Here is a 56,844-nt window from a genome sequence, read left to right as displayed (position 1 = left end):
TTTTGCTGGCCTTGTTGCTGGGGAGTCTCGCGCTGCTCAGCGCCGTGGGGCTCATGGCCGTCTCCGGGTGGCTGATCTCGCGGGCGTCGCAGCAGCCGCCGGTGCTGTATCTGATGGTGGCGGTCACCGCGACGCGGGCGTTCGGGATCGGGCGGGCCGTCTTCCGGTACGCCGAGCGGCTGGTCTCGCACGACGCGGTGCTCCGGGTGCTGGCCGAGCTGCGGGTCGCCGTCTACCGGCGGCTGGAGCGGCTGGCGCCCGCGGGGCTCAAGGAGACCCGGCGCGGGGATCTGCTCTCCCGGCTGGTGGCCGACGTGGACGCGGTGCAGGACTACTTCCTGCGCTGGCTGCTGCCGGTCGGTGCGGCGGTGGTCGTGAGCGCCGCCTCGGTCGGGTTCACCGCCTGGGTGCTGCCCGAGGCCGGGGCCGTGCTCGCGGTCGGGCTGCTGGTGGCCGGGGCCGGGGTGCCCGCCGTGTCGGGCGCGCTCGCCCGGCGCGCGGAGCGCCGGTTGTCGCCCGCGCGCGGCGCGCTGTCGGTGCGGGTGGTGGACCTGCTGGCCGGGACCGCCGAGCTGACGGTCGCGGGCGCGCTGCCGCGTCGGCTGGACGCGGTGCGCCGGGCCGATGGGGCGCTCACCCGGATCGCCCGCCGGGGCGCCGCCGCCACCGGCGCGGGCGCCGGGTTGTCCGACCTGGTCTGCGGCCTGACCGTGGCCGTCGCGGCGTGGGCAGGGGCCGGGGCGGTGGCCGACGGGCGGCTCCACGGGGTGTGGCTGGCCGTCGTGGTGCTGACGCCGCTGGCCGCCTTCGAGGCGGTCGCCGGGCTGCCGCTCGCGGTGCAGCACCGGCAGCGGGTGCGGCGGGCCGCGGAGCGGGTGTACGAGGTGATCGACGCGCCGCTCCCGGTACGGGACGGCGGCGCCGAGGAGCCGCCCTCGTCGGCCTTTCCACTGGTGGTGCGCGGGCTGTCGGCGCGCCACGCGGGGCAGCGCACCCGCGCGCTGGACGGGTTCGACCTGGAGCTGCGTCCGGGCCGCCGGGTCGCGGTCGTCGGCCCGTCCGGTTCCGGCAAGACCACGCTGGCCCAGGTGCTGCTGCGCTTCCTGGACGCCGAGGACGGTACGTACACCCTGGCGGGCCGGGACGCGGCGGCCGTGGACGGCGACGCGGTGCGGCGGCTGGTCGGGCTGTGCGCCCAGGACGCGCACATCTTCGACAGCTCGCTGCGGGAGAACCTGCGCCTCGCCCGCCCCGGCGCGAGCGAGGACGAGCTGCGCACGGCGCTGGCCGCCGCCCGGCTGCTGGAGTGGGTGGACGGGCTGCCGGACGGTCTCGACACCCACGTCGGCGAGCTGGGCGCCCGCCTCTCCGGCGGCCAGCGGCAGCGGCTCGCGCTGGCCCGCGCGCTGCTCGCGGACTTCCCGGTGCTGGTGCTGGACGAACCCGCCGAGCACCTGGACCTGCCGACGGCCGACGCGCTGACCGCCGATCTGCTGACGGCGACCCGGGGCGTCACGACCGTACTGATCACCCACCGGCTCGCGGGCCTGGAGGCGGTCGACGAGGTGATCGTGCTCGACGGCGGCCGGGCCGTGCAGCGCGGTACGTACGAAGAACTGGCCGTGGCGGACGGGCCGTTCCGCCGGATGCTGGAGCGGGAGGCGGCGGAGGCGGTCCCGGTGCGTTCGGGCGCCACCGTCTGACCGGATCCCGCCCGGGAAAACTCCGCTTTCCCGGGCAAAAGCGATTCATTACGCTCGGACCATGGCGGCCTCGGCACCCTCACCGGATCCCCTGGACATCGCCGCGGAGGCGACCCGTGGGCTCCAGGGGCTGTCCACCGAGCTGACCGCGCGCGTTCCCCGGCTGCTGGAGGCGATGCGCTCCATCGGCACCGGCCTGGAGCCGCACGTGGTCCTCGACCGGATCGCCGAGACCGCGGCCGAGCTGGCGGGCGCCCGTTGCGCGGCGATCGGGGTGAACGACGCGGCGGGTCAGGGGCTCGCCGACGTCGTCACGTACGGGGCGACCGAGGCGGACCGGGAGCGGTGCGGCACGCTGCTCGCCGGGCCGTCCGCCGGGGCGGGGCCGCTGTCGGCCGATCCGCTGCCGCGGTCCTTCCTCGGGGTGCCGATCCGGGTCGGGGACGAGGTCTTCGGCCATCTGTGCCTCGCCGAGAAGCGGGACGGCGGGGAGTTCAGCGTGCCCGATCTGCACCTGGTCAAGGTGCTGGCGACGGAGGCGGGCATCGCCATCGGCAACGCGCGCTTCCACGAGGCGACCCGGCAGCGCGAGCGGTGGATCGACGGTTCGGTGGCCGTCACCCACTCCCTGCTGTCCGGCGACGCCGAGGACGCCCTGGTGGTCGTCGCGGAGAAGGCCCGTCAGCTGGCGGGCTCGGCGGCGGGCATCGTGCTGGTGCCGGAGGAGGGCGGTGGCGGGCTGGAGATCGTGGCCGTCGACGCGGCGAACCCTCCGGAGGGAGCCGCGATGCTCGGCGCGGTCGTCCCGGCCCGCTCCCCCGCCGTGCCGCGGCTGCTGGCCGGGGAGCCGGTCTTCATCGACGAGCCGCCCGCCGAACCCCGGCTGGCCGCAGGGGTCCTGGGCCGTTACGGGCCGAGCATGATGCTGCCGCTGAGCGGCGGCGACCGGGTGCTGGGCGTGCTGGCCACCCCGCGCGGCCGCGGCGCCCGGCCGTTCACCGCCACCGAGCGCAGGCTCGCCACCCAGTTCGCGGCGCAGGCCGCCGTCGCGCTGGTGCTCGCCGATGCGCAGCGCGACCGGGAGCGGCTGGCGGTGCTGGAGGAGCGCGACCGGATCGCCCGCGATCTGCACGACCTCGTCATCCAGCGGCTGTTCGCGACGGGGATGCTGCTGGACAGCGTCCGGCGCCACGCGGAGGCGTCACCGGAGGTGGGGGAACAGGTCGAGCGGGCTGCCGGGGAACTGGGCGCCACCATCCGGGAGATACGGACGGCCATCTTCGCGCTGCAGCAGGGCCCGGAGAGCGCGCCGTCCGGACTGCGTACCCGGGTGCTGCGGGAGGTCGGGGCGGCGGCGGTGCCGCTGGGCTTCCAGCCGTCGCTGAGCTTCGTCGGCCCGGTCGACACGCGGGTCGGCGAACCGGCCGGAACCAGCCTCATCGCGGCGCTGCGCGAGGCGTTGTCCAACGCCTTCCGGCACGCCCGGGCGGCGCGTATCGAGGTGGTCGTGGACGTGACGGCGCGGCTCGCCGACGGGCGGTCGGCGGTGCGGCTGACGGTCGCGGACGACGGGGTGGGCGTTCCGGCGGGCGGACGGCGCAGCGGGCTCGCGAACCTGGCCCGGCGGGCGGAGGCGCTGGGCGGATCGAGTACGTACGGGCCGGGCCTGGAACCCGGTGGGGGCGGCACGACGGTGGTCTGGCAGGTGCCGCTGTAGGAGGCGTTCTGTCTGGTCGGCACGGCCTCCCCTGACGGCGAAGATCGCCCGGGCGGCCCAACTCCTCACCTACGCGGTCCAACTAGCAGCTCGTCAGAGTGCGCGGCGCGGGACCCGCGGGTGGGATGAGGCTCGCGGGCCGCTCGGTCCTTCGTATCCCTTCACACTCCGCGCAGCTCCTTGGCCCGACGCGGGGAAGGAAGTCATGACGTGAACAGCCAGAGCCGTACTCCTCAGCGATCCCGGACGCGCCGCCGGGTCTTCCTCGCCTCCGTCGCGACCGCGGCGGCCATCTCCAGCCAGCTGCTGATCATGGCGCCCGCCCAGGCGGACGACATGCCGCTGACCGGTGGCGGCCACCCCAAGCCGCCGAAGCCGCCGGTCATCGTCCACGGGGTGCAGGAGTTCACCGCGGACGGCACCTTCACGGCGCCCCCCGGAGTCACCTCGGTGCACGTCCAGGCCTGGGGCGCGGGTGGCGGTGGCGGCGGCGGTGGCGGCGGCGCCAGCGCGGCGCTGACCGGTACCGGCGGCACCGGCGGTGGTGGCGGGGCAGGCGGCTTCACCTGGTGTGTCCTCCCCGTCACGCCGTTCGCCACCTACACGGTGGACCTGGGCACCGGCGGTGGCGCCGGTGGTGCCGGTGGCGGTGGCCCGGCGGGTGGCAACCCCGGCGGTGCCGGTGGGAGCGGTGGGCCGGGGACGGCGACGACGCTGGCCTCCAGCAGCGGCGTCCAGCTCATCGCGGGCGGCGGTACCGGCGGCACGGGTGGTGGCGGCGGCACGGCCGCTCCGGGCATCCCGGGCACCGGCGGCACCGGTGGCACCGGCGCCTGCAACAGCCTCTACGTGGTGAACCGCACCGGCGAGAACGGTGAGAGCGGCGCCCTGGGCGGCGAGGGCGGGGACGCGGTCGACGGCATCGTCGAGCTTCCCCCGACCAACACCAGCGTGGGCGGCGACGGCGGCATCGGCGGCCCCGGCGGCAACACCCCCGGCTCCGCCGGTGCTCCCGGTCTGGTCGGTGGCAACGGCTACCTGGTCTTCTTCTGGTAAATCCGGATCGGACGAACGAACCGCCCCCGGCCGCGGCACGGCCGGGGGCGGTGTTCATGCGCGACGCCCCCGGGCGCTCACCGCGCGAGGATCCGCTCGATGACGGCCGCGACACCGTCCTCGGTGTTGGCGCCGGTGTGGTACGTGGTGGCGGCGAGCACGTCCGGGTGGGCGTTGGCCATCGCGTACGACGTGCCCGCCCAGGTCAGCATCTCCAGGTCGTTGGGCATGTCGCCGAACGCCACGACCTCCTCCGCCGCGATGCCGCGCTCGGCGCAGCAACGGGCCAGGGTGGAGGCCTTGCTGACGCCCGGTCCGCTGACCTCCAGCAGGGCGGACGGGCTGGAGCGGGTGAAGTCGCCGTGCTCGCCCGCGACGCCGCGCGCGAGCTGGAGGAAGGCGTCCGGCGCCAGCTCCTTGTGGTGCGCGAGCAGCTTGAGGACCGGGGTGTCGGCGTGCGGGAAGCCGTCGTCGAGCAGCTTCTCGGCGGGGGCGATGACCGCGCCCGGGTCGAGGTGGAAGGGCGGGTACTCCGGCTCGTAGAAGATGCCGCCGCTGCGCTCGACCGCGAAGGACGTGCCGGGCGCGGCCCGGCGCAGCGCCTCCACGACGGCCAGCGCCCGGTCGGCGGCCAGCGGGCGGACGTCGACCAGCAGGCCGCCCTGGTGCAGGTCGACCACGGCGGCGCCGTTCGCGCAGATCGCCAGGCCGTGCCCGTGCACATGGGCGCTGACCACGTCCATCCAGCGCGCCGGGCGGCCGGTGACGAAGAACACCTCGATGCCCGCCCGCTCGGCCTCGGCGAGCGCCGCGACGGTGCGGTCCGAGACCGTCTTGTCGTCCAGCAGCAGGGTGCCGTCGAGGTCGGTGGCGATCAGCCGGGGGCGGGGCGTGGCGGAGGCGGAACGGTCAGGGGCCGGGTTCTCGGGCTGCTCGATCGCTGGAGTCACGGCACCCATCCTCCCGCATGGCCCGCTCATCGGTGAGGGAAGGGCGCTCTCCTGCACGCCGTACGGGCCGTGCGCCGCCGCTGTTGGTGACACCGCTGTCAGTGGCACGGCTGTCAGTGGCACCGCTTAGGCTCGACGCCATGCGAGTGAGCACCGTGATCCTGCCCGTCGACCGCTGGGCCGACGGCGGCAGGGAGCTATGGCAGCGCGCCGAGGAGCTGGGTTTCCACGCGGCGTACACCTACGACCACCTGTCCTGGCGCAGCTTCCGGGACGGGCCCTGGTTCGGGGCGGTGCCGACGCTGACGGCGGCCGCCGCGGCGACGTCCCGGCTGCGCCTGGGCACGCTGGTCACCTCCCCCAACTTCCGGCACCCGGTGACGCTCGCCAAGGAGCTGATCTCGCTGGACGACATCTCCGGCGGGCGCGTCACCCTCGGCATCGGCGCGGGCGGCAACGGTTTCGACGCGACGGCGCTGCTGCGCGGCGCGGAGGAGCCGTGGACGCCGCGGGAGCGGGCGGACCGGTTCGCCGAGTTCACCGAGCTGCTCGACCGGCTGCTGACGCACGACGTGGTGACCTACGAGGGTGAGCACTACAGCGCGCGCGAGGTGCGCAACATCCCCGGCTGCGCGCAGCGCCCCCGGCTGCCGTTCGCGGTCGCGGCCACCGGCCCGCGCGGGATGCGGCTCGCGGCCCGGTTCGGGCAGGCGTGGGTGACCACGGGCGATCCGAAGCTCTTCGAGACGGGCACGCCCGCCGATTCGCTGGCCGCCATCGGCCGCCAGGTCGAGCGGCTCGGCAAGGCCTGCGCAGAGGCGGGGCGGGAAGCGGACGCGCCGGACAGGATCCTGCTCACCGGCTTCACCCCGGACCGGGCCCGTCCGCTCAGCTCGGTGGAGGCCTTCGTCGACTTCGCGGGCGAGCACGCGCGGCTGGGCATCGACGAGATCGTGCTGCACTGGCCGATCGCCGACTCGGTCTTCGCGGCCGACCCCGGGGTCTTCGAGAAGATCGCCACGGAGGGCGCGGAGCGGGTCGCCGCCCTCTGAAGGTGCCGTAAATGCCGCGAAGGCCGGAATAAGGAGCAGAATCGGGTAGAGAGGCTTTCGCCGCCTCGGTGACTGTGGAGGCACCCATGCCGCATACCCGCTATGCCCCCGACCGTGGGCTGACCACCCGCATGGTCATGACCATGTTCCTCATCGGCCTGCTCTACGTGGTCTTCGTCGGTGTGCTGATCGCGCTGCTGCGCGGTGCCTGGCCGCTGATCCTGCTCATCGCGGGCGGGCTGTTCATCGCGCAGTTCTGGTTCAGCGACAAGATCGCGGCGTTCAGCATGGGCGCCCGGGAGGTCACCCCGCAGCAGGCGCCCGAGCTGCACGGCGCGGTGGACCGGCTGTGCGCGCTGGCCGATATGCCGAAGCCTCGGGTGGCGATCGCCGACACCGATGTGCCGAACGCGTTCGCGACCGGCCGCAGCCAGAAGAACGCGCTGGTGTGCGCGACGACGGGGCTGCTGCGGCGGCTGGAGCCGGACGAGCTGGAAGGCGTCCTCGCCCATGAGCTGTCCCATGTCGCCCACCGCGATGTGGCGGTCATGACGATCGCCTCGTTCCTCGGCGTGCTCGCGGGCATCATGACCCGGGCCGCCCTGTGGGGCGGGCTGTCCCGCAGCAGCCGCAACAACAACGTAGGGATAGCGGTCCTGCTGATCCCGCTGGTCAGCGCCGTGGTCTACGCGATCAGCTTTCTGCTGACCCGGCTGCTGTCCCGCTACCGCGAGCTGTCCGCCGACCGGGCCGGTGCCCTGCTGACCGGCCGCCCCTCGGCGCTCGCCGCCGCGCTCACCAAGGTGACCGGGCAGATGGCCCGCATCCCGACCCGCGATCTGCGCAAGGCCGAGCCGTTCAACGCCTTCTACTTCGCCCCGGCGCTCTCCGGGCAGAGCCTCAGCACGCTGCTGTCCTCGCATCCGACGCTGGAGCGGCGCCTCGACCAGCTCGGGCGCATCTCCGCCCAGCTGGGCCAGCCTGGGAAGGGCTGAGGGCGCATGGGATTCCTCGACGCCATCCTCGGCCGCAGCAAGCCCGTACGGCCCGACCTCGACCAGCTCTTCGGGCTGCCGTCGGCCGCGATCACCCTGGAGGCGGGGGCCGGGTTCACCCCGACGGGGCTCGGATCGGTCTGCTTCGCCAGCGTCGAGGGCGGCGCCTTCGACCGCCTGCAGAGCGACGTACGGGAACTGCTGGACGCGGACACCGACCGGGGCGGGGTGCCGGTGGAGTTCAGCCGGGACGGCTACGGCTACACCTGGCTGCTGGCCCGGCAGCCGCCGGACGACCTGGCGGCCCTGGTCAACGACCTCCACGCGGTCAACACGCTGCTCCAGGACGGGGGGTTCGGCCCCCAGCTGCTGTGCTCGCTGCTCGGGTTCCACGAGGCGGCGGGGCGTTCGCTCGCGCTCGTCTACCTCTACAAGCGCGGCACGTTCTATCCCTTCGCACCGCTGCCGGGCGCCGCCGAGAAGCGGGACAACGCGCTGGAACTCCAGGTGCGGGCGCTGCTCGGGGACGATCTGCGGATCGAGCAGGACCTGAGCCGCTGGTTCCCGGTGTGGGGCGCGCCCGGCCTCCAGTGACGAGTTTTTCCGCGGCTGCCGGGGGCACGCGGAGCGGACATGAGTTACCTGCGCGGATTCACCCCATGGATCGCCTTCTCCTTCGTGGCGTTGCTGGGCTGGCAGTGGGGCGCGCTGTCCGGGCTGGTGCTGGGCGGCTGGCTGCTGGTCCAGTACCGCAGGGAGGGGGTGGCCGCGGACGCCCTGATCCTGAACGCCAGCACGGTGCTGTTCTTCGCGGTGCTGACCACCTGGGCCTTCGCTCGGCCCGACAGCGGCCTCAAGGAGTACTGCGGAGCGCTGTCGATGGGCTGGCTGGCCATCACCGCCTCGGCGACGCTCGCCGTCGGGCACCCCTTCACCACCGGTATCGCCCGGCGGCAGGCGCCGCGCGAGGTGTGGCACACCGCGGTGTTCCGGCGGATCAACGTGGTGATCTCCTCGGTCTGGGCGGGCGCCTTCACCCTGACCGCCGCGGCGCTCGCCGCCTCGGTGGCCGCCGGTCTGGACGCCTGGGTGCCGCTCGCCGTGCAGGTCGCCGGGTTCGTCCTCCCCCTCCTGTTCACCGCCCGCTACCCGGAGCGCGCCAAGGCCCGGCTCGCCCCGGCCGCCGCGCGGGCGTGACGGGCCCGGACCGGCCCCCTACCCCTTACGGGCATGTCAGACCCGAGGACTACGAAAAGACAACCGTCTGGGGTGACGTGGACTGTGGCTCACACCACTACCGTCGAACGCGTGACTGTGATCGCCACCGAAAGCCTGAGCAAGCGGTTCCCCAGGGTCACCGCGCTCGACCGGCTGTCCGTCGACATCACACCAGGCGTCACCGGCCTGGTGGGTGCCAACGGTGCCGGTAAGTCGACTCTGATCAAGATCCTGCTCGGTCTGTCCCCCGCCAGCGAGGGGCGTGCCGCCGTTCTCGGCCTCGACGTGGCCACGGAGGGCAGCGCCATCCGCGAGAGCGTCGGCTATATGCCCGAGCACGACTGCCTGCCGCCCGATGTGTCGGCGACGGAGTTCGTCGTCCACATGGCGCGCATGTCCGGGCTACCGGTGTCCGCCGCCCGCGAGCGCACCGCCGACACGCTGCGCCACGTCGGGCTGTACGAGGAGCGATATCGCCCCATCGGCGGCTATTCGACCGGTATGAAGCAGCGCGTCAAGCTCGCCCAGGCGCTGGTGCACGACCCGAAGCTGGTCCTGCTGGACGAGCCGACGAACGGCCTCGACCCGGTCGGCCGCGACGACATGCTCGGCCTGATCCGCCGCATCTACACCGACTTCGGCATCTCGGTCCTGGTCACCTCGCATCTGCTCGGTGAACTGGAGCGCACCTGCGACCACGTGGTGGTCATCGACGGTGGCAAGCTGCTGCGCTCCAGCTCCACCAGCGACTTCACCCAGGTGACGGCCTCCCTCGCGGTCGAGGTCACCGACACCGACGAGCACCCGGACGGCACCGCCGCGCTGCGCGCCGCCCTCGACCGGGTCGGGCTCGCCGCCTCGCCCGCGGGCCGCGGCGCGGACGGCGCGCCCGCCTCCGAACACCTGCTGCTCGTGGACGTCGCGGGCGAGGAGACGTACGACACGGTCCGGGACGCCATCGCCGGTCTCGGCCTCGGCCTGGTCCGCATGGAACAGCGCCGCCACCGCATGGCGGAGATCTTCAGCTCCGACAGCGCAGGCGGCAGCGAAGGCGTCGACAGCGACAGTGCGGGCAACGGAAACGGAGGTGCCGTCGATGCCGTCTGAGACCGTGCCCCAGCAGCGTGCCGACGTCATTCACAACATCGGCTACCGCCACTACGAGGGCCCCCGGCTCGGCCGTGCCTACGCCCGCCGCTCGCTCTTCGTCCAGACCCTGCGCGGCGCCTACGGCCTCGGCCGCTCGGCGAAGTCCAAGGTCGCGCCGATGCTGCTGTTCGCCGTGATGTGCGCGCCCGCGGCGATCATCGTCTCGGTCGCGATCGCGACCAACCTCAAGGACCTCCCGGTCGAGTACACCCGTTACGCGATCATGTTCCAGGCGGTGATCGGCCTCTACATCGCCGCCCAGGCGCCGCAGGCCGTCTCCCGCGATCTGCGCTTCAAGACGATCCCGCTCTACTTCTCGCGCCCCATCGAAACGGTGGACTACGTGGTGGCCAAGTTCGGCGCCATGGCCTCCGCCCTCTTCCTGCTCACCGCCGCGCCCCTGGTGATCCTGTATGCCGGGGCCCTGCTCGCCAAGCTCGATTTCGCCGACCAGACGAAGGGCTTCGCGCAAGGACTGGTCTCCGTGGGTCTGCTCTCGCTCCTCTTCGCCGGTATCAGCCTGGTCATCGCGGCGGTTACCCCGCGGCGCGGCTTCGGCGTCGCCGCCGTCATCGCCGTCCTGACCATTTCCTACGGCGCGGTGTCCACCGTCCAGGCCATCGCGCTCGCCCAGGACTCCACCGGCGTCGTGCGCTGGCTCGGGCTGTTCTCGCCGGTCACGATCATCGACGGGGTGCAGACGGCGTTCCTCGGCGCCGAGTCGTCCTTCCCCGGCGGCTTCGGCCCGGGTGCCGCGCCCGGCGCCGTCTACGTCCTCGTCCTCCTCGGCCTGATCGCCGGCTCGTTCGGGCTGCTGATGCGCCGCTACCGAAAGGTCGGGCTGTGACCACGATCGCCATCGACAACGTCTCGCGCTGGTTCGGGAACGTCGTGGCCGTCAACGACGTGACCATGACCATCAGCCCGGGGGTCACCGGGCTACTCGGCCCCAACGGCGCGGGGAAGTCCACCCTCATCAACATGATGGGCGGCTTCCTGGCCCCCTCCACCGGGAGCGTCACCCTCGACGGCGCCGCGATCTGGCGCAACGAGCAGGCCTACCGCCACATCGGCATCGTGCCCGAGCGCGAGGGGATGTACGACTTCCTCACCGGCCGCGAGTTCGTCATCGCCAACGCCGAACTGCACGGGCTGCCCGATCCCCGCGCCGCCGCCCGCAAGGCGCTCGACACCGTCGAGATGGACTACGCGGGGGCGCGCAAGATCTCCACGTACAGCAAGGGCATGCGCCAGCGCGTGAAGATGGCCTCCGCCCTGGTCCACGAGCCGTCCGTGCTGCTCCTCGACGAGCCGTTCAACGGCATGGACCCGCGCCAGCGGATGCAGCTGATGGAGCTGCTGCGGCGGATGGGCGCGGAGGGCCGTACGGTGCTGTTCTCCTCGCACATCCTGGAGGAGGTCGAGCAACTGGCCTCGCACATCGAGGTGATCGTCGCGGGACGGCACGCCGCCTCCGGCGACTTCCGCAAGATCCGGCGGCTGATGACGGACCGTCCGCACCGCTACCTCGTACGGTCCAGCGACGACCGCGCGCTCGCCGCCGCCCTCATCGCCGACCCGTCGACCACCGGCATCCAGGTGGACACGAGCGGTGGTGCCGACGGCGGACTGCACATCCAGGCCGTCGACTTCACGCGCTTCACCGAACTGCTGCCCCGTGTCGCCCGTGAACAGGGCATCAGGCTCCTCACGGTCTCGCCCTCCGACGAGTCCCTGGAGAGCGTGTTCTCCTACCTCGTCGCGGCCTGAAAGGAGCCCCTGCGATGTCCGCGCTCTACCATCCCACCGTCGCCCGGCTCACCTACCGAGCCCTGCTCGGCCGCCGCCGCGCGATGATCCTCTTCCTGCTGCCCGCGCTGCTGGTGGCCATCTCGCTCGCCGTCCGGCTGCTGACCGGCGTCGACGACTCCACCGCCAACTCCCTTCTGGGCGGCTTCGCGATCGCCACCATGGTCCCGCTGATCGGCGTGATCGCCGGGACCGGGGCGATCGGCCCGGAGATCGACGACGGCTCGGTCATCTATCTGCTGGCCAAGCCGGTGAAGCGACCGACGATCATCTTCACCAAGCTGGTCGTCGCGATCGGCGTCACGGTCGCCTTCTCGGCCGTGCCCACGCTGCTGGCGGGCTTCATCCTCAACGGCAACGCGCACAACATGGCGGTCGGTTACGCCGTGGCCGCCGCCGTCGCGTCCGTCTGCTACAGCGCCATCTTCCTGCTGCTGGGCACCGTCACCCGGCACGCGGTCGTGGTCGGCCTGGTCTACGCCCTGGTCTGGGAGGCGTTCTTCGGCAGCCTGGTGGCCGGGGCGAGGGCCCTCAGCGTCCAGCAGTGGTCGCTGGCGATCGCCCAGAAGATCACGGACGAGACGGTCACCTCGGACATGGGCCTGACGGCCAGCGTCATCCTGCTGATCGTCGTGACCGCGGCCGCCACCTGGTACGCGGGCCACAAGATGCGCTCCCTGACCCTCGCGGGCGAGGAGTGAGCACCTCCTAGGGCATCTACGGCCGCCAGCGGTTGACGAAGCGGCCGGTCTCGCCCGTGGCGGCGGTCGTCGTGACGACCGCCGCCACGCTGTGTCCGGGGGCGGCGTTGGCCTGGTCGAGGGCCGAGGCCACGGTCGCGGACGAGCCGAACAGTACGGTCGCGACCGCACCGGCCACGATCCACGGCGCCCGCAGCATCCGCCGCCACGACCGCGCGCCGGTCATTTCCTCGCGGTTCATCCCGTCCTCCGATCCTCGTTCGGTGCCCTGATGACAGCGAGCGTGGCGGCCGGAGTTGTCCGTATCCCCTCCGCCGCCTGCGGACGAGCTGTGAACGCGGGGCTGCGGCGGTGCGGCGCGGCTGCTGGGCCGCCCGGGACCCAGCTGACTACCGCCGACGCCGCCCCTTGCCCCGAGCCGAACGCCGCGGCTCCGCCGCGGCCTTGAGCCGGGCGACATCCCGGCGGACTTCCTTCATGTCCTCGCCGAGATCGCAGAGCCGCTCACTCATGGCGCAGATCACCCGCCCGTGCGCGTCGAGCCGCTGATCCATGCCGTCCAGCCGGGCCGACATCCTGGCCAGCCACGGAGCCAGCTCCCGCAGCGCGGAACCGACATCGGCCAGCCGCGATTCGACGGCGTCGAGCCGGGTGCCGATCGGCCCCTCCAGCAGCCGCTCGGTGAGGATCTGTTCGAGCGGGAGCCGCTCCGGGCCGGATTCCCGCCCCGCCCGGACGCGCTCCTCGACGTCGAGGAGATACATCCGTACCCGCCTCGCGATATCGCTGTCCCGCAGGAGCATGGCGACGTTGAGCACCGCGCGACGGGGGTAGAGGGTCAGCTGCGTGATGGCCTGTGGATAACTCGAATCCCATAGGTCCACGTTGGACCTATGGAAGGACTGCAGGTCAGGGCCTCGGAGGGTGTGCATCCCGTTGCTGTGGAACTCCTCCCGGTGTCGCTTGGCCAGACTTTTGATGGCTTCTTCCCCAACCTCGAAGTACGTCGCGACGATTCGCGTGGTGACGTGAACCCCGTCGGGGAGCATGGACAAGACCTTGACCTTGTCGAGGGCGTCGGTCCGTTCGATCACGCTGTCGCGCAGCGCGCGCGACTCCAGCAGTGCGGTCTCGGGTGGCATGGGTGTGCCTTCCGGTGTGGATACGGGTGATGGCGTGCCCCACAAGCCAGGGGCGCTTGGCCGCCCGTATCCAGGGACCAGGAGCGGAGGCTGCTTACCCCATTCGGACCCAACCGACGTGACATCGCTGTCCGTCGATCCGTCGCCCGGCCGGAGCTTCTAGCCCGCGTTGCCTCCGCGCATAACGCGTCATCTAGAACAACGATCCGACCGCAGGACGGTTACGCGACTCCGCCGTGTTGACGGCCACCGGAGCCGCGGTCACGCCGTGACCGGCTCGGTTGGGGACGGGGCGGGCTGTCGCTCCGGGGTCGGGGGGTTGGGGCGGTCTCGGACGGTGGTGAGGACGAGGAGGCCCGCGGCCAGGGCCGCGATGCCGGAGATCAGGCAGATCCGGTCGAGGCCGGAGGCGAACGACTCGTGGACCAGGGCGCGGGCCGCGGCCGCGTGGGTCGGTGGGGCGGCGGCGACGACGGCGTCGGAGTGGCCGCCGGAGATCGCGTCGGCCGCCTGGCCGGTGGCCCGGGGCGGGACGGTGCCGCTGGCGGTGACCGCGTCCCGCACCCGCGTCGAGAAGACCGTGCCCAGGACCGCGATGCCGAGCGCGTAGCCCAGCTGGCGGAAGGTGTTCACCGCGCCGCTGGCCATGCCCGCCCGCTCCGGCGGGGCGGCGCCGAGGGCCGCCGACACCAGGACGGGTATGGCGAGGCCGATGCCGAGGCCCGCCAGCCCCAGGCCCGGGGCGAGGGACATCCAGTCCGAAGAGGCGTCCACCAGCGTGGCGTTGACGAGTGCGCCCGCGCCCACCAGCAGCAGTCCGCCGCCGAGCGCGCGCCCCGGCGCGACCTTGTCCAGCAGGCGCCCGCCCGCCGCGCCGACGATCAGCGCGACCCCCGCCATCGGTGTCACCGCGAGCCCGGCCCGTACCGGACTCATGTCGAGGACGGACTGCAGCCACAGCCCGGCGTAGGTGAGGTAGGGGAAGGCCGCCGCCTGGAGCAGCAGGGCGGCCGCCATCAGCGCCGCGAAGGACGGGCGGCGCAGCAGCCGCAGGTCGAGCAGGGGCTGCCGGGCCCGGCGCTCCACCGCGACGAAGGCGATCAGCGCGAGCGCGGCACCCGTCAGGGCGACGACCGCTCCGGTGTCGGACCAGCCCTCCTCGCCGCCCCGCATCAGCCCGTACGTCAGCCCACCGGCGCACGCGGTGAAGAAGGCGGCGCCCGGCCAGTCGATGCGCGCTCCCGGCGCGCCGCGCGATTCGCCGACCGTACGGAGCGTGATCCAGACCGCGATCGCCGTCAGCGGCAGGTTGACCAGGAAGATGGCCCGCCAGTCGACGTACTCGGTGAGCACCCCGCCCAGCACCGGGCCCGCCGCCGCGGCCGCCCCGCTCATACCGCCCCACACCCCGAAGGCGACGCCGCGGGCGCGTCCGGAGTAGGTGGCCATCAGCAGGGGGGTGTTGGCGGCGAACATGGCCGCCGCCCCGATGCCCTGGACGGCGCGGGCGGCGATCAGCACCCCGGCGTCCGGGGCGAGCCCGCAGGCCAGGGAGGAGAGCGCGAAGACGGTGAGGCCGAGCAGATAGAGCCGCCGTCGGCCGAAGAGGTCCGCCGCCGAACCGGCCACCATGATCAGCGCGGCGAGCGCCAGCGCGTAGATGTCCATCACCCACTGGAGGGAGGTGAAGGACGCGTCCAGTCCGTGCGCCATCTGCGGCAGCGCGGTGTTCACGATGGTCACGTCTATCAGCAGCATGAAGTTGCCGAGTGTGATGGCGGCCAGCGGCCACCAGGTGCTGCGCATGGGAGATCTCCGAGAGGTACCAGGGGGCCGGCCCGACGCCGGGGCCCGTGGCCCATACGGTCGCCATGGCACGGGTGTCGCCTCCAGCCAGTGCCGTACTGATGGCGTTATGCGACATCAGCTAGCTTGGAGCGGTGAAATCCGACGCGTACGACGATCTGGACCGGGCGCTGGTGCACGCCCTCCAACTCGACGGCCGGGCCCCGTTCAGCCGTATCGCGGAGGTGCTGGGCGTCTCCGACCAGACCGTGGCGCGCCGCTACACCCGGCTGCGGACCACGGGGGCGATCCGGGTGCTGGGGCTCGTCGATCCGTCGGCGGTCGGCGAGGTGATGTGGATGGTGCGGGTGCGGTGCCTGCCGGACGCGGCCCTGGCGGTGGCCGAGGCGCTGGCCCGCCGCCAGGACACCTCCTGGGTGAGCATGATGTCCAACGGCACCGAGGTCGTGGCCATGGCCCGGGCGGAGTCCGGCTGGGACAGCGACCAGCTGCTGCTGGGCAAGCTGCCGCGCACGCCCCGGGTGGTGGGGGTGAGCGCGCACTGTGTGCTGCACGAGTTCTTCGGCGGGCCGAAGGGCCTGGTCACCAAGTCCGGGTCGCTGACCGCCGAGCAGGCCGCACTGCTGAGCCCGCCCGCCGTGGAACCCCCCGCAACAGAGCCCCGGGAGCCGCTGGGGGCCGACGACCGGAAGCTGCTGGAGGTCCTCGCCCGGGACGGGCGGGCGCCGCTGGCCGAACTCGCGGCCGCCACCGGCTGGTCGCAGTCGACGGTGCGCCGTCGGCTCGCCGCCCTGCGCGCCGACGGCACGCTGTACTTCGACGTCGACTACGGCCGCGCGGTGTTCGGGCAGGGGATCACGACCGCGCTGTGGCTGTCGGTGCCGCCGTCGGAGCTGCACGCCACCGGGCAGGCGCTCGCGGACCATCCCGAGGTGGCGTTCGCGTGCGCGACCACGGGGCCGAACAATCTGTTCGCGACCGTGGTGTGCCGCGATGTACCGGCGCTCTACGCCTATCTGACGACGCGGGTCGCCGCGCTGCCCGCCGTACGGCACATGGAGACGTCGCCGACGATCCGCAAGATCAAGGGCCCGGGACCGCTGCTCGCCTCACCGCACAACCCGCCGCGGCGCACTCCCTGAACTGCCCCTGACCCGGGGCTTCTTGGAGGAACCTCCGAATCCCCGCTGGTTGAACTCTGTTCATCAATACGCCGGTCCAGATCTTGACGCTTGTCAGGAACCTGCCGAACTCTGGATGTGCGCCACCTCACACCGACCCGCAACCCGCGCCTCACGCGGACGGTTTGAGCTGCCGTCAGCACCCAACGGGAGGAAACCGGAATGCGTCGTCTCGCCACCAGTCTCGCCACGAGTCTCGCCGCCACCGCCGTCACCGCGGCCGCCACCGTCGCCCTGGCCACGCCCGCCCAGGCCGTCCCCGCCGACAAGGCACAGGTGCTCGCGAACTGGACCCAGACCAGCGCCAGCAGCTACAACGCCTGGGTCGCGGCCCGGGGCAACCAGGCCGCGTGGGCCGCGTACGCGTTCGACTGGTCCACCGACTACTGCAGCACCTCGCCCGACAACCCCTTCGGCTTCCCCTTCCAGACCTCCTGCGCCCGCCATGACTTCGGGTACCGCAACCACAAGGCGCTCGGCATCTTCGACGCCAACAAGGCCCGTATCGACAGCGCCTTCTACGAGGACCTCAAGCGGGTGTGCGCCGCCTACACCGGTGCGAAGAAGACCGCCTGCGACGGCACCGCGTGGACCTACTACCAGGCTGTGAAGAACCTCGGCTGAGCCGGATCACATGACGACGGGCGGCCCGCCCCGGGCCGCCCGTCGTACACGTCATCCGCCGAAAAGTCAGCCGAAGAGGCGCTCCAGCACCACCGCGATGCCGTCCTCCTCATGGGAGGCGGTGATCTCGTCGGCGACGGCCTTCAGCGCGTCGTGCGCGTTAGCCATCGCGACTCCGTGCTTCGCCCAGCCGAACATCGGGATGTCGTTCGGCATGTCGCCGAAGGCGATGGTGTCCGCGGCCGTCACCTTCAGCCTGCGGGCGGCCAGCGAGAGGCCCGTGGCCTTGGTCAGCCCCAGCGGCAGCAGCTCCACCAGTCCCTCGCCCGCCATCGTCACCCCGACCAGACCCCCGGCGGCGACCCGCGCGGCGTCCGCCAGCGCGTCGTCGCCCAGCTCGGCGTGCTGGATGTAGAGCTTGCTGATGGGCGCGGACCACACCTCGTCGTGGTCCGTGAAGGAGGTGACCGGCATGTCCCCGTGCCCCACCCGGTACCCCGGGCCGAACAGCACCTCGCCGTCGAGACCGTCGCGGGCGGCGGCCAGCAGCAGCGGACCGGTCTCCGCCTCGATCTTCTCCAGCGCCAGCATGGCCACCTGGCGGTCGAGCGTGACGGAGGTCAGCAGCCGGTGCTCGCCCGCGTGGTACAGCTGCGCGCCCTGGCCGCACACCGCGAGCCCGTCGTAGCCGAGGTCGTCCAATATGTGCCGGGCCACCGGGACTGTGCGCCCGGTGACGACGATATGGGCGGCACCGGCCGAGGTGGCCGCGGCGAGCGCGGCGCGGGTACGGGCCGAGACGGTGTGGTCGGGGCGGAGCAGGGTCCCGTCGAGGTCCGTCGCGACCAGGCCGTACGGAAGGTCCCCGGCGCTCACCGGGCGACCGGTGCCAGGACCTCGCGCCCGCCCAGGAACGGCCGCAGCGCCTCGGGCACCCGCACCGAACCGTCGGCCTGCTGGTGGTTCTCCAGGATCGCGACGATCGTCCGGGTGACCGCGCACAGCGTGCCGTTCAGCGTCGCCAGCGGACGGACCTTCTTGCCCTCGCGCATCCGGATCGACAGCCGCCGGGACTGGAACTCGGTGGTGTTGGACGTCGAGGTCAGCTCGCGGTACTTCCCCTGGGTCGGGACCCACGCCTCGCAGTCGAACTTCCGCGTCGCGGACGAGCCCAGGTCACCCGAGGCCAGGTCGACCACCCGGAACGGCAGCTCCAGCGAGGTCAGCCACTGCTTCTCCCACTCCAGCAGCCGCTGGTGCTCGGTCTCGGCCTCCTCCGGCGTCGTGTAGACGAACATCTCGACCTTGTCGAACTGGTGCACCCGGAAGATGCCCCGGGTGTCCTTGCCGTACGACCCGGCCTCGCGGCGGAAGCAGGAGGAGAAGCCCGCGTAACGCCGGGGGAGTTGCTCGGCGTCCAGGATCTCGTCCATGTGGTACGCGGCCAGCGGGACCTCGGAGGTGCCGACCAGGTAGAGGTCGTCCTTGTCCAGGTGGTAGACGTCCTCCGCGGCCTGGCCCAGGAAGCCGGTGCCCTCCATGGCCTTCGGCTTGACCAGCGCGGGGGTGAGCATCGGAGTGAAGCCCGCCGCGGTGGCCTGCGCCATCGCCGCGTTCACCAGCGCGAACTCCAGCAGCGCGCCGACGCCCGTCAGGTAGTAGAAGCGCGAGCCGGAGACCTTGGCGCCGCGCTCGGTGTCGATCGCGCCGAGCAGTTCGCCCAGCTCCAGGTGGTCCTTGGGGGTGATGCCCTCGGCCGCGAAGTCGCGCGGGGTGCCGACCGTCTCCAGGACGGTGAAGTCGTCCTCGCCGCCCACCGGGACGTCCGGGTGGACCAGGTTGCCCAGCTGGCGCAGCAGGGTCTGGGCCTCCTCGGCCGCCGTGTCCTGCTCGGCGTCGGCGGCCTTGACCGCGGCGGACAGCTCACCGGCCTTCTTCAGCAGCTCGGCCTTCTCGTCCCCGGAGGCCTTGGGGATGAGCTTGCCGAGCGCCTTCTGTTCGGAGCGCAGCTCGTCGAAGCGGACGCTGGAGGACCTGCGCCGCTCGTCGGCTTCGAGGAGCGCGTCGACGATGCCGACGTCTTCTCCACGGGCGCGCTGGGAGGCGCGCACACGGTCGGGGTCCTCACGGAGCAGGCGAAGGTCAATCACCCCCCCAGGTTACCGGTGTGACCTCGGGGGCTCGACGCGAAATTCCGTTGTGCCCCTTTTTGCCCCTGTTTAGGGCTGTGGGAAAGTCTGGGAATTCCTGTGTGGACCGCCGTCAAGGAATGCGTGCGCATTCCCCGAAAAGGGGCAAAGAGATGACTGGTTTCCCGTGTGTGCGGGGCGAGTTGGCCGTTCGTTGTCCACAGGCCCCGGGGGATACTCACGAGTTATCCACAGCCTGTGTGTGAGATCTGTGGATGTAGCAGTGATCGTTGGGGCCGCCGAATGCTCGGCGATGGATTCCCCTATCGAACCGCGTTCACACACTCTTTGTGAGAGGAATCCCTCACTCTGAAGAGCGGATCTTTGGAATTGCGGTGACGAGTGCGCAATGTCCGGTGATGTGAGCCGATGAGGTGACTGTGGTGATGTGTCGACATTGCCGGGTTGGTGTTGTCGACTTGTCCCCAGCGCGAAGCCGAGCCTGTGGATAACTTTTTGGCGACGGCAGCCCGGGCCCCTGGTTGACGGGCCCGGCGCTCCGCGCCCTCCGTGCTCAGCCCCGCCCGTCCTGGCAGCGGGCCAGCCACTCCGTGGCCTCCGCGAACGCCTCGTCCGAGGTGCCGGCGCGCAGCGGAGCCAGATCCGCCGCATCCACCCCCGCGCGCGGGTACGAGCCCAGGAAGCGCACCTTCGGGCAGATCCGCTTCAGCCCCATCAGGGCCGACCCCACCCGCCGGTCCGTGATGTGCCCCTCGCAGTCCACCGAGAAGCAGTAGCGGCCGATGCCCTCGCCCGTCGGGCGCGACTCGATCCGCATCATGTTGACGCCGCGCGCCGAGAACTCCTGCAGCAGCTCCAGCAGCGCGCCCGGGTGGTCGTCGCCGAGCCAGATCACCACGGACGTCTTGTCCGCGCCGGTCCGGGCGGCGGGCCGGGCCGGGCGGCCCGCCAGGACGAAGCGGGTCACGGCGTTCGGCGCGTCGTGGATGTCGGTGACCAGCGGCTCCAGGCCGTACTTCGGCCCCGCGAACGCGCCCGCGAACGCCGCGTCGTACCGCCCCTCCTGCACCAGCCGCGCACCGTCCGCGTTCGAGGCCGCCGACTCCCACAGGGCGTCCGGCAGGTTCGCCGCGAGCCAGTTGCGGACCTGCGGCTGGGACACCGGGTGCCCGGTCACGGTCTTCACGTCCGCGATCGTGGTGCCCTGCCGCGCCAGCAGCGCGAAGCTGATCGGCAGCAGCACCTCGCGGTAGATGGTCAGCGGTTCGCCCGTGGCCAGCTCGTCGAGGGTCGCGGTGACCCCGCCCTCGACCGAGTTCTCGATCGGGACCAGAGCGGCCGCCGCCGCACCGCCGCGCACGGCGTCCAGCGCCGCCGGAACCGAGACCATCGGAACCAGCTCGCGCGTGGCGGCCTCCGGCAGGGACCGCAGCGCGGCCTCGGTGAAGGTGCCCTCGGGGCCGAGGTAGGCATAGTGGCTGGCCGACATCACGGTGGCTCCCTGTGATCGTATGAGAGCCGCCACGATACCCAGCGGCGGCCTGGGGTGAGGCCGTTCATCCCTCGCTCACCCTTCCAAGAGTGCCTGACCCACGTACTCGTCCGGCGCGCAGCCGCCCGGCACCGCGAAGAGCGCGCTGGCCTCGTGCCGCAGGAACCGGGACAGATCGTCCCCGAGGTCCAGCTTCCGCTGCACCGGTACGAACCCCTTCATCGGATCCGCCTGCCACGCGATGAACAGCAGCCCCGCGTCCGGCGCCCCGTCGTCGCGGAAGCCGTCGTGGTACGAGAACGGGCGGCGCAGCATCGCCGCGCCCTGGTTGGACTCGGGGGCCGCGACCCGTACGTGGGCGGCGCCCCCGATGGCCAGCCCGCCGTCCGCGCCCAGCTTGTCGAGCCGTACCGGGGTCGTCTCGGTGCCGCCGGACAGCGGGGCGCCGTCCGACTTGCGGCGGCCGATGACCTTCTCCTGCCGCTCCTGGGACAGGTTGTCCCAGGAGTCGAGCAGCATCCGGACGCGGCGCACCACGGCGTAGGAACCGCCCGCCATCCAGGCCGGTTCCCCCTTGTCCGGTACGAAGATCCGCCGCTCGTAGTCGGGCTCCTCCGGCTTCGGGTTGTTCGTGCCGTCGACCTGGCCCATCAGATTGCGCATGGTCATGGGGCGGCCGGTGGCCCCGGGGGTGCGGTTGAAGCCGTTCATCTGCCAGCGCAGCCGCGCCACGTCCCCGGCCTCCCGCTGCAGCGCGCGCAGCGCGTGGAAGGCGACGAGCCCGTCATTGGCGCCGATCTGGATCCACAGATCGCCGTTGCTGCGCTTCGCGTCGAGGGCGTCCGAGGCGAAGTCGGGCAGCGGAGCGAGAGCCTCCGGGAGCTGGTCCTTCAGCCCCGCCTTGGCGAAGAAGGTACGGCCGAAGCCGAAGGTGACCGTGAGGGACGACGGTCCGGCGTCGAGCGCGATGCCCGTGTCGTCCGGCGGCGCCTTGCCCTCGGTCAGCTCGCGCGCCGTCCGCGACCACCGGCGCAGCAGCGCGGCGGCCTTCTTACGGGTCGCGCCGGGCGCCAGGTCGAAGGCGATGAGATGGCCGTGGGCCTGCAGCGGGGTGGTGATCCCCGCCTGGCGCTCGCCGTGGAAGGAGACGGCCGTCGAGCCGACCGAGCTGAGCGGCCGGGGCGTGTTCCGGGTCGCCTCCGCGGCGTACGCACCGGCCGCACCGCCGACGACGAGCCCGGCCGCGCCCGCGGCGCCGGCCGAGCCCAGCAGACGGCGCCGGGACACCCCGGCGGGGTCGGTGCGCTGGTCCTGGTCCTGGTTCTGGTTCTGAGAGGTTTCGGGGGCTTTCGAGGCGTGCTGAGTGCTCATTGCGCGATCTTCACGTTCCTGGTCTCCGTCACCTGGTCGATGTCGGAGGTCCGTACGGTCATGGAGAGCAGCCACTTCCCGGCCATGGGGAGCTGTACGCCCTCGGCGTTCCAGTGTCCGGTGGACCGCTGCTTGAGGGGGACCGACAGCGGGCCGATGCCCTGCTGCTTGAGGGTCAGGGAGAGCTTCACTTCCGGCACCTCGATCGGCCGGTCGGCGAAGTCGCTGATGAAGACGTTGACGGCGTTGTCGCCGGGCAGCGCCGGGTCGAGCATGACGATGGCCTTGCCGCGGCCGCTCTTGGAGCCGGTGTCGTACGGGATCGACACGCTGATCGGGTCGACGTTCAGCCCGCCGGTGTCCACGGCCTCGGCCGCGGGCTTCCCGGTCTCCGCCCGGCCCGGCTGGGTGCCGCTCAGCACGGTGGTCACCGCGAGCAGCACGGCCGCCACGACGGTCTCGGCGATCACGGAGCGGCGCAGTCCGCTGCGCTGCGGGTCGGCGTCGCGCTCCCGCTGGGCGGCGGTCTTGTCCTTGGCCGCCCGCTGCCGGGCGAGCTGCGCGGTGCGGACGGGGTCGTCCGCGTCGCCCTGGGAGGTGCGGGCGGGGTCGTCCGCGTCCCCGCCACCGTCCCCGGCCTTGTCCCCGGCCTCCGCACCGGAGTCGGCACTCGCGGCGCCGGTACGGACCGGCTCCTTCACCTCCGCCTTGGCCTCGGTCTTGACCTCCGCTTCCGCCGAGACCTCCGCCTTCTCCGCGCTCACGGTGTCCGTGAGACGGCCGGTCCAGCGGCGCGAGACGGCGGCGATACCGACGAGCACCGCGACCAGGGCCACCTTGACCAGCAGCCACCGCCCGTAATCCGTACCGGTCAGTGCCTTCCAGGAGCCGACCTGCCGCCACGACTGGTACAGCCCGGTGAGAACCAGGGCGACCACGGACCCGAAGGCGAGCCGGGAGAAGCGGGCCACGGCCGCCCGCTCGATCGGCACGCCCGCGCGGAGCGTCACCGCGAGCGAGGCAAGACCGCCCAGCCACACCCCCACCGCGACCAGGTGGATCACGTCGACCGGCATGGCCAGCTGCCGCTGGATGCCGACCGAGGCGTGCTCGGCCATCGCCCAGGTCGCGGCGAGGCCCACCGTGACGACGACGCCGCCGACGCCCAGCCCGAACGCGAGGTCACGGCGGCGCCGGGCGTCCTCCTCCGCCGCGTCGGTGTGACGGGTGTACGAGCCGAAGAGCACGGCCAGGAAGATCGCCGCCACGCCGAGCAGCAGCAGCCGGGACATCAGCGCCGCGCCCGGCTTGGTGTCGAGGGCGTCGCCGAGCGAGCCGAGGTCGAGGACCGCGCCGAGCCCCTCGGAGTTGGCGTAGGGGCCGCGCAGCAGCAACAGCGTCAGGGTGGCGCCGAAGAGCGTCGCCCAGCCGCCGACCGCGATCTTCCGGACCGGGCGGGAGGACCGGCACACCCCGGCGAACACGCAAGCGCCGACCAGCGCCGCGAACCCGCCGTAGGCGGCGTACCGCCCGATGCCGTACAGCGCCGTGACGGTGCTGTCGCCGCTCTCGCCGCTCGGCGCCTTGACCGACGTCTTGGACGGGGCGCCGATGGAGAAGGTGAACGCGCCGCTCACCGGGTGGCTGTCCTCCGAGACCGCCTTCCATGCCACCGTGTACGTGCCGTCCGGCAGCCCGGGGCGCAGCGCGACCGCCGCGGTCGACGACTGGCCGTTCACATGGGCCGTCTTCCCGGTGTCCACGCGCTTGCCCTTGGGGTCGAGGACGCGCACCGCGTCCCGGCCGAGCAGCACGCCCTCGGTGAAGGTGAGCCTGACGTCCGACGGCGCGGACTTCACCACCGAGCCCTCGCCGGGGCTGGTGGAGGTCAGCGCGGCGTGCGCGGACGCGGGCCCGGCGCCGAAGCTCAGCGCGCACAGCAGCGCGGCGAGCAGTGTGCCGAGGACCGACAGCAGCCGCCGCGCGGTGACGGAGATCCGGGGCCGGGCGGTCGGGGAGGTCAGCGAGGGCATCGGCTGTCAGTCCTTGGGACGGTACGTCATCGGCTCGACCGGGACTTTGATCTTGATGGGGTCGGAGGTGGCGAAGTGCAGGGTGAATTCGACCTTCTCACCGAGCTTCGGCCGGTGGACCAGTTTTGTCAGCATCAGATGATCGCCCCCGCTGGTCAGCTTCAGTTCGCCGTTCGCGGGCACGTCGAGCGAGCCGACCTGCCTCATCTGGGTGCCCTTGGTGGTGTGCAGGGTGACGTCGCGGGCGAGCGGGGTGGTGATGGACGTCAGCTTGTCCTCGCCGCCCCCCTTGTTCGTCACGGTCAGGAAGCCCGCCGCCATGTCGGACATCGCGGGGCGCGGGATGTACGCGCCTCCGACGGACAGCTCGGGGCGGCCCCCGCCGTCGTCGCCGCAGGCGGTGAGCGTGCCGGTCAGTCCGAGGGCGAGGGCGGCCGCGGCGGCGGCCCGGTGCCGGGTGATCACGGGTTCTCCCCCTTGATGATCTTCGGGAGGTCCTTGGCGTACTGCTGGGGCGAGGTCGACGTGGTGTAGATCCAGTGCCCCTTGTCGTCCTTGGGCGAGAACCCCAGCACCTGGGCGCCGTGGTTGACGGTGAGGCTGCCGTCCTTCTGCTTCTTCGGCTTCTCGATGAAGATGCCGAGCGGCCTGGCCCCGGCCTCGATGGTGTCGAAGTCGCCGGTCAGCCCGACGAAGTCCTTACCGCCCTGGGCGTCCAGCCACTTGCGCATCCGCTCGGGGGTGTCGCGCTCCGGGTCGGTGGTGACGAACACGACCCGCAGCTTCTCCCGCTCCGCCTTGGACAGCTTGGAGACGGCGATGCCGAGGTTGCTCATGGTCAGCGGGCAGACGTCCGGGCAGTGGGTGTAGCCGAAGAAGACCAGGGTCGGGCGGCCCTTGGTCTCCTTGAGCAGGTCGTACTTCTTGCCCTCGGTGTCGGTGAGGACGAGGTCGGGCTTGGCCTTGGCGTCGTTGTTCAGGACGATCGCCTGTCCCGTCTTCTGGCCGCCCGAGACGCTGGCGGCGCTGTCCCCTTTGTCTCCTCCCTCGCCGGAGCCGCCGCAGGCGGTGAGGGTGAGCGCGGCGGCGGCGACGAGGGCGGAGCCCAGGATCTTGGTGCGCATGGAGCTGTTCTCCAAAAGAGATCGTTGGATCGGTGGTGCGGTACGGCGTGCCGCCCGCGCCGGGTCGGGGCGCGCGGATACGCCGTACCGCCACGCGGGGTCGGGGCGGGTCAGGCGGAGCGGCGGCGGCCCGCGAGCACGCCGAAGGCGACTCCGGCGACGCCGATGACGATGCCCGCGATGCCGAGCACCCGGGCGGTGGTGTCGGTGCCGTCGCCGTCGGACGCGGAGGCGGTCTTCGCGGTGCCGGAGCCGGACGCCGTGGTCTTCTTGGCGCTGTCCGCGCTCGCGGAGCCGTGCCCGTGCGCGCCGCCCCCGGCCGCGTCGGTGAGCTTGAGGACCGGCGCCGGGTTCTCGGGCTCGGGCGCGCCCTCCTTGGGCTCCTCGATCCAGCGCACGACCTGCTTGTCGTCGTACGTCTGAAGGGCCTTGAAGGCGATCTGGTCGGCGTCCTTCGGCAGCGGGCCGACCGAGACCGGGAACTGCTGGAACATGCCCGGCTCGATCTTGCCGCCGGTCCAGGTGATCTTGGTGACCGCCTCGGTCACCTTGCCGTCGCTGGTCTCGATCGGCTTGTCCAGCTTGGACTTGGTGACCTTCACGTCCCAGCCGGGCACCGGCTGGGGCATCACGGAGGCGAGCGGATGGTCGGTGGGCAGATTGACCTCGAGCTTGACGGTCGAGGAGTCGTCCCGCTCGTTGGGCACCTTGAAGTCGACGGTGCTGTAGCCGCCCTTCTCGGCCTGCTCCGGCTGCACGGTGACGTGCGCGAAGGCGGGGCCCGCGGCGAGCAGCAGGGCACCCGCGGTGAGGCCTCCGAGAACCGGCAGACGGCGTAGACGCATGGCGTTCATGTCAAACGCTCCAGATGAGGAGTGATCGGTGGGGGTCGGCGCGCGTGCGGCATCGTCGCGGCCACCCTCCGGTCCCGCTGGAGGAGTGTCGCGTCAGGCCGCGAGGTCGTAGCGCGGCGGTCCCCGCCGGATCACGCTGTGCTGGAGGACGACGGAGGTCGTCCCGCGCTCGTCCGCCCCGTCCGGGCGCGGGCCGGGCGGCCCGGTGCCGGACGCGGTGTCCAGGAGCCCGGTGAGCAGCGTCCGTACGAGCCCCAGGGCGGCGCGCAGGGAGCGTACGAGCGCGGCTTCCGCGACCCCGCGCGCCCCGTCCAGCGACAGCCGTACCGCCCGCCACACGGCCCGCTCGCCGCGCCGCAGCAGCCAGCCGACGGCGAGGGCGGCCAGCAGATGGCCCAGGGTCATCGGCAGCGACGGCAGCAGGGCGGTGAGGCCCGTGTGGTGCTCGGGGCCGGTCGCCGCAGTGGGCTGGGCGGAGTGCAGGGACCCCGGGTCGATGCCCGACCGGGCGACGATCCGGTGCGCCGTGGCCGCGTCGAGGCGGCCGGGGAGCGTGGTGCACAGCAGCTTCGCCGCCATGCCGATGACGCGGCCGTCGGCGGCGTCCGCGCGGTGGGCGGCTTCCGCGGCGGCGACCGCCTGCTGTCCGTAGCTGAAGAGGCTGTGCAGCGCGAGCTGGCCCAGGGCCAGCACCGCCGCGATCCCGGGCAGCGACCGCTCCCGCCCGGCCAGCGGCAGGACGACCGCGAACACCGCCGCGGCCCCCGCGCCGAGCGTCCACAGCGGCACGGCCGTACAGGACGCCAGGACGTGCCCCGCCGCGGACAGCACAACACAGACCGCGGTGAACACCGCGGCCCGCAGCATGCGCAGATCGGCACCCGCACGGGCGACAGGGGAAGCCATGGCCGCGCCATCATCCCACTGGGTAAACGCGTTCCCTACGGCGGGTAGGGCGTACCGGCGCACACCCGGACAGGCCTATACACCGGTGCGCCTACCGCGCGCGTCCGCCGAATGAGCGGAGTCACGTCAATCGGACGCTTACGGACCATGGACCCAGGCAATACGTAACGGTATGTCGAGCCGCGGCCGGGAGGCTGGAGCATGAGCATCTGGTGGTCACTCCATTTGCCCCGCGAGGCGGCGAGCGTTCCGCTCGCACGACGACTGCTCCTCGGCACCATGGAGACGGCCGGAGTCGATCCGGAAATCTCCTACGACCTGTCGGTCGCCCTTTCCGAGGCATGCGCGAACGCGGTGGAGCACGGCGGCAGCGACGGTACGGGCGGGGACTACCGGGTCACGGCCTTCATCGACGGCGACACCTGCCGTATCGAGGTCACCGACTCGGGCCCCGGCTTCTCCGGCCGTGGCACCGTGCGCCGCGAATCGCGCACCCGGAGTGAGCGGCGTCCGGCGTCGGCGCCGAGGCCGCAGCACCCGCACAGTCCGGCTCCCGCGCACGCGGAGCACGGACGGGGGCTCTTTCTCATCGAAGCGCTCACCGATCACGTCCGCTACCGCGACCGGCCCGGTCGCGGTGGGGTGGTGGTGAGTTTCGACAAGATCCTCAAGTGGCGCGAGGACTCCCTGCTCAGGGCGTCGTAGTCGCGCGTCACTCCTCACCGGGGCACTTTTTCACCGGGGGGCTTTCACCGGGGGACTGCACCGGGCGGCAGCGCCCGGCACAGCGCGTCCAGCGCCTCCGCGAACGCGTGGTCGGGCGGGGCGGCATAGCCCACGACCAGGCCGTCGTGGGCCGGGCCCGTGGCGTCGGGGTGGCGGAAGGCGGCCAGCCCGTCCAGGGCGAGCCCCTGGCGGGCGGCGGCCCGTACGGCGGAGCGCTCGGTTCCGGGCGGCAGCGCGAGAACCGCGTGCAGCCCGGCGGCGATGCCGGAGACCCGTACGTGCGGGGCGCGCTCGGCGAGCGCGGCCACCAGCTGGTCGCGGCGCCGCCGGTAGCGCTGGCGCGCCCGGCGTACGTGGCGGTCGTAGCCGCCGGACTCCAGGAAGTCCGCGAGGGTCAGCTGATCAAGGGCGCTCGCCCAGGCCTCGCGCTCTCCCTTGGCGGCCAGCACCTCGTCCACCAGCGCGTCCGGAAGGACCATCCAGCCCAGCCGCAGCGCGGGCGACAGGCTCTTGCTGACCGATCCGACGTACAGCACACGCTCGGGGTCGAGGCCCTGGACGGCGCCGACCGGGCGGCGGTCGTAGCGGAACTCCCCGTCGTAGTCGTCCTCCACGATCAGCCCGCCGCCCGCCCGCGCCCAGTCGACGGCCGTGGCCCGCCGCTCCGGACGCAGCGGCCCGCCGGTCGGGAACTGGTGGGCGGGGGTGAGCAGCACCGTCGTCACGCCCCGCAGATCCCGGCGGGTGGCCAGCTCCTCGGTGCGGGCGCCGTGCTCGTCCAGCGGGAGCGGCACCGTCCGGATTCCGGCGTCGGCCAGCAGCGAACGGTGAAAGCCCAGGCCGTACGCCTCGACGGCCACCGTGCGGCGCAGCGCGCTGGTTCCGCTCAGCAGCCGCAGGGCGTGCGCGAAGCCCGAGCAGATCACGATCCGGTCCGGGCCGGTCCGCACCCCCCGGGCCCGGGAGAGGTAGTCGGCCAGGGCGCGGCGCAGCTCCGGGCGGCCGTACGGATCGCCGGGGCCGAACGCCTCGCTGGGCGCGGCGGTCAGGGCGCGCCGGGCCGAGGCCAGCCAGGCGGTGCGCGGGAAGGCGGCGGCGTCCGGCTGGCCCTGGAGCAGGTTGTGGACGGGGCGCGGGGCGCTTTCCCGTTGGGTCGCGGGTGCGCCGGTACGCCGGGGCGGGGGAGGGTCGGCCCGGGGCGCCACGCGCGTCCCCGACCCCTGGCGGGCGGTGAGCCAGCCCTCGGCGACCAGCTCCGCGTACGCGTCCGCGACCGTGTTGCGGGCGATGCCGAGGTCGGCGGCGAGCGAACGGTAGGGCGGCAGCCGGGTGCCGGGGGCGAGCCGTCCGCCCCGGACGGCGTCCCGCAGCGCGCGGATCAGGGCGGCCCGGCGGCCGCCCGCCCCGGCCAGCTCCAGATGCAGATCACTGACCACAGGGCCTCTGCCGGATCGACCGAGAGCGGGGGAGCGTCTTCCGACGCTCCCCCGCTCTCATTCCGTCTTGTCTGAGCCGCTTCCGCCCTGTCTCAGCCGCGCTGCGCGACGATCCGCGCCATCCACGCCTCGACGTCATCGGCGGACCTCGGAAGCGCCGCCGACAGATTGCGGTTGCCGTCCTCCGTCACCAGGATGTCGTCCTCGATCCGGACGCCGATGCCCCGGTACTCCTCGGGCACGGTCAGGTCGTCCGGCTGGAAGTAGAGGCCCGGCTCGACGGTGAGGCACATGCCGGGCTCCAGCGTGCCCGCCACATAGGTCTCGGTGCGGGCCACGGCGCAGTCGTGCACGTCCAGGCCGAGCATGTGACCGGTGCCGTGCAGCGTCCAGCGGCGCTGCAGCCCCAGCTCCAGGACGCGCTCGACCGGGCCCTCGACCAAGCCCCATTCGACGAGCTTGGTGGCCAGGACGCGCTGGGCGGCGTCGTGGAAGTCGCGGTACTTCGCGCCCGGCTTGACCGCCGCGATGCCCGCCTCCTGCGCCTCGTACACCGCGTCGTAGATCTTCCGCTGGAGCGGGGTGTAGCCGCCGTTGACCGGCAGGGTGCGGGTGACGTCCGCGGTGTAGAGCGTGGTCGTCTCGACCCCGGCGTCGAGGAGCAGCAGATCGCCGGAGCGGACCGGGCCGTCGTTGCGCACCCAGTGGAGGGTGGTGGCGTGCGGACCGGAGGCGCAGATCGAGCCGTAGCCGACGTCGTTCCCCTCGACGCGGGCGCGCAGGAAGAACGTCCCCTCGATGTAGCGCTCCGAGGTCGCCTCCGCCTTGTCGAGGACCTTCACGACGTCCTCGAAGCCCCGCACGGTCGAGTCGACGGCGGACTGCAGCTGGGCGATCTCGAACTCGTCCTTGACCAGGCGCTGCTCGCTGAGGAAGACCCGCAGCTCCTCGTCGCGCTCGGCGGTGACCTTGTCGGTCAGCGCCGACTCGATCCCCGCGTCATGGCCGCGTACGACGCGCACCGGGCCGGTCGCGGCGCCGAGCTGGTCGGCCAGCTCGCGCACGTCCTGGGCGGGCAGCCCCAGCAGCCGCTCGGCCTCGCCGAGGCTGTGCCGCCGCCCGACCCACAGCTCGCCCTGGCCGTCCAGCCAGAACTCGCCGTTGTCCCGGTCGGAGCGGGGCAGGAGGTACACCGTCGCCTTGTGGCCCTCGCCCGCGTCCGGCTCCAGCACCAGGACGCCGTTCTCCGTCTGGTCGCCGGTGAGGTACGCGTACTCGGTGGCGGCGCGGAAGCTGTACTCCGTGTCGTTGGAGCGGGTGCGGAGGTTGCCCGCGGGGATGACCAGGCGCTCGCCGGGGAAGCGCGCGGAGAGCGCGGCACGGCGGCGGGCGGTGTTCGGGGCCTGTTCGATGGGGCTCAGGTCGTGCAGCTCGGTGTCCGCCCAGCCGGACTTCATGTTCTCGGCAAGCTCGTCGGACACGCCCGGGTAGAGGCCGTTCTTCCGCTGCTTGATGGGCTGCTCCTCGGCCTCCGGGGTCTCCAGGGCGTCAGGAGTGGGCTCCTCGGTCACGTCATCCTCCTCGAACTGGACCTCTCCCATGGTAGGTCCGGGGCCGCGGCGCCCGGGAGACGTCCGGGGCGCCGCTGATCATTCGAAGTGGGCGACTCATTCGAAGGGGGCGACTCATTCGAAGTGGGCGACGAGCAGGACGACGTCCTCCGAACCGTCCTCTGCGGCGGGCCCGCGAACGGCATCACCGGTCTCGCCGGTCCCGGCCGCCGAGTCCGTTTCGCCGGGGAGCATCGTCAGCAGCACATGGTCCGCGAAGGCGTCCGGATCGGCGCGCACCGCCCTGGGGGCGGTGGCCGCGGCCGCGTGCAGCCGGGCGAAGGCCCGGTCCATCGGCTCACCGGTGCGGTGGAGCAGCCCGTCGCTGTAGAACAAAAGCGTTTCTCCGCAGGCGGGCTCGATCTCCACGCTCGGCGCCTCCCAGCAGGAGAGCATGCCCAGCGGCGCGGACAGCGTGGTCTCCACGAACTCCGTGCGCCGCTCCCCGGTGATCAGCGGCGGGCAGTGCCCCGCCCCGGCCAGCACCACCCGGCGCGCCCCGGGCTCGCAGTAGGCGAACAGGGCGGTCGCGGAGCGGGCGGGCTCGGTGAGCCGCAGCAGCAGTTCCAGATCGGAGAGCACGGCGACCGGATCCTCGCCCTCCATCACGGCGTACGCGCGCAGCGAGGCCCGCAGCCGCCCCATCGCGACGATGGTGCCCGGCCCGGAACCGGTGACCGCGCCGACCGACAGCCCGAGGGCGCCGTCCGGCAGCGGCAGCGCGTCGTACCAGTCCCCGCCGCCCCGTGCGCCGGGGCGGTGGCGGACGGCGAGGCGCACCCCGGGGAGCCGCGGCAGCCGGGTGGGCAGCAGTTCCTCCCGGACGGTCGCCACGGTGGCGCGGGCGCGGGCCAGCTCGATCAGCCGGGTGATGTGGGCGGCGGCGTAACGGCAGTACAGGGCCACCAGATGGCGCTGGTGCTCCTCGGGTTCGGCCGGTTCGTCGTAGAGCCAGGCGACCGCGCCGAGCCGCCCGGCGGGCACGCCCGCCAGGCCGGGGGCACCGGCCGGGGCGGAGGCCTGCGCGGCGCCCTGCCCCGCCGCGCCCGGAGCCGTACGGTCGCCCGCGCCCTGGGGCGTGTCCTCGGCGGCGTCGGCGGGGGCGGGGACGGGGACGATGGCGAGCCCGAGATGGGGGCCGGGGCCGATTCCTGGGCCGCTGCCGGGGCCGTTGCCGTTGCCGGGGAACGGGTCCAGCGGGACCGCGTAGCTGGCGGCGAAGCCGAGGCGGGCGGCGACCTCGCGGTGGCGCGGGTGGAGACCGGCCTCGCCCGGGATGTCGGGGTGGGCGACGGCGGGGTGCCGCTCGCCGCCCGGTTCGGGCAGCCCGTCGAGGAGATGGCCCGCGGGCGCGGAGCTGCCGGGGATCGTCTCGATCTGGCCGAGGTCCGCGCGGCCGAGGCCGAGGCCGACAGTGGTCACCGGGCCCTGCCCGTCCGCCGGTTCGAGCGCGACCAGCCCGCGCTGCGCGCCCACGAGCGCGGCGCCCGCGCGCAGCAGTTCCCGCAGCGCGTCGTCCAGCGCGCTGGTGTGGATCAGCCGCTCGGTGAGTTCGTGAAGGGTCGTGAGATCCGAGACCCACCCCGCCAGCCGGTCCTGGACACCGGGCGCCGGTTCGCCGGGCTGTGCGGCAAGGGGCGGGGTGATGGGGTCGGCAGTTTGCGTGGGTGCGGGGAGGGAAGAATCGATTCCAGCCACTTTCGGCGGATGAGGCGAGTTCATGGACCGCTGCCTTCACCCGCTGCGCCCAGCCTGCTCAATAGCATCGCAAACCCCCTGTCATGCTGCGCCGCTACTGTGCCGCTACTGTCTCCAGATGTACACGCACGGGAGAGCCGATGTCCAGCATTGTCCCGGTGGTCTTGTTAGTGTCTGTGGGGAATTCAACTTGGCCGAAAAAAAGTCGCTAGGCTGCCAATTTGAGGTCGACTGACGTCATTCGACAGCGCGTCGTCTCCATCGCGGCGGGTACACATTCGGAGAGGGACTGGGGCAGTTCGGACCGCCCCGGAACCCAGCGGCCGGTCCAGGCGTCATAGACCACAACGGCCGCGCCCCTCCCCGAGTGGCGAGGAAACGCACCACCCAGGACGGTAAGCGCCATGCGCGCGCCACCCCTCGCCACGTTCCACGCTCGGCCCGCGGCGTGATGCGCTGCCTTGTACGCGCAGTGACTTGTGATCCACGTGCTGTGAGTGGCCGAACGATGCCCGGCAGCGCCACGTAGTGCCATGTGAAGTGCCACGAAGTGCCGAAGTGCCACGAAGTGCCATGTAGTGCGAACGGATACAGCCCTCGGCGTTAACGGAAAGGAACGAGCGCTCATGCGCGAGATCCTCGGAAGGCGACGCAAGTTCTCGCTGCGGCGCGGCGCACGCTCGCCGCTGCTCCGCGCGGCGCTCACCTGCGCCGACGAGTGGCAGTGGCCCGTCCTGCCGGGAATCGGCCTCCAGTCCGGCGGCGGGCGCGCGCGGGTGTGCGGCTGCCCCGACCCGGACTGCGCGGTGCCGGGCGGACACCCCTTCGACCCCGTTCTCCTCGCGGCCACCACCGATCCGCGCATGGTGCGCTGGTGGTGGAGCAACCGCCCCGGTGCGCCGCTCCTCCTGGCCACCGGCGGCACGGCCCCGTGCGCGCTCAGCCTGCCCGCGGTCGCCGGCGCCAGGGCGCTGGCCGCGTTCGACCGGGCGGGCGTCCGGCTCGGCCCGGTGGTCGCCACGCCCACCCGCTGGTCGCTGCTGGTGGCTCCGTACTCCCTCGAAGAACTGGGCGAGCTGCTCAACCGCCAGGACTGGGTGCCCAGCTCGCTGCGGTTCCACGGCGAGGGCGGCTATCTGGTGCTGCCGCCGTCGCAGACGGGTCTTGGCCGGGTGCGCTGGGAGCGGGCGCCGCAGCGCCGCGGGCGGCCCTGGCTGCCGGAGGTGGCCACCGTGGTGGACGCGCTCGTCGAGGCGAGCAGCAGCGCGCCGGACGGCGGCAGCAGGCTGGCCTACTGACCCGGCCGTCTCGTCGGTAGAACGCCACACGCGGCGCGGCCTTGGGCCGCGCCGCGTTGTCGCGCGTTCGGGTGATCTTCAGCGGCCTGAGGCTGACCGGGGCCTGCGGCTGACCGGGGCCTGCTGTCGACGGGGGCCTGCTGGCGATCGGGGCCTGCGGCGGGGCAACTCCCGCGGCGCCGCGGCCGGTTGGTCCGTACCGGACCCGTGCGTTCCGGTACCGGACATGCAAGCGCCCGGTCGCTGGCGACGGGGGATGCACCAGCGACCGGGCTTTTAGAACCGTAACAAGAGATCGGCGCTAAGCAAATTCGATCGCGGATTTCCGGACGCGTACTTCCAGGCTGTAACGGTGAGTTGTGAGCAGCGTCACGCGGTCCGGGCGCCGTGCCGACCCCGTCCGGAACGTCAGCTGAGCGTCACCTGACGGTTGGTGAGACCGCCCCGGGCGCGGCGCTGTTCGGGGGTGAGCGGCTCGTCCGAGGCGAGGGCCTCGCCCAGCCGCTCCGCCAGCTCCGCGGCCGGCTTCTCGACCTCCTCCGCGCCCATGCCGCGGGGCAGGTCCCACACCGGCACGGTGAGCCCGTGAGCCCGGAAAGAGCCCACCAGACGGGTGTCTTCGCCCAGTGAGGACGCCCCCGCCGCATGCAGCCGCGCGAGCGCGTCGAGCAGCTTCTCCTCCGGGTGGGACATCACCCAGCGCAGGTGGTTCTTCTCCGGCGTCTCGCACCAGTAGGCGGCCTCCGCACCGGTGAGCCGGACGGTGGGGATCGCGGCCGCGTTGGCCCGTTCCAGCGACGCGGCGACCTCCCCGGTCGCGTTCGCGGCGTCCTCCAGCCAGAACTCGAACCCCTCGTGCAGGGTCGGCGTGAAAGCGCCGTTCGGGTCGAGCAGATCCTGCAGGCGCGGACCGTCGCCGGGCGCCCGCTGGGCCGACACCGGCGTACCGGGCTCGGCGGTCAGCGCGCGCCGCAGCGTGTCGGCGAGATCGCGGCTGAGGTCGCCGGAGGCCGTGTCGTTCTGCAGACCGACCAGCACCGCGCCGCTGTCCCGGCGCAGCGCGGGCCAGGCCATCGGCAGCACGGTCGCCAGGGTGACCGACGGCACGCCCTCGGGCAGCCCCTCGGCGAGGTTCAGGCGGACGGTCGCGGCGGGCACCAGCTCGCGCAGGGCCACCCAGTCGCATTCGCCGGGGAGCCCCTCGAAGGGCCGCTGCACCAGCTCGGTGACGGCGTGAGCGGCCTCCCGGCCGTGGCAGGCCTTGTAGCGGCGGCCCGAACCGCACGGGCAGGGCTCCCGCGCGCTCACCACGGGGATGTCGCCCGTGGCACCCCGTGATCCTGCGGCCTTCGTCTGGGGTCGGCGCTTCTTGGCCATGATGTGGCTGTCTCCCGATCGTGGCGGCTCAGGGCTTGTGCGTACGGCTCGCATACGGCTCGTATCGGCTACGGCTCGTATCGGGGCGTACGTCCTCGTACTCGTACGGCAACGCGTACGGGCGGGAGCCTAGCCCGTCGGCCGAACGTCGTCGGCCAGATGCGCCGCGCCGCTCACGCCAGCTCGTCCAGATCGGCGAAGCCCAGGTCGCGGTCGAAATCGGGATCGATGTTCGTGTCGATATTCGCCACGAGGCCCGGCCCGGCGCTTGCGCCGCTCTTCGGGGCGCTCTTCGCGCCGCCGGGCGCGCCGCCGCTCGTACCGCGAAGGCCTGGGGCCAGTTCCGCGCCGAGGTCGGGGCCGAGATCGGGGCCGAGATCGGGGCCGAGATCGGGCGGCAGGACGACCCGCCCGGAGAAGCCGGTGTCGGTCGGGAGGAGGGCCCATACGGTGACCTCGCCCGTGCCGTCCCGTACGCCCCAGTCGTCGGCCAGGGACCTGATGATGTTCAGCCCGCGGCCGCCGCGGGCCGTAACGGAAGGTTTGGCCGGAAGTGGCCTTGTGGGGCCACCGCCATCCGTGACTTCGACCCTCACCCGATCGTCTTCGTCGACGCTCCACGCCGCGCGAACCGTCTCGCCGCCAGGGCCGGAGCGCCATGGGCTGCCATGCCGCCACGCATTGCTGAGCAGTTCCGAAAGGATCAACACTGCGTCGTCTATGACCGAATCCGATACCCCAGTCCTGCCCAAATCGCCGCGCATCCAGTGTCGTGCCGCGCGGACGCCCGCAGGACCATGGGGTACGGCCATGGTCGACGACGTCGGCACCTTCTGTGCCACCACCAACGCCACCCCCGAGACCTCCTTAGCCCCACGCCAGGGGATGGATGCCCCGACGGGCTGGAGCGGAAACCGGCCAAGTGGCATCGTGTGACGCACTCGTCACGATCGAATACGTAACGAACGCGCCGGTGCACGCCTTGTAATGCCCACTATGAGCGCCCGAGTTGGGACAGTACCTGTTTGGGGCGATTCGTGATCAGCGCGTCGACGCCCAGCCGCACGCACAGCTCGACATCGGCCGGTTCGTCGACGGTCCACACGTGCACTCGGTGCCCCGCGCGCCGCAGCCGCGCCACATAGGTGGGGTGGTTGCGCACGATCCGGATGCTGGGTCCCGCGATGCGCACCCCGGGCGGGAGATGTCCGTCCCGGTGACGCGGCAGGACGAACTGCATCAGATAGACGGTGGGGATGGCGGGCGCCGCGAGCCGCACCCGGTGCAGCGAGCGCGCCGAGAAGCTCATGACGCGTACGGGCGGCGGCTCGCCCGGCGGCGGCGCGTCGAGCCCGTACCGGCGCAGCAGCTGGATCAGCCGGTCCTCCACCTGGCCCGCCCACCGGGTGGGGTGCTTGGTCTCGATGGCCAGTTCGACATGGCGTCCGGTGTCGGCGATGAGGCCGAGCAGCCGTTCGAGGGTGAGGACGGACGTACTGTCCCGGCTGTCCCGGTCCGGCGCCTCCTTGTCGGTGGCCTGCCCCTTCCAGGACCCGAAGTCGAGGGCCGCGAGATCGGCCAGCTCCAGCCCGGAGACCGCGCCGCGGCCATTGGAGGTGCGGTCGACGCGCCGGTCGTGGACGCAGACGAGGTGGCCGTCGGCGGTCAGCCGGACATCGCATTCCAGGGCGTCGGCGCCGTCCTCCAGCGCTCTGCGGTACGCGGACAGGGTGTGTTCCGGTGCGTCCTCGGAGGCCCCGCGGTGGGCCACGACGGACACGGTGTGCGGACCCGGGCGGATGTCCCGGTCAGAACGCGCATAGGTCACCGCGTTATGGTGCCACCGCCCGGTGCCCATCGGTGGAAGGTTCCTCTTCCGGTCGTTGCCCGGAATGGCGGTAGGGCGAATTGTCCGGGATAAAGGGTGGTAGTCCACACGGCCGCCCCTCCTTACGGCGGTCTGACGCGCCGTGGGAAAAGCTGACAACGGTAATACGTACGCGTGGGCCGTCATGGAAAAACTGTCGTGCACCTGAGGAGACAGCTGTGAGCACCGAGAACGAGGGCGCTGCCGTACCGCCTGCGGCCGGGCCGCACCCGGCCCCTCCGGCGCCGCACCCGAACCCCGCGGTGCCGCCCGCGCCGGACTTCGAGCCCACCGCGGGCGCGAAGGCGGCCGCACCGGACGCGCCGATAGGCCGGGCCCCGGACCAGCCCGCCCCGGACCCCACGGCCCCGGACCAGCCCGCTTCGAACCCCCCGGCTTCGGACCACCACACCGCTCCGGACCACCACACCGCTCCGGACCACCACACCGCTCCGGGCCACCACACCGCTCCGGGCCAGACGGCGACGGCGGGCGGCAGCCCGGCGCCGTCCTCCCCCACCCCTCCGGCCCAGCCCCCGGCCCCGGCCCAGCCCCCGGCGGCGTTCGCGTCGACCGGTGCGGGCGACCCCGGCGGTGCCCCCGGCTACGGCGCCCCCGGCTCCGGCCCCGGACCGTGGCCCTCCGACGGCGGCCAGCCGGGCGGCCCCGGCTACGGCGCCGAGGGCGGCGGCCCGGGCGGCCCCGGCGGCCCGTGGGGCAACGCCCCCGTACCGCCGCCTCCCGGTCCCCCCGGGACCTCGGAGCGCAAGCCCCGCGGGCTCGTGGCCGCCGTCCTGGCCGCCGTGCTGGTCGCGGGCGGCATCGGCGGCGGCGTCGGCTTCTGGGCGGCCGACCGGGAGAACGACAGCGGCGACACCACCACCGTCTCCGCCGTCGGCAACCCGAAGGCGGAAAGCCGCGCCCCCGGCTCCGTATCCAACATCGCGGGCAAGACCCTGCCGAGCGTCGTCACCATCGAGGCGCAGGGCAACAACGGCGAGGGCGGCACCGGCACCGGCTTCGTCTACGACAAGCAGGGCCACATCCTCACCAACAACCACGTGGTCGCCTCCGCCGCCGACAACGGCAAGCTCACCGCCACCTTCTCCGACGGCAAGCGGTACACCGCCGAGGTCGTGGGCAAGGCCCAGGGCTACGACGTCGCCGTCATCAAGCTCAAGAACGCCTCCGGAGCCAAGCTCAACCCGCTGCCGCTCGGTGACTCCGACAGGGTCGTCGTCGGCGACGCCACGGTCGCCATCGGCGCCCCCTTCGGCCTGTCCGGCACCGTCACCACCGGCATCGTGAGCGCCAAGAACCGACCGGTCGCCTCCAGCGACGGCGGCGGTGGCAACGCCTCCTACATGAGCGCCCTGCAGACCGACGCCTCCATCAACCCCGGCAACTCCGGCGGCCCGCTGCTCAACGCGGACGGCGGCGTCATCGGGATCAACTCCGCCATCCAGTCCGCGGGCAGCGGCAGCGGCCTCGGCGAGTCCCAGCAGTCCGGCAGCATCGGCCTCGGCTTCGCCATCCCGATCAACACGGCGAAGAACGTCGCCCAGCAGCTGATCAAGACCGGCCAGCCGGTCTACCCGGTGATCGAGGCCACGGTCAGCATGAAGGACAGCGCCTCGGGCGCCAAGATCGCCGCCAACGCCACCGGCGGCAGCCCCGCCGTCGTCCCCGGCGGCCCGGCCGCCAAGGCGGGCCTCAAGTCCGGCGACGTGATCACCAAGCTCGACGACACCGTGATCGACAGCGGCCCGACCCTGATCAGCGAGATCTGGACCCACAAGCCCGGCGACAAGGTCACCCTCACCTACAAGCGCGACGGCAAGACGTCCACGGTCGACGTCACCCTGGGGCAGCGCAAGGGAGACAGCTGACACGCTAGGCTGATCCCCGCGCCACCAAAGGTGGCGCGGGGAGGCTTGCCCGAGCGGCCTAAGGGAACGGTCTTGAAAACCGTCGTGGCAGCGATGTCACCGAGGGTTCAAATCCCTCAGCCTCCGCCGAGGCCAGCGAACTAGCTGGTCAGAAGGGGTGCCCCGAGTAGAGGGGCACCCCTTCCGCATGTCCGCTGCCTCACCCTGCGCCGCCCGAATCGTGGGCCAGGCGTGGGCCAGGATCGCACCAGGCGTCAGGAGATGGAGAGGCTGGTGCCGAACTCGAAGGCCCTGGACTCGTTCGGCCTGACCTGACCGATCCGCTGCCCCTGGCAGTTGGGAAGAGCGAAGACGGTGGCGACCTGGTTGGTGTTGTTCGCGACCAACATTGGCCAGATGTTGGTCGTGTAACACCCACTTGGGTTGGTGTGCGTGGTCAGCCCGACGGTCAGGGTTCCCTCGGCGGCCACCGCCGACCCCGCTGACGACAGGGCGAGGGCCACCGCACCCATCGCCGACGCCGCCACAAGCCCGATTCGACGCATCGTTGCCTCCTGCTCAGACACGATCCGGAGGAGACGCCAACCGCCTCCGACCCATTGCTAGCGGCCGTCGCTTGACGGGCACTCACGGCTCGCGTGAGTGCCGCCAGTGCTCCTCAGCGATCAGCGCGTGCGGCCAACCTGTGGCCAACTGGCCGGGGGCTTACGGGTGGTACTTCTCCTCGACCGTCTCGGCGGCGCCGGACTTGGTGTTCATGGTGACGCGGACGGTCACGCTGTTGGTCTTCGCGGACTTCTCCAGCTCTTCCACGCTGCACTTCGCGGTGCCGTAGCCGTCGTCGCCGATGGACGCGCCTCCGTTGCTGTCGTCGGAGCAGATCGCGGCCGCGCCGAGGATCTTCGTGGCGTTGGAGATCAGGAACGCCTGCTCCGTGCCGCCCTCTTCAGGCGTGACGGTCAGCTTGCCGGGTGCGAGGTACTTCAGGGTGCCGACGATCGCGCGGTGGTTGCCCGCGTTGGCGGCGCCGCCCCCGTCGGGCGGAGCGGGGGCGGCGCTGCCGCCTTCCTGGCCCTGCGAGCCCGCGGCCGAGCCGGAGTTGCCGGAGTTGTCCGAGGAGGAGCCGCCCGTGGACCGGGGCGCGGACGACTCCTGGGAGCTGGAGGAGCCGGAGGCGTCCGACGCGCCGTCTTCGGGCCCGCAGGCCGTGGCGCCCAGGCTCAGCGCCGCGGCGGCGACGAGGGTGGCGGCGAGGCGGCGGCCGGCGCGGCCGCGGAGGCGGTTGGTGGCGGTGTTCATGGCGTTCTCCCGTTGCTCTGTTCTCTCGTGTCTCTCCCGGACAACACCCAGCTTCGAAGATCGACTTGGTGTTCTACTAACAGACGACTAATGCGCCCTCAGGACGCCTACCTGCTGGTTCATGCGGCGAGCACGTGTGGACCGGCCCGGTCCGCCCGGCGTGCCGACCTCTTGGAGTCCCGACGTCATCTCGGGCCCCGCGCGGTTGTCAGGCGACCGGCGGCAGGTGGCGGCCGGTGGTGCTACGGGCCGCGGAGGCGACCGTAGCCTCGGCTTCGCGCCGGGTCAGGCCGGTGTGGAGCGCGGCGTCGATGAGGGCCGGGGCCAGGGCGTCCCCCGCGCCCGTCTCGTACGCCCGGCAGGCGGCCCAGAACAGCCGGTCGTTGCGCTGCCCCTCCTGGGATGCGCGGACGAACCGTATGAGGGCGGCGTCGCGCCCCGGCGCCCCGCCGGTGTCCGGGGGGATGCGACCCGGCGGCGTACGGTCCGGGGGTCGCAGCAGGCTGAGGAGCGCGGGCGGTACGGGGGCGGGGCGCCAGGCGGGGGAGCCGGGCGCCAGGCGGTAGCGGCCGTGTGAGGTGGCCGAACCGGGGCCGACGAGGTAGCCGCCCGCCCCGCGGATGTCGATGCCGGGGGCGATCCGTCCGGCGGAGTTGGGGACGGCGAGCCCGGGCGGTCCGCACAGCCACAGATGGCGCCCGCCGCCGGGGGTGAGCACGGTGACGGTACGGGGGAGGGCGAAGGCGTACCGGAGGGCCAGCCGTGTGAGCGCGGCGGCACCGTCGACGCGCGGTTCGTGCTTGAGGTCGAGGTCGACGCCGATGAGGTGGTGCGGGGCGCAGCCGCAGGCGATGCCGTAGCCAGTGGCCCAGGGGGCGGCGGCGAACAGCGCCCGGATCGCCGCCGGGTCGGCGGACGCGTCGTGGACGCCGTGGCCGGGCTGCCCGCAGGCGCCGCGGCAGGGCAGCGGTACGGGGTCGTGGTGGTGAGGGGAGCGTACGGCGGGCAGCTTCGCGCGGGTCAGCGGGATGACGCGGAAACCATGGGCGGCGGCCGCAAGGGCATGGGCGAGTGGAGTGTTCGCCATGTCCTCCATTTTCGTACAGGTGTCCGATAAGGGGAAGGGGGTGAAGAGCCGGGAGCGGTGCACCGGGGCGTTCTGGGGCGCGAGGGCGCGTCGAAGGTTTGAAAGGACTTCATCATTCTTGCGTGGTAATACGTCGTTCGGTGCGCTTCGTCTGCCGATGGGTGGGCAACTTTCCGTCACGGCAGGTGTTCGCGCATGACCGGCACGAGTGAGTAGTGGTGATTCATTGAGTGAACGGGACGGGTGAGGTCGTTTACGACCGCGCGGCGGCGCTTCGGTGCCGCCGCGCGGTCGTGTTCGGTGGCCTGCTCGACGGCGTGCTTGACAGTGTCAAATTATCTGACGGATAGTCAGAAAGCTTTCCGTGCGGTCGTACGTGCGGCCGTGCGACGCCGTCAAGCCCAGGGGAGCCCGCTGCCCATGCACCTCGCCCCCACGCCCCGCCAGCGGCAACTGCGCGAGCGACTCCGCGCCTACTTCCGCGAGCTGATCACTCCTGAGGTCCGTGCGGCGCTGCCGGGCGACCCGGCGGGTCAGCGACAGCTGTTGCGGCGGATCGGCGCCGACGGGCTGCTCGGACTCGGCTGGCCGGTCGAGTACGGCGGCCAAGGGCGCGGCCCCGACGAGCAGTTCGTGTTCTTCGACGAGGCCTACCGGGCGGGCGCACCGGTCTCCATGGTCACGCTCAATACGGTCGGTCCGACGCTGATGCGGTACGGCACCGAGGAGCAGAAGCGGTTCTTCCTGCCGCGCATCCTCAGCGGTGAGATCGTCTTCGCCATCGGCTACTCCGAACCGGAGGCCGGGACCGACCTCGCCTCGCTGCGCACGAAGGCCGTGCGGGAGGTAAGCGGGGAGGATGGGGAGCATGGGGCCAAGTCCGGTGCCGGGCCCGGCGGGGCGGACGCCGAGTCGTGGCGTATCGACGGCGCCAAGACCTTCACCAGCAACGCCCAGAACGCCGACTGGATCTGGCTCGCCTGCCGCACCGACCCGGAGGCCCCCAAGCACAAGGGCATCTCGATCATCCTGGTGCCGACCGACGCGCCCGGCTTCTCCTGGACGCCGATCGAGACGGTCGCGGGCCTGACCACGACGGCGACCTACTACGACGCGGTCCGCGTCCCGGCCAGCCATCTCGTCGGCGAGGAGAACGGCGGCTGGGGACTGATCACCACTCAGCTCAACCACGAGCGGGTCGCGCTCGCCGCCATCGGCATGCAGGCCGAGGACTTCTACGAGGCCGTGCTCGCCCACGCCCGCACCCCCGACCCGGACACCGGGGCCCGCCCCGCCGACCAGGAGTGGGTACGGGCCCGGCTGGCGGAGGCGCACGCCCGGCTGGCGGCGACCCGGCTGCTCAACTGGCGGCTGGTCGGGGACGTGGGGGCGGGGACGCTGAGCCCGGGTGACGCGAGCGGCGTCAAGTTCGCGGGAACCGAAAGCGCGGTGGCGGTGTATTGCCTATGTCAGGAAATCGCGGGAGAGGCGGGGCTGATCCGGTCGGGGTCGCCGGGAGCGTTCGGGGACGGCGAGCTGGAGCGGATGAACAGGGCCGCGCAGATCAACACCTTTGGGGGCGGGGCGAGTGAGGTGCAGAGGGAAATCGTGGCGACGATGCGGCTCGGCATGCGGCGGGTGCGGCGATGACCGCTGAGACGCATGAGCTGTACGAGAGGCTGCGGGGCTACGAGGGCCGAGTGGCGGCGCGCGGCGGCGAGGGCAGGGACCCCGTCAACGAGCCCATGATCAGGCACTGGTGCGAGGCGATGGGCGACACCAACCCCGCCTATCCGGGCATCGCACCGCCGACGATGCTCCAGGCATGGACGATGGGCGGGCTCGGCGGGCACCCCGGCGGCTCGGCCAGGTCGGAGGCGTATGAGGAGCTACTGGCGCTGCTCGACGAGGCGGGCTGCACCTCGGTCGTCGCGACGGACTGCGAGCAGGAGTATCTGCGGCCGCTGTGTCCGGGAGACCGGATCACCTTCGACGCGGTGATCGAGTCGGTGTCGCCGCGCAAGACCACCAAGCTGGGCACGGGCCACTTCGTCACCACCCGGATGGACATCCGGGCGGGCGATGAACTGGCTGGGACGCATCGCTTCCGCATCCTCAAGTACGCGCCGACGCAGCAGCAGCCGAAGCTGCGGCAGACACCGGACCAGACGCCGAAGCCGGACCAGAAGCCGACCCCGGGGCAGACACCGCAGCAGCAGCCGAAGGCGAAGCGCCCGCGTCCCGTCATCAACCGGGACAACGCGGGGTTCTGGGAGGGTGTCGCCGCCCACCAGTTGCTCATCCAGCGCTGCACCGGCTGCGGCACCCTCCGCTTCCCCTGGCTGCCCGGATGCGGCGGCTGCGGTTCACCGGAGTGGGACACGGTCGCGGCCTCCGGCGCGGGCACGGTGTTCAGCTATGTGGTCATGCACCATCCGCCCTTCCCCGCCTTCGATCCGCCGTATGCCGTGGGCCTGATCGAGCTGGCCGAGGGGGTCCGCATCGTCAGCAACATCACGGGGGTGCCGTACGAGGAGGTGCGCATCGGGATGCCGGTCGAGCTGGAGTTCCTGCGGGCCGATGACGAGCTGGAGCTGCCCGTTTTCCGAGGGGCGGTGGCCTGATGGACTTCACGCCCACCGCCGAGCAGCAGGCCGCCCGGGACCTGGCGGCGGAGATCTTCGGGGATCTGTCCACCCATGAGCGGCTGTCGGCCCTCGGGACCGGTGTCGACGGCGAGTTGTGGAAGACGCTCTGCTCGGCGGGGCTGCCCGCCGCTGTGGAGGAGATCGGTTTGGTCGGCCTGGTGCTGCTGCTGGAGGAGCAGGGCCGGGTGACCGCCCAGGTGCCGCTTGCGGCCAGCTGCGCGTACGGGCTGCTGCCGGTGGCCGTCCACGGCACGGCAGAGCAGCGCGCGCGGCTGCTGCCCGCCCTGCGGGACGGTACGGCGGTGGCGACGGCCGCGGACCGGCCCGGCTCCTCTCCGGCAGCCTCGGCCCGCCGGACCACCGCGGGGTGGGTGCTGACCGGCACGTTTCCGGTGGTCCCCTGGCTGCGGGCCGCGACCCATGTGCTGGTCCCGGCGCGCACGGAGGAGGGGCGCACACGCTGCTTCCTGATCGAGACCCCGCCGGTTTCCGCCCCGGCCGCCTCGGCCCCATCCACCGCTGCCCCGCTTGCCTCTGGTGCGCATAGCTCAGGCGTGCCCATCCGGACCGAGTCCGTCGAGACCACCGCACCCTGGGCGGCGGGGCGGCTCACGCTCCAGGACGCGCCCGCTGAGCCGCTCGGCGACGGCGGTGTCGTCTGGGCCGATGTGCTTGGCAGGGCCCGTACCGCCTTCGCCGGATTGCAGGCGGGCGTCTGCCAGGGATCGGTCGCGCGGGTGGTCCATCACACCTCCGTCCGCGAGCAGTTCGGGCGCCCGCTCTCCGCCCAGCAGGGTGTGCTGCTGCGCGCGGCGGACGCCCATATGGACACCGAGGCGATCCGGGTGACCGCCTACGAGGCGGCCTGGCGCTATGACCGGCAGCTGCCCGCGGCCACCCATGCGCTCACCACCGCCTGGTGGGCCTGTGAGGCGGGCAGACGGGTCGTCCACGCGGGGCAGCATCTGCATGGCGGCATCGGCGCCGATGTGGAGCATCCGGTGCACCGGCACTTCCTGTGGGGGCGGCAACTGGACGCGTATCTGGGCCCGGCCCCCGCCCTGCTGGCCGCGCTGGGCACCCTGCTCATGGAGGAGACGTCCGTATGACAGTTACGGTCACGGTCACGGCCCGCGCGGGCGAGGCGCTGCCGCCGCTGCGCATCCCGATCACCCGGACGCTCGTCGTCTCCGGCGCCCTCGCCTCCCGCGACTACCAGGATGTGCACCACGATGCCGAGGCGGCCAGGGAGAAGGGCTCTCCGGACATCTTCATGAACATCCTGACCACCAATGGCCTGGTCGGGCGCTACATCACCGATCACTTCGGGCCGCGGGCCCGACTCCGGAGGGTCGCCATCCGGCTCGGCGCCCCCAACTACCCCGGAGACGAGATGGTGCTGACCGGAGAGGTCACCTCGGTCGCGGACGCCACGGTGGAGGTCGCGGTGACCGGGCAGAACGCCATCGGCCGCCATGTGACCGGCACGGTCACGGTGGAACTTCCTGCTGATTCCGCCGAATCCCCGGCCGGAGCGGTCCGATGAGCGCCCATCGACCGGACCGGCTCGGGGGGCGGGCGGCCGTCGTGGGCATCGGCGCCACCGAGTTCTCCAAGGACTCCGGCCGCAGCGAGCTGACGCTCGCGGCCGAGGCCGTCCGGGCGGCGCTGGACGATGCGGGGATCGCCCCGGCCGAGGTCGACGGGCTGGTCACCTTCACCATGGACACCAGCCCCGAGATCACTGTGGCCCAGGCATGCGGCATCGGTGAGCTGACGTTCTTCTCCCGGGTGCACTACGGCGGAGGCGCCGCCTGCGCCACTGTGCAGCAGGCCGCGCTCGCCGTCGCCACCGGTGTCGCCGAGGTCGTCGTCTGCTACCGCGCGTTCAATGAGCGCTCCGGGCGCCGCTTCGGTTCCGGGGTGCAGCACCGCGAGCCATCGGCCGAGGGGGCGGCGCTCGGCTGGTCGCTGCCCTTCGGTCTGCTGACCCCCGCGTCCTGGGTCGCCATGGCCGCGCAGCGCTATCTGCACACCTACGGTCTGACGCCCGAGGCCTTCGGCCAAGTGGCCGTCGTCGACCGGCGCCATGCCGCCACCAACCCGGCCGCGTATTTCCATGGCAAGCCGATCACCCTGGCCGATCACGCCGCCTCCCGCTGGATCGTGGAGCCGCTGCGGCTGCTCGACTGCTGTCAGGAGACGGACGGCGGCCAGGCGATCGTGGTCACCAGCGTCGAGCGGGCCCGCGACCTCCCGCGGCCGCCCGTCGTGATCACGGCGGCGGCGCAGGGCGCGGGCCGGGCGCAGGAGCAGATGACGAGCTTCTACCGCGACGATCTCTCAGGGCTGCCGGAGATGGGTGTGGTCGCGCGGCAGCTGTGGAGTGGCAGCGGGCTAAGTCCCGCCGACATCGATGTGGCCATCCTCTATGACCACTTCACGCCGTTCGTGCTGATGCAACTGGAGGAGTTCGGCTTCTGCAAGCGCGGCGAGGCGGCCGGATGCGTCGCCGAGGGCGCACTGCCGCTCAACACCCACGGCGGACAGCTCGGCGAGGCGTATCTGCACGGGATGAACGGGATAGCGGAGGCCGTCCGCCAGATACGCGGCACGGCCGTCAACCAGGTGCCGCATGCCGCCCGCGCACTGGTCACCGCGGGCACCGGGGTACCGACATCCGGGCTCCTCCTCGGCGCAGACGGCTGAACCACGCGCGTGTCTGCGGCACCGGCCCTCCGGTGTCCACATTGACTCCTCATATGAACCGAGGAAAGAAGAGCAGATGGATGTTCATGGGCTGGGCTGCCAGTCTGATCGCGGTGCTGGCCACCTCGATCAGCGGCCCCGCCTCCGCCTCGGCGGAAGCCCTCCCCGACCCGCGTCCCCTGGGCGCCAAGGTCTTCCAGGGCCGGGGCTTCGACACCTGCCACACCCCCACGCTCGCGGCCCTGCGCGCGTGGAAGGCCTCCCCCTATCGCGCCGTCGGCGTCTACTACGCGGGCCGTGGCCGGGCCTGCCCCAGCCAGCCCAACCTCACCGTCTCCTGGATGCGCGGAGTGAAGAGCATGGGGTGGCATGTGCTGCCCATCTTCGTGGGGTCCCAGTCCCCCTGCGTCCGCAACAAGAACAAGAGGAAGTTCGCCATCGGCAGCACACCCTGGGCGCAGGGCCGCAAGGAGGGGAAGGACGCGGTGGCCCGCGCGAAGAAGCTGGCGATGAAGAAGCGCAGCGCGCTCTATCTGGACATGGAGGCCTACGACCAGGGGAAGGCGAGCTGCGCGGCCACCACGCTCTCCTTCATCCGAGGCTGGAACCGCGAGGTGCGCTCGCACGGCTTCTTTCCCGGTTTCTACAGCAGCGCCGAGTCCGGGGTGCGCCATCTGGAGAAGTCCCGGAAGGCGGGGATCCGTGATCTCCCCTCCGTGATGTGGTTCGCGCGCTGGAACGGGAAGACGGCGCTGGCCGGTGAGCCGGTCCTGGCCAAGAAGGCCTGGAGTCCGCACCGCCGCATCCATCAGTACGTGGGCAATGTGCATGAGAAGCACGGCGGCCGGACGATCCAGATCGACCGCAACAAGGTGGACGCACCGGTCGCGATCATCAGCTGAAGCATCGGCTGATCCGTCAGCTGAGTCGTCCGCTGAGCCGTCGGCCGCTGGGAGGACCCTCTACGGCACAACCCTGACGGAAGTACCGCCCTATCCATCCCCAGGAGGTGTTGTCAGCCCTACCCCTACAACCTCAGGTTGATTCGGCTTCGGCACTTGTGGCCGATCCGCGGTGAGGCGCTCACTCCCTAGCGTTGGGGCATGACCACGACCGTGTGCTCAGGGGCTTCCGCCGCCGCGTTCCCGTCGTTCACCTCGTACGTACGGGCACGGGGGCCGATGCTGCTGCGCACCGCCCGCTCGCTGACGCCCAACGCCTGTGACGCCGAGGATCTGCTGCAGACCGCGCTGACCAAGACATACGTCGCGTGGGAGCGGATCGAGGACCACAAGGCGCTGGACGGCTATGTGCGCCGGGCGCTGGTCAACACGCGGACCTCCCAGTGGCGCAAGCGCAAGGTCGACGAGTTCGTCTGCGAGGAGCTGCCCGAGCCGGACCCGGTCCCCGCCCCCGACCCCGCCGAGCAGCAGGTCCTGCGCGACATGATGTGGCGCGCGGTGATGCGGCTGCCGGACCGCCAGCGGGCCATGGTCGTCCTCAGGTATTACGAGGACCTGAGCGAGGCCCAGACGGCGGAGGTGCTCGGGGTGTCCATCGGCACGGTCAAGAGCGCCGTCTCGCGCGCCCTCGTCAAACTCCGCGAAGACCCGGAACTGGTCCGCGTGGCCTGACGATCTACGGTGGGACTCCAGGGGCGAGCGGGGTAGTGACATACCGGCCGGTCGCTTGCACAATCGGCGGACTACCCGCGCGTAACCGTAAATTCCTGGAGGCCACGGTGCTCAGCACGATGCAGGACGTACCGCTGACCGTGACCCGCATCCTCGAGCATGGAGCGCTGGCCCACGGCACGGCTCAGGTGCTCACCTGGACCGGTGGCGGTGAGCCGCAGCGCCGTACCTTCCACGAAGTGGGCCTGCGGGCCACCCGGCTGGCGAACGCGCTGCGCGACGAGCTGGGCGTCGAACAGGGGCAGCCTGTCGGCACGCTCATGTGGAACAACTGCGAGCATCTGGAGGCCTATCTCGCGGTCCCCTCCATGGGCGCCGTACTGCACACCCTCAATCTCCGGATGCCCACCGGCCAGCTGACCTGGATCATCAACCACGCCGCCGACCGCGTGATCGTGGTGAACGGTTCGCTGCTGCCGCTCCTGGCCCCGCTGCTGCCCGAGCTGGGGTCCGTGGAGCACGTCGTCGTCTCCGGGCCGGGCGACCGTTCCGTGCTGGACGGGTGCCGGGCCCGCGTCCACGACTACGAGGAACTGATCGAGGGCCGTCCCGAGCGTCACCCCTGGCCGGTGACCGACGAGCGGCAGGCCGCGGCCCTGTGCTACACCTCCGGTACCACCGGCGACCCCAAGGGCGTGGCCTATAGCCATCGCTCCATCTACCTGCACTCGATGCAGGCCAACAGTGCCGAGGCGTTCGGCATGTCCGCGAAGGACACCCTGCTGCCCGTGGTGCCGATGTTTCACGCGAACGCGTGGGGCACCCCGCACGCCGCCTTCATGGCGGGCGCGTCGATGGTGATGCCCGACCGCTTCCTGCAGCCCGCCCCGCTCGCCGACATGGTCGAGACCGCCCGGCCCACCCTCGCCGCCGCCGTCCCCACCATCTGGCAGGGGCTGCTCGCCGAACTCACCGCCACGCCACGGGACGTGTCCAGCCTCACCCATGTCTACATCGGCGGGTCGGCCTGCCCACCGTCCCTGATGAAGGCGTTCGAGGAGCGGCACGGCATCCGCGTCGTACACGCGTGGGGCATGACGGAGCTGTCGCCGCTCGGATCCATGGCCCATCCGCCCGCCGGTCTTACGGCCGAGGAGGAATGGCCGTACCGGGTGACGCAGGGCCGGTTCCCGGCCTCCGTGGAGTACCGGCTGATGGCGCCCGGGGGCGAGGTCGTGCCCGCGGACGGGGAGGCGGTCGGCGAACTGGAGGTACGCGGTCCGTGGATCGCGGCCGCGTACTACGGAGGGGCGGCGGGCGAGCCCATGCGGCCGGAGGACAAGTTCACCGAGGACGGCTGGCTGAAGACCGGCGACGTCGGCACGGTCTCCCCGGACGGCTATCTGACCCTGACCGACCGGGCGAAGGACGTCATCAAGTCGGGCGGCGAATGGATCTCGTCGGTCGAGCTGGAGAACCATCTGATGGGCCATCCGGAGGTCGCCGAGGCGGCGGTGGTGGCGGTGCCCGACGAGAAGTGGGACGAGCGCCCGCTCGCCACGGTGGTGCTGAAGGAGGGCGCCACCGTGGACTACGCGGGGCTGCGGGAGTTCCTCGCCGGGCGGGTCGCGCGCTGGCAGCTGCCGGAGCGCTGGGCCCTGATCCCGGAGGTGCCGAAGACGAGCGTGGGGAAGTTCGACAAGAAGGTCATCCGGAAGCGGTACGCGGACGGGGAGCTGGAAGTGACCACCCTCGACTGAGGCCGCCCGACTGAGGCCGCCCGACTGAAACCGCCCGACTGAACCCGTACGACCGAGGCCGCCCGGCTGGGGGCATCCCCCTCAGCCGGTGCCCGACCTCCGCCGGTGCCTCAGTTGGTGCCGATCTTCGCCAGCAGGTCGACGATCCGGGCCTGCACCTCCGCGCTCGTCGAGCGCTCCGCGAGGAACAGCACCGTCTCGCCCGAACTGAGCCGCGACAGGTTCGCCGGGTCGATGTCCGCGGAGGTGTAGACGACCAGCGGGGTGCGGTTGAGCAGCCCGTTGCCGCGCAGCCAGTCGACGATCCCGGCCCGGCGGCGGCGTACCTGCATCAGGTCCATCACCACCAGGTTCGGCCGCATACGCCCCGCGAGCGCCACCGCGTCCGCGTCCGTCGCGGCCCGGGCGACCTGCATGCCGCGCCGCTCCAGGGCTCCCGTCAGCGCCGCCGCGATCGGCTCGTGCTCCTCGATCAGCAGGACGCGCGGCGGATGCTGTTCGCTGTCGCGCGGGGCGAGCGCCTTGAGCAGGACGGCCGGGTCGGCCCCGTACGCCGCCTCCCGCGTCGCCTGGCCGAGCCCCGCCGTCACCAGCACCGGCACCTCGGCGGCGACCGCCGCCGTCCGCAGCGACTGCAGCGCGGTCCGGGTGATCGGCCCGGTCAGGGGGTCGACGAACAGCGCCGCCGGATACGCGGCGATCTGCGCGTCCACCTCCTCACGGGAGTTCACGATCACCGGGCGGTAGCCGCGGTCGCTCAGCGCCTGCTGCGTGGACATGTCCGGCGCGGGCCACACCAGGAGTCGGCGCGGGTTGTCCAGCGGCTCCGGGGGCAGTTCGTCGTCGGGCGGCGGGGTGCGGTCGTCGACGATCTCTATGGCGCCGTTGGGCCCGTCCAGCGGCTCCGGCCCTTCCGCTCCCTCGTCCGGCGCGCCGATCGCGAACGCGCGCCCCGAACTGTGCGGCGAGGCCGGGCGGGGCGGCTGCGGTCCCGGGCCGGGCTGGTTGCGCGGCTGGGCTCCGGGCGGGGGCCCGGCCTGGCCGGGGGCCTGCGCCGGGGACTGGGGGTGGGCGCGGCTGCCGGTGGGTTCCAGGTCGGCCGAGCTGTTCTGGTCGGCCATATCGGGGCGGGCGGCCAGCTTGCGCCGCCTGCCCGACCCCGCGGTGGCCGTACCGCCGGAGGGCGTCTGGGGCTGCTGCGGCTGTTGCGGCTGGGGAGTGCGCTGGTGCTCGCTGACCTGCTGTGCGAACGGCACCCCTTGGCCCAGCGTGCGCACGCTGAACGCGCGCCCCTGGGTGGTCTCCGCGCCCTGCGGAGCGCCCTGCGGGCGGCCTTGGGGGGCGCTTTGGGGCGCGCCCTGAGGGGGCTGAGGGGCCTGGGGTGCCTGGGGGGCGTTCGGGCGTGCGTTCTGGGGCGTGCTCTGGGGCGCGCGCGGCGCCTCGGGAGGCAGCTGCTGCGCCGCGGGCGCTCCGGGCGCGGGCTCCGGCTGCTCCTCGGAGAGGGGGCGCCGGGCGCGGCGGCGGCCGGAGTGCTGAGCCGCCTGCTGGCCGCCCATGGAGTCCTGCGCGGCCTCACCCCAGGCGGGCTGCTGCTGTTCGGGGGTGCGGGCGGCGGGGAGCGCGGGCATGGCGGACCCGCCGCCCGCACCGGAGCCCGGCGCGGCACCCTGCCCGGCACCTGGTCCGGCACCCGGCCCGGCCGTGCCCGGACGCGGGGTCTGCGGCCCGCCCTGCCCCTGGTTCTGGTTCTGGCCCTGCTGGGCCGGTGCCTGCTGCGGGGCCTGGCCGGGACCGGACGGCCAGCCTCCGTTGCGGGGCGCGGTCCCGCCCGGGGGCACGGGCTGTACGGCCAGGCCACCGCCCTGCGGCTGGCCCTGCGCCTGCGGGGCGCCGACGCGCGCGTCCCGGGGGCCGTGCTGCGCGGGGACGAGCCCGGCGGGCCCGGCCGGGCCCAGCTCGGGCGGCAGCGCGCCGGGCTGCGACGGCCGGTCGGCCGCCGCGGGCGGCAGCGCGAACGGAGAGCGTGCCGCGCCGGGTTCCCCCGCCGCCTGTGCCTGGGGCTGCGGCTGTGCCTGAGGGTGGGGCTGCGTCTGGTGTTGCGGCTGAGGCTGAGCGCCGTGCTCGGGCACCGCCCGGTTCGGCGTCTCGGTCAGGGGCCGCCGGGCACGGCGGCGGCCGCTGGGGACCGCCCCCTCGCCCTCGGCGGAGTCCTGGGAAGGGTCGCCCCACGCGGGCTGCTGCTGGTCCGGGGTGCGGGCGGCGGGGAGCGCGGGCACGGCGGACTCGCCCGCACCGGCCGCGTCGGGGCCGTTCGTGTCGGGGCCGTTCGCGTCGGCCGCCGCCGGAGGCAGGGCGAACGGGGAGCGGCCGCCGCCCTGGCCACCCTGCTGGGCCGGATACGGACCGGCGGCCTCCTGAGCCGGGGAGCCGCGCCGACGACCGCCCGCGGCCGGGTGCTGCGGCTGGGCGATGCCCTGCGGCGGTACGACGCCCATCGCGGCGGCGCCGACCGCCTGCGGACCGGCACCGGCACCGGCACCGGCGCCCTGGCCGTCCGTACCGTCGTTCGCTGCCGCCGGGGCCTCCTCGTCGGCGCGCGGGCGCGCCCGGCGCCGTCCGGTCGGCCGCGGCTGGTCCTGCTCGCCCGGCTGCTGCCCGCCCTGCTGGTTCTGCTGCCGGGGATCGGTACCGGCCTCCGCGGGGAGCGCGGCGGGTACGGAACGGTTCTGCGCGCCGCTCGTGCCCGCCCCAGAGCCGCCCTGCGGATCGCCGTCCGCGCCGTCGCCGCCCGCGGTGTCCGCGGCCGCGCCGGTTCCGCCGCCCGAAGTGCCCTGCCCCTGCGTACCCTCGGCGCCTCCGGACGCCGCCTGGGCGTCGGCCTTCGCCCGCTCCTGGTCGGCGGCCGCCGCCGAGATCGGCACCTCCAGGACGTAGGCGTGCCCGCCCATGCCCGGCATCTCATGTGTCTGCAGCACACCACCGTGCCGGCGCACGATCCCGCGCACGATCGGCTCGTGCACCGGGTCGCCGCCCGCGTACGGCCCGCGGACCTCGAACCGTACGACGTTGCCACGCTGTGCCGCCGCGACCACGATCGTCGAGTCCCCGGACGCGCCGCCTCCGCCCGAGGCCGCCTTGCCGGTCGAGTCGACCCCGGCCACGTCCGCGATCAGATGGGCGAGCGCCTGGGCCACCCGCTGCGGGTCTACTTCGGCCTCGATCGGCGGGGCGTGCACGGCGAACTGCGCGCGCCCCGGGCCGATCAGCTCGACCGCGCCCTCCACACCGGCGGCCACGACCTCGTCCATGGAGACCGCGCGCCGGGCCAGCTCCTCGCCGTCCGCGTCGAGCCGCTGATAGCTCAGGACGTTGTCGACGAGCGTGGTCATCCGGGTGTACCCGGCGGCAAGGTGGTGCAGGATCTGGTTGGCCTCGGGCCACAGCTGCCCGGCCGGGTCGTCGGCCAGGACGCCGAGTTCGCCGCGCAGCTCCTGGAGCGGACCGCGCAGCGACTGGTCGAGCACCGCCAGCAGCTGGCTGTTGCGGGCGGTGAGGGCGTCCAGCCGCTCCGCGTACGTCTGCCGCTCCCGGTCGAGCTGCGCCTGCAGCTCCTCCAGCGCCTTGGCGTGCTCGTCGCGAAGCTCTTCCAGCTCCTTGGCGCGCTCGTCGCGAAGCTCCTCCAGCTCCTTGCTGTGCTGCGCCGTGAGGCTCTCCACCTCCTCGGCGTGCGTCGAGACGAGCGCTTCCTCGGCGCGCCGGTCGGTGAAGGTCATGACGGCGCCGACGAGTTGCTCGCCGTCCCGTACGGGCGCGGTCGTCAGGTCGACCGGTACCGCGCTCCCGTCCTTGGCCCACAGCACCTGGCCGCGCACCCGGTGCTTGCGGCCGGAGCGCAGGGTGTCGGCGAGCGGGGACTCCTCGTACGGGAAAGGGGAACCATCGGGGCGCGAGTGGTGTACAAGAGAGTGAAGTTCCTGACCGCCCAGGTCACTGGCCCGGAAGCCGAGGATCTGCGCCGCGGACGGGTTGACGAGGACCACCTTGCCCTCGGTGTCCACGCCGACCACGCCCTCCGCCGCCGCGCGCAGAATCATCTCGGTCTGGCGCTGCTGGCGGGCGAGTTCGGCCTCGGTGTCGAGCGTCCCGGTCAGGTCCCGCACGATGAGCATCAGCAGCTCGTCGCCGGTGTAGCTGTACTGATCGGCGTACGGGTCCGCGTACGGGGTCCGGCTGTCCTCGACGTTCGCGCTGGTCACCTCTACGGGGAACTGGGCCCCGTCGGTGCGCCGCGCGATCATCCGGGTCGGCTTGGTGCTGGTGATCCGTTCCGCGTCCCCGGGCCTGCGCATCGACCCGGGGATCCGATTGGGATCGAAGGAGGGGAGAAGATCGAGCAGACCACGGCCCACGAGTGCGGTGCCCGGCGTCTCGAAGGACTCCAGCGCGATGTGGTTGGCGTTGACGATCGTGCCGTTGCAGTTGACCAACAGCAGAGCGTCGGGAAGGGCGTCGAGTATCGCTGCGAGGCGAGCAGCGCCTCGGGATGGCCTGCTGCTCACGACGACGCTTCCTCCCTGACTTACCGCACCTTGCTGACACCCGCGGTCATTGTGCCGCCCGTCCGTGGAGTGTCTCAGGGGAGTCTACGGGCACCAAGGGCGGGCGCGGCGGTAGATGAGAGGGAGGTCGCAGCACGACGTGCACGTCTCGGCGCACGCCCGGACAAACTTCCCGGGCCCCGCCGCCGCACACTCCCGGCTCAATCCCCAGGTCAGCTCCCAGGCAGACGCAAAACGATCGAGAAACGGTTCCACCTGGAGATTTCGCACCCATTCGTTCGCGTGAAGCGAGCGTTGACGGGGCGCCCCGCCCACCGCCCCCGCACCGTCGCCGTGGCCTCCCCGCCGTACTGACCCGTGCACATCGCCCCGGGCGGCACCGGCGCGAACGGATCCCGGCCCCACTTGGTCTGCGCCTCCAGCTGACGGCAGGCGGCCCGGGCCCGGGGGTGGGTACCGCCGGTGGGGTGGCACGCCAGTACGTACCGCACGGTGTCGAGATGCTGGCCCGTCTCGCTCACCCTGATGACGAGACGGTCGGAACTCTCCCCGTCGTACGACACGGGCAGCGGCAGCGGCGTGGCCGCCGCGGGGCTCAGCGCGGCCACGGTGGCGGCGACAGCGGCGGCGGTGGTGACGGCGAGGCGATGCAGCAGGGGCATGTGAGTACTCCTGGTGTGATCAGACCGGGGCGCGCTGCCCCTGCCCCTGCTAACGCGCCTCCGCCGTGCGCGTTGCGCCGCCATCCGGGCATCGCGCCCCCTAAGAGCTTTGCGGTCCTGCCCGCCCGCCGAGTACCGTAGGCCGCGATTGGTGACATCCCGCTGGGCTGTGACATCATCTGCACACGCCACATCGCGCTCACGCGAGCGCGCCACGGCGTGCTGGAGGCTTCGCCTAGTCTGGTCTATGGCGCCGCACTGCTAATGCGGTTTGGGCCCTAAAGCCCATCGAGGGTTCAAATCCCTCAGCCTCCGCTTATCGAGAGCCCCGGTCGATCACGACCGGGGCTCTTGTGTTGCGTGCCCCTCCCGAGTGACGGCCCCTCTCCGCAGCGTCGCCCCGCCCAAGCGCCCCCAGTCGTCCCGCGCGGCCGTTCTCCCAGCCGCGGCCCCGCCTGCCCGGACGGGCCTCGCAGGCCTCAAAACAGGTATTTCCGCAGGTCAGGGTGGGTGTGGCAAACGGATTTCGCGTGACGGCGCAGGTCATGTAATGTTGTTCCCGCAACGCCGACCGGCAAGAAAAACCGCCGGGAAGCCAAGCGCTCGTAGCTTAACGGATAGAGCACTTGACTACGGATCAAGAGGTTGCAGGTTCGAATCCTGCCGAGCGCGCAGCAGCGTAGAGGCCCCTTCCAGAGATGGAAGGGGCCTTTTGCGCTGGCCGTGCGCCCAGTTCGGTGCGCGTTCGTGGGGGCGTCAACCTGGGGCGTCGTTGGCCCTTCGTGTGGGTTATGGCTTTTCCAGCCTCGAAGGGAGCCCCGAAGGCGGCCGAGCCCCCGGCCTTCAAGGGGCGATCAAAGTAAACGTCTGTTTTCGGATAATTAAAGCATCCAATCCCAAAATGGGACTGTTTGGATGTTCCTGCCGCTTGCCAAGTACCTGAGGACAGCGTCCGAGGCAAAGGGGCATAGGCATGGCTGACTGGAAGAACATCTCCGGGGGACTCACGACGATCTCGGTGGGTTCCAGGACGCACGTGTGGGGTGTGAACTCGTCAGGGCAGATCTACCGTTACACGGGGCATGACGCGAATCCGTGGATCGGTATCCCGGGCAGCGCGGTCGACATCGGTGTGGCTGCTGATGGCACGGTGTGGCATGTCAACTCTGCCGGTGCTATCTACCGGTACACCGGGGATCAGGGTTCGACTGACTGGGTCAGCGTCGCGGGTGGTCTGAGTCGGATCTCGGTGGGTTCCAGGACGCAGGTGTGGGGTGTGAACTCGTCGGGGCAGATCTACCGTTACACGGGGCATGACGCGAATCCGTGGATCGGTATCCCGGGGAGTGCGGTTGATATCGGTGTTGCGGCTGATGGGACGGTGTGGCACGTCAACGCTGCTGGTGGCATCTTCCGGTACACGGGGGATCAGGGTTCGACCAGCTGGGTCAGTGTCTCGGGTGGTCTGAGTCGGATCTCGGTGGGTTCCAGGACGCAGGTGTGGGGTGTGAACTCGTCGGGGCAGATCTACCGTTACACGGGGCATGACGCG

At 72.3% G+C, this 56,844-nt stretch carries 49 protein-coding genes and 3 tRNA genes (1 of these 52 cut by a window edge); 28 read left to right on the top strand and 24 right to left on the bottom strand.

All coding sequences use genetic code 11. The features are described 5' to 3' along the window. From cydD to ACFV9T_RS22920, 3 genes are all read left to right on the top strand, one after another. On the top strand, positions 1 to 1,703 hold the final stretch of the coding sequence (cydD, locus tag ACFV9T_RS22930) for a thiol reductant ABC exporter subunit CydD (RefSeq protein ID WP_385443261.1). The gene continues 2,281 nt to the left of window position 1, outside the view; 1,703 of the gene's 3,984 nt are visible here — the last part of the coding sequence; its start codon lies off the left edge, out of view; its stop codon occupies positions 1,701 to 1,703. Between the two features lie 61 nt (positions 1,704 to 1,764). Continuing rightward, complete coding sequence (locus ACFV9T_RS22925; protein ID WP_385443259.1) at positions 1,765 to 3,420, top strand: GAF domain-containing sensor histidine kinase; 1,656 nt, start codon at positions 1,765 to 1,767, stop codon at positions 3,418 to 3,420. Between the two features lie 210 nt (positions 3,421 to 3,630). Further along, positions 3,631 to 4,476, top strand: a complete 846-nt coding sequence (locus ACFV9T_RS22920; RefSeq protein WP_385443257.1) for a hypothetical protein — start codon at positions 3,631 to 3,633, stop codon at positions 4,474 to 4,476. Between the two features lie 77 nt (positions 4,477 to 4,553). On the opposite strand, the gene ACFV9T_RS22915 is transcribed toward ACFV9T_RS22920, so the two are convergent. Then, the gene (locus ACFV9T_RS22915) at positions 4,554 to 5,435 is read right to left on the bottom strand and encodes a Cof-type HAD-IIB family hydrolase (protein ID WP_385443254.1); all 882 of its coding nucleotides are present in this window, start codon (positions 5,433 to 5,435) and stop codon (positions 4,554 to 4,556) included. Between the two features lie 131 nt (positions 5,436 to 5,566). Here ACFV9T_RS22915 and ACFV9T_RS22910 point away from each other — a divergent pair, with 131 nt between their 5' ends. The 8 genes from ACFV9T_RS22910 (at position 5,567) to ACFV9T_RS22875 (ending at position 12,350) form a co-directional block, all read left to right on the top strand. Next, positions 5,567 to 6,478 carry an LLM class flavin-dependent oxidoreductase gene (locus ACFV9T_RS22910; protein WP_385443252.1) on the top strand — a complete coding sequence of 304 codons (912 nt, stop codon included), beginning with the start codon at positions 5,567 to 5,569 and terminating at the stop codon, positions 6,476 to 6,478. An 86-nt stretch (positions 6,479 to 6,564) separates the two neighbouring features. Then, the gene (htpX, locus tag ACFV9T_RS22905; protein ID WP_385443251.1) at positions 6,565 to 7,473 is read left to right on the top strand and encodes a zinc metalloprotease HtpX; all 909 of its coding nucleotides are present in this window, start codon (positions 6,565 to 6,567) and stop codon (positions 7,471 to 7,473) included. A gap of 6 nt (positions 7,474 to 7,479) precedes the next feature. Then, positions 7,480 to 8,067: a hypothetical protein gene (locus ACFV9T_RS22900; RefSeq protein WP_385443250.1), complete on the top strand. Its 588-nt coding sequence runs from the start codon at positions 7,480 to 7,482 to the stop codon at positions 8,065 to 8,067. Between the two features lie 39 nt (positions 8,068 to 8,106). Further along, entirely contained in the window at positions 8,107 to 8,670 is a 564-nt protein-coding gene (locus tag ACFV9T_RS22895) for a hypothetical protein (protein ID WP_385443248.1), read from the top strand. A gap of 84 nt (positions 8,671 to 8,754) precedes the next feature. Further along, positions 8,755 to 9,798 carry an ABC transporter ATP-binding protein gene (locus ACFV9T_RS22890; protein ID WP_385443245.1) on the top strand — a complete coding sequence of 348 codons (1,044 nt, stop codon included), beginning with the start codon at positions 8,755 to 8,757 and terminating at the stop codon, positions 9,796 to 9,798. Further along, entirely contained in the window at positions 9,788 to 10,687 is a 900-nt protein-coding gene (locus tag ACFV9T_RS22885; protein WP_385443243.1) for an ABC transporter permease subunit, read from the top strand. The genes ACFV9T_RS22890 and ACFV9T_RS22885 overlap by 11 nt, the downstream gene beginning before the upstream one ends. Further along, positions 10,684 to 11,610, top strand: coding sequence for an ABC transporter ATP-binding protein (locus ACFV9T_RS22880; protein ID WP_385443241.1), 927 nt, complete (start codon positions 10,684 to 10,686; stop codon positions 11,608 to 11,610). Before ACFV9T_RS22885 ends, ACFV9T_RS22880 begins: the two co-directional genes overlap by 4 nt. A gap of 14 nt (positions 11,611 to 11,624) precedes the next feature. Then, entirely contained in the window at positions 11,625 to 12,350 is a 726-nt protein-coding gene (locus ACFV9T_RS22875; RefSeq protein ID WP_385443238.1) for an ABC transporter permease subunit, read from the top strand. 16 nt (positions 12,351 to 12,366) lie between these two features. Here ACFV9T_RS22875 and ACFV9T_RS22870 read toward each other — a convergent pair whose 3' ends face one another. From ACFV9T_RS22870 to ACFV9T_RS22860, 3 genes are all read right to left on the bottom strand, one after another. Next, positions 12,367 to 12,591: a hypothetical protein gene (locus tag ACFV9T_RS22870; protein WP_385443235.1), complete on the bottom strand. Its 225-nt coding sequence runs from the start codon at positions 12,589 to 12,591 to the stop codon at positions 12,367 to 12,369. A gap of 148 nt (positions 12,592 to 12,739) precedes the next feature. After that, positions 12,740 to 13,492, bottom strand: a complete 753-nt coding sequence (locus tag ACFV9T_RS22865; protein WP_385443232.1) for a hypothetical protein — start codon at positions 13,490 to 13,492, stop codon at positions 12,740 to 12,742. Between the two features lie 261 nt (positions 13,493 to 13,753). Further along, a complete protein-coding gene (locus ACFV9T_RS22860) occupies positions 13,754 to 15,298 on the bottom strand; it encodes an MFS transporter (protein WP_385443230.1) in 1,545 nt (514 codons plus the stop codon). Between the two features lie 134 nt (positions 15,299 to 15,432). Here ACFV9T_RS22860 and ACFV9T_RS22855 point away from each other — a divergent pair, with 134 nt between their 5' ends. Then, positions 15,433 to 16,440, top strand: coding sequence for an Lrp/AsnC family transcriptional regulator (locus tag ACFV9T_RS22855; protein WP_385443229.1), 1,008 nt, complete (start codon positions 15,433 to 15,435; stop codon positions 16,438 to 16,440). Between the two features lie 201 nt (positions 16,441 to 16,641). Continuing rightward, complete coding sequence (locus ACFV9T_RS22850) at positions 16,642 to 17,103, top strand: phospholipase (protein ID WP_385443227.1); 462 nt, start codon at positions 16,642 to 16,644, stop codon at positions 17,101 to 17,103. 66 nt (positions 17,104 to 17,169) lie between these two features. On the opposite strand, the gene ACFV9T_RS22845 is transcribed toward ACFV9T_RS22850, so the two are convergent. The 9 genes from ACFV9T_RS22845 to ACFV9T_RS22805 all read right to left on the bottom strand — a co-directional run bounded on the left by ACFV9T_RS22845 (position 17,170) and on the right by ACFV9T_RS22805 (position 27,033). Continuing rightward, a complete protein-coding gene (locus tag ACFV9T_RS22845; protein ID WP_385443224.1) occupies positions 17,170 to 17,979 on the bottom strand; it encodes an HAD family hydrolase in 810 nt (269 codons plus the stop codon). Continuing rightward, entirely contained in the window at positions 17,976 to 19,253 is a 1,278-nt protein-coding gene (serS, locus tag ACFV9T_RS22840) for a serine--tRNA ligase (protein ID WP_385443223.1), read from the bottom strand. Before serS ends, ACFV9T_RS22845 begins: the two co-directional genes overlap by 4 nt. Positions 19,254 to 19,806: 553 nt before the next feature. Beyond that, positions 19,807 to 20,742, bottom strand: coding sequence for a prephenate dehydratase (gene pheA, locus ACFV9T_RS22835; RefSeq protein WP_385443221.1), 936 nt, complete (start codon positions 20,740 to 20,742; stop codon positions 19,807 to 19,809). Between the two features lie 78 nt (positions 20,743 to 20,820). After that, positions 20,821 to 22,116: an iron uptake transporter deferrochelatase/peroxidase subunit gene (efeB, locus tag ACFV9T_RS22830; protein ID WP_385443220.1), complete on the bottom strand. Its 1,296-nt coding sequence runs from the start codon at positions 22,114 to 22,116 to the stop codon at positions 20,821 to 20,823. Continuing rightward, entirely contained in the window at positions 22,113 to 24,149 is a 2,037-nt protein-coding gene (locus ACFV9T_RS22825) for a copper resistance CopC/CopD family protein (RefSeq protein WP_385443218.1), read from the bottom strand. Before ACFV9T_RS22825 ends, efeB begins: the two co-directional genes overlap by 4 nt. Positions 24,150 to 24,155: 6 nt before the next feature. Continuing rightward, on the bottom strand, positions 24,156 to 24,614 hold the full coding sequence (locus ACFV9T_RS22820) for a copper chaperone PCu(A)C (protein WP_385443217.1): 459 nt from the start codon (positions 24,612 to 24,614) through the stop codon (positions 24,156 to 24,158). Next, entirely contained in the window at positions 24,611 to 25,273 is a 663-nt protein-coding gene (locus ACFV9T_RS22815; RefSeq protein WP_385443214.1) for an SCO family protein, read from the bottom strand. Before ACFV9T_RS22815 ends, ACFV9T_RS22820 begins: the two co-directional genes overlap by 4 nt. A 110-nt stretch (positions 25,274 to 25,383) precedes the next feature. Next, positions 25,384 to 26,127 carry a YcnI family protein gene (locus ACFV9T_RS22810; protein WP_385443212.1) on the bottom strand — a complete coding sequence of 248 codons (744 nt, stop codon included), beginning with the start codon at positions 26,125 to 26,127 and terminating at the stop codon, positions 25,384 to 25,386. A gap of 93 nt (positions 26,128 to 26,220) precedes the next feature. After that, a complete protein-coding gene (locus ACFV9T_RS22805) occupies positions 26,221 to 27,033 on the bottom strand; it encodes a hypothetical protein (RefSeq protein ID WP_385443209.1) in 813 nt (270 codons plus the stop codon). 201 nt (positions 27,034 to 27,234) lie between these two features. Here ACFV9T_RS22805 and ACFV9T_RS22800 point away from each other — a divergent pair, with 201 nt between their 5' ends. Then, the gene (locus ACFV9T_RS22800) at positions 27,235 to 27,738 is read left to right on the top strand and encodes an ATP-binding protein (protein ID WP_385443206.1); all 504 of its coding nucleotides are present in this window, start codon (positions 27,235 to 27,237) and stop codon (positions 27,736 to 27,738) included. Positions 27,739 to 27,782: 44 nt separating this feature from the next. On the opposite strand, the gene ACFV9T_RS22795 is transcribed toward ACFV9T_RS22800, so the two are convergent. The 3 genes from ACFV9T_RS22795 to ACFV9T_RS22785 form a co-directional block, all read right to left on the bottom strand. Then, entirely contained in the window at positions 27,783 to 29,195 is a 1,413-nt protein-coding gene (locus ACFV9T_RS22795) for a PLP-dependent aminotransferase family protein (protein WP_385443204.1), read from the bottom strand. Between the two features lie 92 nt (positions 29,196 to 29,287). Beyond that, positions 29,288 to 30,796 (bottom strand): aminopeptidase P family protein, encoded by a 1,509-nt coding sequence (locus ACFV9T_RS22790; protein ID WP_385443201.1) that lies wholly within the window; start codon positions 30,794 to 30,796, stop codon positions 29,288 to 29,290. 84 nt (positions 30,797 to 30,880) lie between these two features. Next, entirely contained in the window at positions 30,881 to 32,527 is a 1,647-nt protein-coding gene (locus tag ACFV9T_RS22785) for a SpoIIE family protein phosphatase (protein ID WP_385443199.1), read from the bottom strand. Between the two features lie 602 nt (positions 32,528 to 33,129). On the opposite strand from ACFV9T_RS22785, the gene ACFV9T_RS22780 reads away from it, so the two are divergent. Further along, positions 33,130 to 33,801, top strand: a complete 672-nt coding sequence (locus tag ACFV9T_RS22780; protein ID WP_385443197.1) for a bifunctional DNA primase/polymerase — start codon at positions 33,130 to 33,132, stop codon at positions 33,799 to 33,801. Between the two features lie 408 nt (positions 33,802 to 34,209). On the opposite strand, the gene ACFV9T_RS22775 is transcribed toward ACFV9T_RS22780, so the two are convergent. The 3 genes from ACFV9T_RS22775 to ACFV9T_RS22765 all read right to left on the bottom strand — a co-directional run bounded on the left by ACFV9T_RS22775 (position 34,210) and on the right by ACFV9T_RS22765 (position 37,036). After that, positions 34,210 to 35,178 (bottom strand): DUF5926 family protein, encoded by a 969-nt coding sequence (locus tag ACFV9T_RS22775; protein ID WP_385443195.1) that lies wholly within the window; start codon positions 35,176 to 35,178, stop codon positions 34,210 to 34,212. A 173-nt stretch (positions 35,179 to 35,351) separates the two neighbouring features. Then, positions 35,352 to 36,032: an ATP-binding protein gene (locus ACFV9T_RS22770; RefSeq protein ID WP_385443192.1), complete on the bottom strand. Its 681-nt coding sequence runs from the start codon at positions 36,030 to 36,032 to the stop codon at positions 35,352 to 35,354. Positions 36,033 to 36,172: 140 nt separating this feature from the next. Beyond that, positions 36,173 to 37,036: a glycerophosphodiester phosphodiesterase gene (locus tag ACFV9T_RS22765; RefSeq protein WP_385443190.1), complete on the bottom strand. Its 864-nt coding sequence runs from the start codon at positions 37,034 to 37,036 to the stop codon at positions 36,173 to 36,175. A gap of 188 nt (positions 37,037 to 37,224) precedes the next feature. Between ACFV9T_RS22765 and ACFV9T_RS22760 the strand changes: the two genes are divergently transcribed. Both ACFV9T_RS22760 and ACFV9T_RS22755 read left to right on the top strand, forming a co-directional pair. Next, positions 37,225 to 38,934, top strand: coding sequence for a S1C family serine protease (locus tag ACFV9T_RS22760; RefSeq protein WP_385443188.1), 1,710 nt, complete (start codon positions 37,225 to 37,227; stop codon positions 38,932 to 38,934). Positions 38,935 to 38,973: 39 nt separating this feature from the next. Beyond that, positions 38,974 to 39,060: transfer RNA gene (locus tag ACFV9T_RS22755), tRNA-Ser, on the top strand. Positions 39,061 to 39,188: 128 nt separating this feature from the next. Here ACFV9T_RS22755 and ACFV9T_RS22750 read toward each other — a convergent pair. The 3 genes from ACFV9T_RS22750 to ACFV9T_RS22740 form a co-directional block, all read right to left on the bottom strand. Beyond that, complete coding sequence (locus tag ACFV9T_RS22750) at positions 39,189 to 39,500, bottom strand: hypothetical protein (RefSeq protein ID WP_385443185.1); 312 nt, start codon at positions 39,498 to 39,500, stop codon at positions 39,189 to 39,191. 139 nt (positions 39,501 to 39,639) lie between these two features. Further along, positions 39,640 to 40,233 carry a hypothetical protein gene (locus ACFV9T_RS22745; protein WP_385443182.1) on the bottom strand — a complete coding sequence of 198 codons (594 nt, stop codon included), beginning with the start codon at positions 40,231 to 40,233 and terminating at the stop codon, positions 39,640 to 39,642. A gap of 208 nt (positions 40,234 to 40,441) precedes the next feature. Then, complete coding sequence (locus ACFV9T_RS22740) at positions 40,442 to 41,320, bottom strand: bifunctional DNA primase/polymerase (RefSeq protein ID WP_385443180.1); 879 nt, start codon at positions 41,318 to 41,320, stop codon at positions 40,442 to 40,444. Between the two features lie 420 nt (positions 41,321 to 41,740). On the opposite strand from ACFV9T_RS22740, the gene ACFV9T_RS22735 reads away from it, so the two are divergent. The 8 genes from ACFV9T_RS22735 (at position 41,741) to ACFV9T_RS22700 (ending at position 50,071) form a co-directional block, all read left to right on the top strand. After that, positions 41,741 to 42,970, top strand: coding sequence for an acyl-CoA dehydrogenase family protein (locus ACFV9T_RS22735; protein WP_385443178.1), 1,230 nt, complete (start codon positions 41,741 to 41,743; stop codon positions 42,968 to 42,970). Beyond that, positions 42,967 to 43,944, top strand: coding sequence for a bifunctional MaoC family dehydratase N-terminal/OB-fold nucleic acid binding domain-containing protein (locus ACFV9T_RS22730; protein WP_385443176.1), 978 nt, complete (start codon positions 42,967 to 42,969; stop codon positions 43,942 to 43,944). The genes ACFV9T_RS22735 and ACFV9T_RS22730 overlap by 4 nt, the downstream gene beginning before the upstream one ends. After that, positions 43,944 to 45,077 (top strand): acyl-CoA dehydrogenase family protein, encoded by a 1,134-nt coding sequence (locus ACFV9T_RS22725; RefSeq protein ID WP_385443175.1) that lies wholly within the window; start codon positions 43,944 to 43,946, stop codon positions 45,075 to 45,077. The genes ACFV9T_RS22730 and ACFV9T_RS22725 overlap by 1 nt, the downstream gene beginning before the upstream one ends. Then, positions 45,074 to 45,514, top strand: coding sequence for a MaoC family dehydratase (locus ACFV9T_RS22720; RefSeq protein WP_385443173.1), 441 nt, complete (start codon positions 45,074 to 45,076; stop codon positions 45,512 to 45,514). The genes ACFV9T_RS22725 and ACFV9T_RS22720 overlap by 4 nt, the downstream gene beginning before the upstream one ends. Continuing rightward, a complete protein-coding gene (locus ACFV9T_RS22715; protein WP_385443171.1) occupies positions 45,511 to 46,677 on the top strand; it encodes a lipid-transfer protein in 1,167 nt (388 codons plus the stop codon). The genes ACFV9T_RS22720 and ACFV9T_RS22715 overlap by 4 nt, the downstream gene beginning before the upstream one ends. A 53-nt stretch (positions 46,678 to 46,730) precedes the next feature. Beyond that, positions 46,731 to 47,579, top strand: coding sequence for a DUF1906 domain-containing protein (locus ACFV9T_RS22710; protein ID WP_385443169.1), 849 nt, complete (start codon positions 46,731 to 46,733; stop codon positions 47,577 to 47,579). Between the two features lie 201 nt (positions 47,580 to 47,780). Beyond that, the gene (locus tag ACFV9T_RS22705; RefSeq protein WP_385443167.1) at positions 47,781 to 48,311 is read left to right on the top strand and encodes a SigE family RNA polymerase sigma factor; all 531 of its coding nucleotides are present in this window, start codon (positions 47,781 to 47,783) and stop codon (positions 48,309 to 48,311) included. A 107-nt stretch (positions 48,312 to 48,418) separates the two neighbouring features. Continuing rightward, positions 48,419 to 50,071 (top strand): long-chain fatty acid--CoA ligase, encoded by a 1,653-nt coding sequence (locus ACFV9T_RS22700; RefSeq protein ID WP_385443166.1) that lies wholly within the window; start codon positions 48,419 to 48,421, stop codon positions 50,069 to 50,071. A gap of 110 nt (positions 50,072 to 50,181) precedes the next feature. On the opposite strand, the gene ACFV9T_RS22695 is transcribed toward ACFV9T_RS22700, so the two are convergent. Both ACFV9T_RS22695 and ACFV9T_RS22690 read right to left on the bottom strand, forming a co-directional pair. Then, positions 50,182 to 54,630, bottom strand: a complete 4,449-nt coding sequence (locus tag ACFV9T_RS22695; protein WP_385443164.1) for a PAS domain-containing protein — start codon at positions 54,628 to 54,630, stop codon at positions 50,182 to 50,184. 212 nt (positions 54,631 to 54,842) lie between these two features. Continuing rightward, entirely contained in the window at positions 54,843 to 55,292 is a 450-nt protein-coding gene (locus ACFV9T_RS22690; protein ID WP_385443161.1) for an SSI family serine proteinase inhibitor, read from the bottom strand. Positions 55,293 to 55,516: 224 nt separating this feature from the next. Between ACFV9T_RS22690 and ACFV9T_RS22685 the strand changes: the two genes are divergently transcribed. From ACFV9T_RS22685 to ACFV9T_RS22675, 3 genes are all read left to right on the top strand, one after another. Beyond that, a tRNA-Ser gene (locus ACFV9T_RS22685) sits at positions 55,517 to 55,607 on the top strand. Between the two features lie 284 nt (positions 55,608 to 55,891). Continuing rightward, positions 55,892 to 55,964: transfer RNA gene (locus tag ACFV9T_RS22680), tRNA-Arg, on the top strand. Positions 55,965 to 56,265: 301 nt separating this feature from the next. Beyond that, on the top strand, positions 56,266 to 56,844 hold a 579-nt coding region (locus tag ACFV9T_RS22675), incomplete at its 3' end, for a tectonin domain-containing protein (RefSeq protein WP_385443159.1).

The organism is Streptomyces sp. NPDC059850 (assembly GCF_042731515.1).
Taxonomy (GTDB): domain Bacteria; phylum Actinomycetota; class Actinomycetes; order Streptomycetales; family Streptomycetaceae; genus Streptomyces.
This window is presented reverse-complemented; position numbering and strand designations above follow the sequence as displayed.

Coding starts and splice junctions, on each gene's coding strand:
- ACFV9T_RS22825 (WP_385443218.1), bottom strand. CDS start 24,149: ATGCCCTCGCTGACCTCCCCGACCGCCCGGCCCCGGATCTCCGTCACC.
- pheA (WP_385443221.1), bottom strand. CDS start 20,742: ATGTCGGCCAGCCACTATGCCTACCTCGGCCCCGAGGGCACCTTCACC.
- ACFV9T_RS22865 (WP_385443232.1), bottom strand. CDS start 13,492: ATGCCACCCGAGACCGCACTGCTGGAGTCGCGCGCGCTGCGCGACAGC.
- ACFV9T_RS22690 (WP_385443161.1), bottom strand. CDS start 55,292: ATGCCCCTGCTGCATCGCCTCGCCGTCACCACCGCCGCCGCTGTCGCC.
- ACFV9T_RS22780 (WP_385443197.1), top strand. CDS start 33,130: ATGCGCGAGATCCTCGGAAGGCGACGCAAGTTCTCGCTGCGGCGCGGC.
- ACFV9T_RS22810 (WP_385443212.1), bottom strand. CDS start 26,127: ATGAACGCCATGCGTCTACGCCGTCTGCCGGTTCTCGGAGGCCTCACC.
- ACFV9T_RS22705 (WP_385443167.1), top strand. CDS start 47,781: ATGACCACGACCGTGTGCTCAGGGGCTTCCGCCGCCGCGTTCCCGTCG.
- ACFV9T_RS22910 (WP_385443252.1), top strand. CDS start 5,567: ATGCGAGTGAGCACCGTGATCCTGCCCGTCGACCGCTGGGCCGACGGC.
- ACFV9T_RS22800 (WP_385443206.1), top strand. CDS start 27,235: ATGAGCATCTGGTGGTCACTCCATTTGCCCCGCGAGGCGGCGAGCGTT.
- ACFV9T_RS22735 (WP_385443178.1), top strand. CDS start 41,741: ATGCACCTCGCCCCCACGCCCCGCCAGCGGCAACTGCGCGAGCGACTC.
- ACFV9T_RS22715 (WP_385443171.1), top strand. CDS start 45,511: ATGAGCGCCCATCGACCGGACCGGCTCGGGGGGCGGGCGGCCGTCGTG.
- ACFV9T_RS22870 (WP_385443235.1), bottom strand. CDS start 12,591: ATGAACCGCGAGGAAATGACCGGCGCGCGGTCGTGGCGGCGGATGCTG.
- htpX (WP_385443251.1), top strand. CDS start 6,565: ATGCCGCATACCCGCTATGCCCCCGACCGTGGGCTGACCACCCGCATG.
- ACFV9T_RS22900 (WP_385443250.1), top strand. CDS start 7,480: ATGGGATTCCTCGACGCCATCCTCGGCCGCAGCAAGCCCGTACGGCCC.
- ACFV9T_RS22725 (WP_385443175.1), top strand. CDS start 43,944: ATGGACTTCACGCCCACCGCCGAGCAGCAGGCCGCCCGGGACCTGGCG.
- ACFV9T_RS22775 (WP_385443195.1), bottom strand. CDS start 35,178: ATGGCCAAGAAGCGCCGACCCCAGACGAAGGCCGCAGGATCACGGGGT.
- ACFV9T_RS22785 (WP_385443199.1), bottom strand. CDS start 32,527: ATGAACTCGCCTCATCCGCCGAAAGTGGCTGGAATCGATTCTTCCCTC.
- ACFV9T_RS22895 (WP_385443248.1), top strand. CDS start 8,107: ATGAGTTACCTGCGCGGATTCACCCCATGGATCGCCTTCTCCTTCGTG.
- ACFV9T_RS22885 (WP_385443243.1), top strand. CDS start 9,788: ATGCCGTCTGAGACCGTGCCCCAGCAGCGTGCCGACGTCATTCACAAC.
- ACFV9T_RS22720 (WP_385443173.1), top strand. CDS start 45,074: ATGACAGTTACGGTCACGGTCACGGCCCGCGCGGGCGAGGCGCTGCCG.
- ACFV9T_RS22850 (WP_385443227.1), top strand. CDS start 16,642: ATGCGTCGTCTCGCCACCAGTCTCGCCACGAGTCTCGCCGCCACCGCC.
- ACFV9T_RS22805 (WP_385443209.1), bottom strand. CDS start 27,033: ATGGCTTCCCCTGTCGCCCGTGCGGGTGCCGATCTGCGCATGCTGCGG.
- ACFV9T_RS22740 (WP_385443180.1), bottom strand. CDS start 41,320: ATGGCGAACACTCCACTCGCCCATGCCCTTGCGGCCGCCGCCCATGGT.
- ACFV9T_RS22815 (WP_385443214.1), bottom strand. CDS start 25,273: ATGCGCACCAAGATCCTGGGCTCCGCCCTCGTCGCCGCCGCCGCGCTC.
- ACFV9T_RS22915 (WP_385443254.1), bottom strand. CDS start 5,435: ATGGGTGCCGTGACTCCAGCGATCGAGCAGCCCGAGAACCCGGCCCCT.
- ACFV9T_RS22730 (WP_385443176.1), top strand. CDS start 42,967: ATGACCGCTGAGACGCATGAGCTGTACGAGAGGCTGCGGGGCTACGAG.
- ACFV9T_RS22925 (WP_385443259.1), top strand. CDS start 1,765: ATGGCGGCCTCGGCACCCTCACCGGATCCCCTGGACATCGCCGCGGAG.
- ACFV9T_RS22765 (WP_385443190.1), bottom strand. CDS start 37,036: ATGGGCACCGGGCGGTGGCACCATAACGCGGTGACCTATGCGCGTTCT.
- ACFV9T_RS22710 (WP_385443169.1), top strand. CDS start 46,731: ATGAACCGAGGAAAGAAGAGCAGATGGATGTTCATGGGCTGGGCTGCC.
- ACFV9T_RS22860 (WP_385443230.1), bottom strand. CDS start 15,298: ATGCGCAGCACCTGGTGGCCGCTGGCCGCCATCACACTCGGCAACTTC.
- ACFV9T_RS22745 (WP_385443182.1), bottom strand. CDS start 40,233: ATGAACACCGCCACCAACCGCCTCCGCGGCCGCGCCGGCCGCCGCCTC.
- efeB (WP_385443220.1), bottom strand. CDS start 22,116: ATGAGCACTCAGCACGCCTCGAAAGCCCCCGAAACCTCTCAGAACCAG.
- ACFV9T_RS22790 (WP_385443201.1), bottom strand. CDS start 30,796: ATGGGAGAGGTCCAGTTCGAGGAGGATGACGTGACCGAGGAGCCCACT.
- ACFV9T_RS22875 (WP_385443238.1), top strand. CDS start 11,625: ATGTCCGCGCTCTACCATCCCACCGTCGCCCGGCTCACCTACCGAGCC.